This window comes from Ideonella sp., from assembly GCF_035254525.1.
Lineage (GTDB): Bacteria > Pseudomonadota > Gammaproteobacteria > Burkholderiales > Burkholderiaceae_C > Ideonella.
In genome coordinates this window covers 1-56,173 of record NZ_DATFAN010000200.1, presented here as the reverse complement: position 1 = coordinate 56,173, position 56,173 = coordinate 1, and the positions used below count along the sequence as shown (strand labels likewise).

At 70.7% G+C, this 56,173-nt stretch carries 54 protein-coding genes (1 of these 54 cut by a window edge); 41 read left to right on the top strand and 13 right to left on the bottom strand.

What is annotated here, in order from left to right:
- From VJ693_RS22345 to VJ693_RS22335, 3 genes are all read right to left on the bottom strand, one after another.
- Positions 1–508, bottom strand: partial view of a branched-chain amino acid ABC transporter permease gene (locus VJ693_RS22345; RefSeq protein ID WP_324157881.1) — the 5' portion only. Its footprint begins 446 nt before the window's first position; the window shows 508 of its 954 coding nt (coding positions 1–508); it begins with the start codon at positions 506–508; its stop codon lies off the left edge, out of view.
- 83 nt (positions 509–591) lie between these two features.
- A complete protein-coding gene (locus tag VJ693_RS22340) occupies positions 592–1,821 on the bottom strand; it encodes a branched-chain amino acid ABC transporter substrate-binding protein (RefSeq protein ID WP_324157880.1) in 1,230 nt (409 codons plus the stop codon).
- A gap of 217 nt (positions 1,822–2,038) precedes the next feature.
- Positions 2,039–3,685: a 3-(methylthio)propionyl-CoA ligase gene (locus VJ693_RS22335; protein ID WP_324157878.1), complete on the bottom strand. Its 1,647-nt coding sequence runs from the start codon at positions 3,683–3,685 to the stop codon at positions 2,039–2,041.
- 231 nt (positions 3,686–3,916) lie between these two features.
- On the opposite strand from VJ693_RS22335, the gene VJ693_RS22330 reads away from it, so the two are divergent.
- The 10 genes from VJ693_RS22330 to VJ693_RS22285 all read left to right on the top strand — a co-directional run bounded on the left by VJ693_RS22330 (position 3,917) and on the right by VJ693_RS22285 (position 15,418).
- Complete coding sequence (locus VJ693_RS22330; RefSeq protein WP_324157877.1) at positions 3,917–4,897, top strand: hypothetical protein; 981 nt, start codon at positions 3,917–3,919, stop codon at positions 4,895–4,897.
- Positions 4,897–6,918 (top strand): ATP-binding protein, encoded by a 2,022-nt coding sequence (locus tag VJ693_RS22325; protein ID WP_324157875.1) that lies wholly within the window; start codon positions 4,897–4,899, stop codon positions 6,916–6,918. Before VJ693_RS22330 ends, VJ693_RS22325 begins: the two co-directional genes overlap by 1 nt.
- A 113-nt stretch (positions 6,919–7,031) precedes the next feature.
- Positions 7,032–9,128: a TonB-dependent receptor gene (locus VJ693_RS22320; RefSeq protein ID WP_324157873.1), complete on the top strand. Its 2,097-nt coding sequence runs from the start codon at positions 7,032–7,034 to the stop codon at positions 9,126–9,128.
- A 427-nt stretch (positions 9,129–9,555) separates the two neighbouring features.
- A complete protein-coding gene (locus tag VJ693_RS22315) occupies positions 9,556–11,388 on the top strand; it encodes a thiamine pyrophosphate-binding protein (protein WP_324157871.1) in 1,833 nt (610 codons plus the stop codon).
- A complete protein-coding gene (locus tag VJ693_RS22310; RefSeq protein ID WP_324157869.1) occupies positions 11,385–12,188 on the top strand; it encodes a citryl-CoA lyase in 804 nt (267 codons plus the stop codon). The genes VJ693_RS22315 and VJ693_RS22310 overlap by 4 nt, the downstream gene beginning before the upstream one ends.
- Positions 12,175–12,978, top strand: a complete 804-nt coding sequence (locus VJ693_RS22305; protein ID WP_324157867.1) for a hypothetical protein — start codon at positions 12,175–12,177, stop codon at positions 12,976–12,978. Before VJ693_RS22310 ends, VJ693_RS22305 begins: the two co-directional genes overlap by 14 nt.
- Positions 12,979–13,034: 56 nt before the next feature.
- Entirely contained in the window at positions 13,035–13,481 is a 447-nt protein-coding gene (gene msrB, locus VJ693_RS22300) for a peptide-methionine (R)-S-oxide reductase MsrB (RefSeq protein ID WP_324157865.1), read from the top strand.
- Between the two features lie 58 nt (positions 13,482–13,539).
- The gene (locus VJ693_RS22295; protein ID WP_324157863.1) at positions 13,540–14,199 is read left to right on the top strand and encodes a septation protein A; all 660 of its coding nucleotides are present in this window, start codon (positions 13,540–13,542) and stop codon (positions 14,197–14,199) included.
- Positions 14,196–14,474 (top strand): BolA family protein, encoded by a 279-nt coding sequence (locus tag VJ693_RS22290; protein WP_324157861.1) that lies wholly within the window; start codon positions 14,196–14,198, stop codon positions 14,472–14,474. The genes VJ693_RS22295 and VJ693_RS22290 overlap by 4 nt, the downstream gene beginning before the upstream one ends.
- A 149-nt stretch (positions 14,475–14,623) precedes the next feature.
- Positions 14,624–15,418, top strand: coding sequence for a peptidylprolyl isomerase (locus tag VJ693_RS22285; protein ID WP_324157859.1), 795 nt, complete (start codon positions 14,624–14,626; stop codon positions 15,416–15,418).
- A gap of 70 nt (positions 15,419–15,488) precedes the next feature.
- On the opposite strand, the gene VJ693_RS22280 is transcribed toward VJ693_RS22285, so the two are convergent.
- Positions 15,489–16,538, bottom strand: coding sequence for a DMT family transporter (locus tag VJ693_RS22280; protein WP_324157857.1), 1,050 nt, complete (start codon positions 16,536–16,538; stop codon positions 15,489–15,491).
- Between the two features lie 83 nt (positions 16,539–16,621).
- Here VJ693_RS22280 and VJ693_RS22275 point away from each other — a divergent pair, with 83 nt between their 5' ends.
- From VJ693_RS22275 to VJ693_RS22245, 7 genes are all read left to right on the top strand, one after another.
- Positions 16,622–17,566 carry a chromate resistance protein ChrB domain-containing protein gene (locus VJ693_RS22275; RefSeq protein WP_324157855.1) on the top strand — a complete coding sequence of 315 codons (945 nt, stop codon included), beginning with the start codon at positions 16,622–16,624 and terminating at the stop codon, positions 17,564–17,566.
- Positions 17,563–18,912, top strand: coding sequence for a chromate efflux transporter (gene chrA, locus VJ693_RS22270; protein WP_324157853.1), 1,350 nt, complete (start codon positions 17,563–17,565; stop codon positions 18,910–18,912). Before VJ693_RS22275 ends, chrA begins: the two co-directional genes overlap by 4 nt.
- A gap of 12 nt (positions 18,913–18,924) precedes the next feature.
- Positions 18,925–19,380 carry a chromate resistance protein ChrB domain-containing protein gene (locus VJ693_RS22265; protein ID WP_324157851.1) on the top strand — a complete coding sequence of 152 codons (456 nt, stop codon included), beginning with the start codon at positions 18,925–18,927 and terminating at the stop codon, positions 19,378–19,380.
- A gap of 333 nt (positions 19,381–19,713) precedes the next feature.
- A complete protein-coding gene (locus tag VJ693_RS22260) occupies positions 19,714–20,763 on the top strand; it encodes an efflux RND transporter periplasmic adaptor subunit (RefSeq protein ID WP_324157849.1) in 1,050 nt (349 codons plus the stop codon).
- Between the two features lie 3 nt (positions 20,764–20,766).
- Positions 20,767–21,453 carry an ABC transporter ATP-binding protein gene (locus tag VJ693_RS22255; protein WP_324157848.1) on the top strand — a complete coding sequence of 229 codons (687 nt, stop codon included), beginning with the start codon at positions 20,767–20,769 and terminating at the stop codon, positions 21,451–21,453.
- 70 nt (positions 21,454–21,523) lie between these two features.
- Positions 21,524–22,693, top strand: a complete 1,170-nt coding sequence (locus VJ693_RS22250) for an ABC transporter permease (protein ID WP_324157846.1) — start codon at positions 21,524–21,526, stop codon at positions 22,691–22,693.
- A 2-nt stretch (positions 22,694–22,695) separates the two neighbouring features.
- On the top strand, positions 22,696–24,012 hold the full coding sequence (locus tag VJ693_RS22245) for an ABC transporter permease (RefSeq protein ID WP_324157844.1): 1,317 nt from the start codon (positions 22,696–22,698) through the stop codon (positions 24,010–24,012).
- 43 nt (positions 24,013–24,055) lie between these two features.
- Here the strand turns inward: VJ693_RS22245 and VJ693_RS22240 are convergent, their stop codons facing one another.
- The gene (locus tag VJ693_RS22240) at positions 24,056–24,730 is read right to left on the bottom strand and encodes an ABC transporter ATP-binding protein (protein WP_324157842.1); all 675 of its coding nucleotides are present in this window, start codon (positions 24,728–24,730) and stop codon (positions 24,056–24,058) included.
- Between VJ693_RS22240 and VJ693_RS22235 the strand changes: the two genes are divergently transcribed.
- Positions 24,729–25,436, top strand: a complete 708-nt coding sequence (locus VJ693_RS22235; RefSeq protein WP_414652346.1) for an arylesterase — start codon at positions 24,729–24,731, stop codon at positions 25,434–25,436. The two genes, VJ693_RS22240 and VJ693_RS22235, sit on opposite strands and share 2 nt — an antisense overlap.
- On the opposite strand, the gene VJ693_RS22230 is transcribed toward VJ693_RS22235, so the two are convergent.
- Together VJ693_RS22230 and VJ693_RS22225 are read right to left on the bottom strand one after the other, a co-directional pair.
- Positions 25,437–27,464, bottom strand: a complete 2,028-nt coding sequence (locus VJ693_RS22230; RefSeq protein WP_324157840.1) for a sensor histidine kinase — start codon at positions 27,462–27,464, stop codon at positions 25,437–25,439.
- A 20-nt stretch (positions 27,465–27,484) separates the two neighbouring features.
- The gene (locus VJ693_RS22225; protein WP_324157838.1) at positions 27,485–28,891 is read right to left on the bottom strand and encodes a sigma-54 dependent transcriptional regulator; all 1,407 of its coding nucleotides are present in this window, start codon (positions 28,889–28,891) and stop codon (positions 27,485–27,487) included.
- Positions 28,892–29,062: 171 nt separating this feature from the next.
- Between VJ693_RS22225 and VJ693_RS22220 the strand changes: the two genes are divergently transcribed.
- Genes VJ693_RS22220 through mobA form a run of 12 tightly spaced genes read left to right on the top strand, consistent with a single transcriptional unit; the run spans position 29,063 to position 40,281 of the window.
- Positions 29,063–29,278, top strand: a complete 216-nt coding sequence (locus tag VJ693_RS22220; RefSeq protein WP_324157836.1) for a formate dehydrogenase — start codon at positions 29,063–29,065, stop codon at positions 29,276–29,278.
- Between the two features lie 53 nt (positions 29,279–29,331).
- Positions 29,332–32,319 (top strand): formate dehydrogenase subunit alpha, encoded by a 2,988-nt coding sequence (locus VJ693_RS22215; protein ID WP_324157834.1) that lies wholly within the window; start codon positions 29,332–29,334, stop codon positions 32,317–32,319.
- Between the two features lie 18 nt (positions 32,320–32,337).
- Positions 32,338–32,973, top strand: a complete 636-nt coding sequence (fdh3B, locus tag VJ693_RS22210) for a formate dehydrogenase FDH3 subunit beta (RefSeq protein WP_324157832.1) — start codon at positions 32,338–32,340, stop codon at positions 32,971–32,973.
- Positions 32,970–33,290 carry a hypothetical protein gene (locus VJ693_RS22205; RefSeq protein WP_324157831.1) on the top strand — a complete coding sequence of 107 codons (321 nt, stop codon included), beginning with the start codon at positions 32,970–32,972 and terminating at the stop codon, positions 33,288–33,290. Before fdh3B ends, VJ693_RS22205 begins: the two co-directional genes overlap by 4 nt.
- Before the next feature lie 35 nt (positions 33,291–33,325).
- Entirely contained in the window at positions 33,326–34,438 is a 1,113-nt protein-coding gene (locus tag VJ693_RS22200) for a formate dehydrogenase subunit gamma (RefSeq protein ID WP_414652349.1), read from the top strand.
- 26 nt (positions 34,439–34,464) lie between these two features.
- Positions 34,465–34,842 (top strand): hypothetical protein, encoded by a 378-nt coding sequence (locus VJ693_RS22195; protein ID WP_324157827.1) that lies wholly within the window; start codon positions 34,465–34,467, stop codon positions 34,840–34,842.
- A 9-nt stretch (positions 34,843–34,851) separates the two neighbouring features.
- On the top strand, positions 34,852–35,745 hold the full coding sequence (locus VJ693_RS22190) for a formate dehydrogenase accessory sulfurtransferase FdhD (RefSeq protein ID WP_324157826.1): 894 nt from the start codon (positions 34,852–34,854) through the stop codon (positions 35,743–35,745).
- A gap of 11 nt (positions 35,746–35,756) precedes the next feature.
- Positions 35,757–36,299, top strand: coding sequence for a DUF3305 domain-containing protein (locus VJ693_RS22185; RefSeq protein ID WP_324157824.1), 543 nt, complete (start codon positions 35,757–35,759; stop codon positions 36,297–36,299).
- The gene (locus VJ693_RS22180; protein ID WP_324157822.1) at positions 36,296–36,925 is read left to right on the top strand and encodes a DUF3306 domain-containing protein; all 630 of its coding nucleotides are present in this window, start codon (positions 36,296–36,298) and stop codon (positions 36,923–36,925) included. The genes VJ693_RS22185 and VJ693_RS22180 overlap by 4 nt, the downstream gene beginning before the upstream one ends.
- Complete coding sequence (locus tag VJ693_RS22175; RefSeq protein ID WP_414652348.1) at positions 36,864–39,005, top strand: 4Fe-4S binding protein; 2,142 nt, start codon at positions 36,864–36,866, stop codon at positions 39,003–39,005. The genes VJ693_RS22180 and VJ693_RS22175 overlap by 62 nt, the downstream gene beginning before the upstream one ends.
- Positions 39,006–39,020: 15 nt before the next feature.
- Positions 39,021–39,647 (top strand): TorD/DmsD family molecular chaperone, encoded by a 627-nt coding sequence (locus VJ693_RS22170; protein WP_324157818.1) that lies wholly within the window; start codon positions 39,021–39,023, stop codon positions 39,645–39,647.
- 10 nt (positions 39,648–39,657) lie between these two features.
- The gene (gene mobA, locus VJ693_RS22165; RefSeq protein WP_324157816.1) at positions 39,658–40,281 is read left to right on the top strand and encodes a molybdenum cofactor guanylyltransferase MobA; all 624 of its coding nucleotides are present in this window, start codon (positions 39,658–39,660) and stop codon (positions 40,279–40,281) included.
- 8 nt (positions 40,282–40,289) lie between these two features.
- Here the strand turns inward: mobA and VJ693_RS22160 are convergent, their stop codons facing one another.
- From VJ693_RS22160 to VJ693_RS22150, 3 genes are read right to left on the bottom strand one after another with little or no spacing between them, the layout of a single operon-like run.
- Positions 40,290–41,618 carry an ATP-binding protein gene (locus VJ693_RS22160; protein ID WP_324157814.1) on the bottom strand — a complete coding sequence of 443 codons (1,329 nt, stop codon included), beginning with the start codon at positions 41,616–41,618 and terminating at the stop codon, positions 40,290–40,292.
- Complete coding sequence (locus tag VJ693_RS22155; RefSeq protein ID WP_324157812.1) at positions 41,594–42,256, bottom strand: response regulator; 663 nt, start codon at positions 42,254–42,256, stop codon at positions 41,594–41,596. The genes VJ693_RS22160 and VJ693_RS22155 overlap by 25 nt, the downstream gene beginning before the upstream one ends.
- Positions 42,257–42,314: 58 nt before the next feature.
- Positions 42,315–42,875, bottom strand: coding sequence for a hypothetical protein (locus VJ693_RS22150; protein ID WP_324157810.1), 561 nt, complete (start codon positions 42,873–42,875; stop codon positions 42,315–42,317).
- A 172-nt stretch (positions 42,876–43,047) separates the two neighbouring features.
- Here VJ693_RS22150 and VJ693_RS22145 point away from each other — a divergent pair, with 172 nt between their 5' ends.
- Positions 43,048–43,944 (top strand): dienelactone hydrolase family protein, encoded by an 897-nt coding sequence (locus VJ693_RS22145; RefSeq protein ID WP_324157808.1) that lies wholly within the window; start codon positions 43,048–43,050, stop codon positions 43,942–43,944.
- Positions 43,945–43,951: 7 nt separating this feature from the next.
- Here VJ693_RS22145 and VJ693_RS22140 read toward each other — a convergent pair whose 3' ends face one another.
- The 3 genes from VJ693_RS22140 to glp form a co-directional block, all read right to left on the bottom strand.
- Positions 43,952–44,398, bottom strand: coding sequence for a glutathione binding-like protein (locus VJ693_RS22140; RefSeq protein WP_324157806.1), 447 nt, complete (start codon positions 44,396–44,398; stop codon positions 43,952–43,954).
- Positions 44,398–45,273 carry a glutathione-dependent disulfide-bond oxidoreductase gene (gene yghU, locus VJ693_RS22135; RefSeq protein WP_324157804.1) on the bottom strand — a complete coding sequence of 292 codons (876 nt, stop codon included), beginning with the start codon at positions 45,271–45,273 and terminating at the stop codon, positions 44,398–44,400. Before yghU ends, VJ693_RS22140 begins: the two co-directional genes overlap by 1 nt.
- A 76-nt stretch (positions 45,274–45,349) precedes the next feature.
- Positions 45,350–46,621, bottom strand: coding sequence for a gephyrin-like molybdotransferase Glp (glp, locus tag VJ693_RS22130; RefSeq protein ID WP_324157802.1), 1,272 nt, complete (start codon positions 46,619–46,621; stop codon positions 45,350–45,352).
- A 126-nt stretch (positions 46,622–46,747) separates the two neighbouring features.
- On the opposite strand from glp, the gene VJ693_RS22125 reads away from it, so the two are divergent.
- The 10 genes from VJ693_RS22125 to VJ693_RS22080 all read left to right on the top strand — a co-directional run.
- Positions 46,748–47,473 (top strand): ABC transporter permease, encoded by a 726-nt coding sequence (locus tag VJ693_RS22125; protein ID WP_324157800.1) that lies wholly within the window; start codon positions 46,748–46,750, stop codon positions 47,471–47,473.
- Positions 47,470–48,231 carry an ATP-binding cassette domain-containing protein gene (locus VJ693_RS22120; RefSeq protein ID WP_324157798.1) on the top strand — a complete coding sequence of 254 codons (762 nt, stop codon included), beginning with the start codon at positions 47,470–47,472 and terminating at the stop codon, positions 48,229–48,231. Before VJ693_RS22125 ends, VJ693_RS22120 begins: the two co-directional genes overlap by 4 nt.
- 41 nt (positions 48,232–48,272) lie before the next feature.
- Positions 48,273–49,079, top strand: a complete 807-nt coding sequence (locus VJ693_RS22115) for a substrate-binding domain-containing protein (RefSeq protein WP_324157796.1) — start codon at positions 48,273–48,275, stop codon at positions 49,077–49,079.
- A gap of 37 nt (positions 49,080–49,116) precedes the next feature.
- Positions 49,117–50,061, top strand: coding sequence for an alpha/beta hydrolase (locus VJ693_RS22110; protein ID WP_324157795.1), 945 nt, complete (start codon positions 49,117–49,119; stop codon positions 50,059–50,061).
- Between the two features lie 269 nt (positions 50,062–50,330).
- Positions 50,331–51,545 carry an aminotransferase class III-fold pyridoxal phosphate-dependent enzyme gene (locus tag VJ693_RS22105; RefSeq protein WP_324157793.1) on the top strand — a complete coding sequence of 405 codons (1,215 nt, stop codon included), beginning with the start codon at positions 50,331–50,333 and terminating at the stop codon, positions 51,543–51,545.
- Positions 51,546–51,591: 46 nt separating this feature from the next.
- A complete protein-coding gene (locus VJ693_RS22100; RefSeq protein ID WP_324157791.1) occupies positions 51,592–52,080 on the top strand; it encodes a helix-turn-helix transcriptional regulator in 489 nt (162 codons plus the stop codon).
- Between the two features lie 28 nt (positions 52,081–52,108).
- Positions 52,109–52,768 (top strand): nucleotidyl transferase AbiEii/AbiGii toxin family protein, encoded by a 660-nt coding sequence (locus VJ693_RS22095; protein ID WP_324157789.1) that lies wholly within the window; start codon positions 52,109–52,111, stop codon positions 52,766–52,768.
- 118 nt (positions 52,769–52,886) lie between these two features.
- Complete coding sequence (locus VJ693_RS22090; RefSeq protein ID WP_324157787.1) at positions 52,887–54,311, top strand: AAA family ATPase; 1,425 nt, start codon at positions 52,887–52,889, stop codon at positions 54,309–54,311.
- Between the two features lie 19 nt (positions 54,312–54,330).
- The gene (locus VJ693_RS22085) at positions 54,331–55,821 is read left to right on the top strand and encodes a VWA domain-containing protein (RefSeq protein WP_324157917.1); all 1,491 of its coding nucleotides are present in this window, start codon (positions 54,331–54,333) and stop codon (positions 55,819–55,821) included.
- Positions 55,818–56,173: DUF4213 domain-containing protein (locus VJ693_RS22080; RefSeq protein ID WP_324157785.1), on the top strand; the 356-nt coding region annotated here is incomplete at its 3' end. The genes VJ693_RS22085 and VJ693_RS22080, both read left to right, overlap by 4 nt.

Genomic DNA, 56,173 nt, shown 5'->3' with positions numbered 1-56,173 from the left:
TCACCAGACCGACCCGCGTGCGCGTCAGCAGCAGCCACAGCGCCAGCAGCATCAGCAGCGCGAGCAGCATGATGAAGGCGCGCGAGCGTGGGAACTGGGTCTGGAACAGCGTGAACAGCGGGCCGTCGAGCAGCGGCGGCAGCGCATACGGCACGGCCGCGCGGCCCCAGGTCAGCTGCACCAGCTCGAGGATCACGAAGGACAGGCCGAAGGTGATCAGCAACTCCGGCACGTGGCCGAACTTGTGCACGCGCCGCAGCGCGAAGCGCTCGAACACCGCCCCCAGCGCGCCGACGGCCAACGGTGCCAGCACCAGGGCCGGCCAGAAGCCGACCCAGCCCGAGATCGTGTAGCCGAGGTAGGCCCCGAGCATGTAGAAGCTCGCATGGGCGAAGTTCAGCACGCCCATCATGCTGAAGATCAGCGTCAGGCCGGAGCTGAGCATGAACAGCAGCAGCCCATAGCTGACGCCGTTCAGCAGCGAGATGACGAAGGCCTCGAGGGTCATCGTGACGGTTCAGGTCGACGTGGCGAAAAAAAGGGCCCGGCCGTGCACGGCGAGCGGGCCTCGGGGTTGGCGTTCGGCGACGATCAGGGCCGCTTCATCTGGCACGACGTGGGTGTGCTGGACACGTACGACGGGTACATCTTCGTCAGCGCGAAGGTGTTGCCGGTGTCTTCCACGTTGTAGTTCTGCTTGGCGTCGACCTTCTGCCAGGTGGCGAAGAACAGCGGCTGCTGCAGCTGGTGGTCGGAGGCGCGCATCACCACGTCACCCGCGTAGCTGCGCACGGTCAGGCCTTCCATCGCATGTGCCACCTTGACCGGGTCGGTCGACTTGGCCTTGGCGATCGCTGCCGACAGCGTGTGGAACAGGTGCAGCACCGTCGAGGTGGAGAAGTCCTGCTTGTACTTGTCCTTGAAGGCGTCGCGGAACTGCGCGTATTCGCCCGGCAGGTTGCTGTACGAGCCGTAGACCGTGGTGATCTTGCCGGTCAGCGCGTTGCCGATCGCGGTGGGCGTGCCCTGGGCGCCGGCGTAGTAGGTGTACCACTTGGCATCGAGGCCGGCGTCCTTGGCGGCCTTGATCAGCAGCGCCAGGTCGTTGCCCCAGTTGCCGGTGATCACGGTGTCGGCACCGCTTTGCTTGATCTTGGCGATGTAGGGCGCGAAATCCTTCACCTGGCCGATCGGGTGCAGTTCGTCGCCGACCACCTGCGCCGCCGGCAGCTTGCGCGCGAGGATCTCCTTCGCGTAGTGCGCCACCTGCTGCCCGTGCGCGTAGTTCTGGCCGATGATGTAGACCTTCTTGACCGACGGGTCCTCCGACATCGCGGTGACCATCGCCTCCATCTTCATCGAGGTGTCGGCATCGAAGCGGAAGTGCCAGAAGCTGCACTTGCTGTTGGTCAGGTCGGGGTCGACCGCGGCGTAGTTGAAGAACACCACCTCCTTGCCGGGGTTGCGCTCGTTGTGCTTGTTGACCGCGTCGAGGATCGCGCCGGCCGCGCCGGAGCCGTTGCCCTGCGCCACGTAGCGGAAACCCTGGTCGATCGCGGCCTTCAGGACGTTCAGGCTCTCCTGCGGCGACGCCTTGTTGTCGAAGGCCACCACCTCGTACTTGACGCCCCCCGCGGCGCTCTCGCGCTCGGCGGCGAGCTGGAAGGTGCGCAGGATGTTCTGCCCGATGTTGGCAAAGGGGCCCGACTGCGGGTCGATGAAGGCGATCTTCACCGTCTGGCCGGCCTGGGCGCAGGCCAGCCCGGCGTGCAGCAGCAGGGCGGCGCCCACCGTCAGTGACCAAGTACGACGTGTTGTCATGGGGTGTCTCCTCAAGTGGTGTCTGGCAGTGTCGGACGGTAGCGTGAATGCCGGCCGAAGGGTTCAGGAGTTCCCCGAAGCGCACTGTCACCGCCGAGACAGCGAAGAGGCGCTCCGAAGGAGCCGCCGGAATCAAGCCGCTTGCGCGGATCCGGCTCCGCCGGTCCGCTGCAAGGGCCCCCTCGGGGGGCAGCCCCCGGAAGGGGGCGTGGGGGCCTCATGTGCTCAGCTTGTGGTCCTTGAACTGCTCGCGCAGCTTGAGCTTCTGCACCTTGCCGGTCGCCGTGTGCGGGATTTCGCTGACGAAGGCCACGTCGTCGGGGATCTGCCACTTGGCGATCCTGCCCTCGAAATGGGCCAGCAACTCCTCCTTCGTGACGCTGGCGCCCGGCTTGGCCACGACGACCAGCAGCGGCCGCTCGTCCCACTTCGGGTGCCGGCAGGCGATCGCCGCCGCCTCGTGCACGGCCGGGTGCGACATCGCGATGTTCTCCAGGTCGATCGAGCTGATCCACTCGCCGCCAGACTTGATCACGTCCTTGCTGCGGTCGGTGATCTGCATGAAGCCGTCGGCATCGATCGTCGCCACGTCGCCGGTGGGGAACCAGCCGGGTTCGCCGTCCACGCTGACCAGCGGCGATTCGGGCCGCTGGAAATAGCTGCGGATGACCCAGGGCCCGCGCACCACGAGATTGCCCGAGGCCTGTCCGTCCCAGGGCAGCGAGCGGCCGTCGTCGTCGACGATGGCCATGTCGATGCCGTAGATCACCCGGCCCTGCTTTTCCAGCAGGCGTTGCTGCGCCTCGTGCGGCAGCGTGTCGTGCTTGGACTTGAGCTTGGACAGCGTGCCCAGCGGGCTCAGCTCGGTCATGCCCCAGGCGTGGATCACCTCGACGCCGAAATCCTCCTGCAGCGTCTTCATCATCGCCGGCGGGCAGGCCGAGCCGCCGATCACCGTGCGCTTGAAGCTGGAGAACTTCAGCCCGTTGGCCTTCATGTAGGTCAGCAGACCCAGCCACACCGTCGGCACGCCGGCCGAGAAGCTGACCTTCTCGGCCTCGAACAGCTCGTAGAGCGACTTGCCGTCGAGGTGGGGCCCCGGAAAGACCAGCTTCGCGCCGACCAGCGCGCCGGAATACGGCAGGCCCCAGGCATTGACGTGGAACATCGGCACCACCGGCAGGATCACGTCGCGCGCCGAGCAGTCCATCGCATCGGGCAGCGCCGAGCCGTAGGCGTGCAGCACGGTCGAGCGGTGGCTGTAGACCGCGCCCTTCGGGTGGCCAGTGGTGCCCGAGGTGTAGCAGATGCTCGAGGCACTGTCCTCGGCCAGCTCGGGCCAGGTGTAGTCGCCGTTCTCGGCCTCGACCCAATCCTCGTAGCACAGCAGGTTCTGCAGTGGTGTGGCGGCCGGCATGTGGGCCCGGTCGGTCATCAGCACCAGGTGCTTGACCGAGCTCAACTCGCCGGCCAGCTTCTCGACCAGCGGCAGGAAGCTCAATTCGAAACACAGCACCTTGTCGGCCGCGTCGTTGGCGATCCACGCGATCTGCTCGGGGAACAGGCGCGGGTTGATCGTGTGCAGCACCAGGCCCGAGCCCGAGGCGCCGTAGTACAGCTCGAGGTGGCGGTAGCCGTTCCAGGCCAGCGTGGCGACGCGATCCCCCGCCTCGCAGCCCAGGCGGGCGAGCGCCTGCGCCACCTGGCGCGAACGCCGCTCGACCTGGGCCCAGGTCGTGCGGTGGATGTCGCCTTCGACGCGCTTCGACACGATCTCGGTGTCGCCCGCATGCCGCGCCGCATGGCGGACCAGCGACGAGATCAACAGCGGCATGTGCATCATCTGGCCGGCAAGTGCGGTCATGGGGTGTCTCCTGCAGTGGGTGGGGCGGGCACCATCTTAGAACCGGCCGGACGAGGTTCGAATCAGGGTCGGCGGCAGCACGGCGCCCATGGCCGCCATCCTGGGCCAGGCGGCCGGCACGGCCTGTCGTGCAGATGACACCCCCGCCCCGACCGCGCACTGCGCGCCGCGCGCATGCACCACAGCGGCGATGCTAGATTCGCGAGTCGCCTGCCCGCCGCGCCCCCCTTCGTGCCCGCCGCCCCCCACCGCTTCACCCGTCCCCGGCGGCAGGCCTTGCGCCTGCTCGCCACCGGCGTGGGGGCCGCGGCATGGGGGCCGGGGTGGCTGCACGCGGCCGAGGCGACGCTGCCGCTGGCGGTCGTCTACCCCGACATCGGCGCGCCGTTCCGCGAGGTGTTCGCAACCATCCTCGAAGGCATCCGCGAGCACGTCCGCCAGGCGGTGCCGGGCTTTGCAGTGGCCAGCGATGCCGCGGTGCCCGCGCTGGCCGACGAGTTGCGCCGGCGCGAGGTCCGCGTCGTCATCGCGCTCGGGCGCAGCGGGCTGAAGGCCGCGCGCCTGCTCGACAGCGCGGTCTCGGTCGTGGCCGGCTGCGTGCTGGGTGTGCCGGAAGCGCAGGCCCATGACTACACCGTGCACAGCCTGGCGCCCGACCCGGCGCTGGTCTTCGCCCAGCTGCGCCGGCTGCTGCCCGCCACGCGGCGGGTGTTCACGGTGATCGACCCGCAGCAGAATGCCTGGCTGCTCCGGCTGGCCCAGGAGGCGGCTCGCGGCCAGGGGCTCGAGCTCGTCGCCCACGAGGCCAGCGACCTGAAGCGTGCCACGCGCGCCTACCAGGATGCGTTGGCCGCGGTCGAGCCCCGGCGCGACGCGCTCTGGCTGCCGCAGGACGCGACCACCGTCGAAGAGGCGACCTTGCTGCCGATGGTCCTGCAGGAGTCATGGCAGCGCGGCTTCGCGCTGGTGTCGAGCAATGCGGTGCACGTCAAGCGCGGCGCACTGTTCGCGCTCTACCCCGACAACCCGGCCCTGGGCCGCAGCCTGGCGCAATCGGCCCTGGAGGCGCTGGCCACCCCGCGGCGCCCGGCGCGCGGCCTGCTGCCGCTGCGCGAGGTGCTCGTCGCCGCCAACCAGCGCACGGCCGCCCACCTCGGCATCACCCTCGACCCCCGCGTGCAACGCATCGACAAGCTGTACCCCGAATCATGATGCGCCTCACCCGCCTGCCGCTGTTGACCGGACTGTCCCTTCGGAGGCGGCCGCAGTCCAGTTTCCGGCGCCAGCTCAGCACGCTGGCCTCGGCCGGCGTCCTGCTGCTGGCCTTGCTGTCGTCGCTGGTCAGCTCCTGGCAAGCCAGCCGGCAGATCCGCGCCACGCTGGTCGAGCAGGGCCAGCGCGTGGCACAGAGCCTGGCCGGCCAGAGCGCGCTGGCGCTGATGTCCGGCACGGGCGACAACGCGACCGACGCCTTGCGCGCGACGCTGGACTTTCCGGACGTGATCGGCGTCGAGATACGCAGCCTAGACGGCCAGGTGTTGCTGACGCGTGGCCAGGCCCGCGTGAACGGCGCCCTCACCCTGCCCGCCCCCAGCGCCGATGCCGCCCGGCTGGCGGCCGAGACGAGCGAGGCCTGGCATTTCATCGCGCCGGTCGTCGCACGGCGTGCAGCCTCGCCTTTCGAGGTCGGCGAGGGCCGTGACGAGCTGCTCGGCGACGTGCGCGTCGTGCAGGGCAAGGGCACGCTGCGGCACATGATGGCGCAGGTCTTCTTCACCAACCTCGCGGTGTCCTTGTCGATCGCGGTGCTGTTCGTGCTGGCGATCCGCGTGCTGGCCTCGCGCCTGACGCGGCCGCTGACCGACCTGTCCGAGGTCATGGTGCGCGCCGAGCGCGGCGACCGCGAGGTGCTCGCCCAGGCCAGCGGCACGAGCGACATCGAGCAGATGGCGCACGCCTTCAACCGCATGATCACGGCCCAGCGCGGCCGTGAAGACGAGTTGCAGCACCACCGCGAGCAGCTCGAGGCCGCCGTGCGCGAGCGCACGGCCGAGTTGCTGCAGGCCAAGGAGCGGGCCGAATCGGCCAACGCCGCCAAGAGCCAGTTCCTCGCCCGCATGAGCCACGAGCTGCGCACGCCGCTGAATGCGGTCATCGGCTATGCGCAGATCCTGAAGATGGACGGCGGCCTGACCGAGCGCCAGCGCGTGGGGCTGGACAACATCCACGCGGGCGGTGAACACCTGCTGACGCTGATCGTCGACATCCTCGACCTCGCGCGCATCGAGGCCGGCCGCATCGAGCTCTTCCCCGGCCCGGTGCGACCGCAATCGCTGCTGCGCAGCGTCGCCGACATCGTGCGCCTGAAGGCCGAGGAAAAAGGCCTGGCCTTCAACGTCCGGCTCGCCGACGGCGTGCCGGCGATGGTGGTGGCCGACGAGAAGCGGCTGCGCCAGGTGCTGATCAACCTGCTCGGCAACGCCGTGAAGTTCACCGATGGCGGCCACGTCACGCTGGTGCTGCGGCCTGGCGAGGGCCCCACCGCCGCGGGCTGCGCGCGCCTGCGATTCGAGGTCTCCGACAGCGGCGTCGGCATCGCTCCCGAGGCGCTCGAGCGCCTGTTCCAGCCGTTCGAGCAGGCCGGCGAAGCGCACCGCCGCGCGGCCGGCACCGGCCTGGGCCTGGCGATCAGCCGCCAGCTCGTCGGCCTGATGGGCGGCGACATCCACGTGCGCAGCCAGCCCGGCTCAGGCAGCCTGTTCTGGTTCGAGATCGATGCCGCGCCGGCGGCCGAGGAGCGCACGGTGCGCGCGGTGGGGCACGCGACGCCGGGCTACGAGGGCCCGCGCCGCCGGGTGCTGGTGGCCGACGACGTGCCGGTCAACCGCAAGATGCTGTGCGAGCTGCTGCGCCAGCTCGGCTTCGAGGCCCACGAGGCGGCCGACGGCCTGCAGGCGCTGGACCAGGTGCGGCTGGTTGCACCGGACCTGGTGCTGATGGACGTGCGCATGCCGGGCATGGATGGGCTGGAAGCGACCACCGAGCTGCGCCGGCAGGCCGCGACCGCGCGGCTGCCGGTGATCATGGTCTCGGCCAATGCGGCGCCTGAAGACCAGCACCGCAGCCTCGCCGCCGGAGCCGATGCGTTCCTCGCCAAGCCGGTCGACCGGGCCCGGCTGCTGGAGCTGCTCACCGAACACCTGCGCCTGCAATGGCGCGCCTCACCCGCCTGAACACGCGTTTGCGGCGCAGGCGAGACATCGGGGGCTTGCGCGCTTGCCCTGGCCAGGTGCCCGACCTATCCTCGGCCGGCCGTCGATGCGGCCCTCTTTCAATCTCGTCCGTCATGCAGTTGTACCAATTCACCGTCCTGGGCCTGGCCGCGATGCTGGCCTTGTCGCCGCGCGCAGCCGAACTGTCCGAAGAAGAAGAGCTCGCGATGGCCTTCGGCGACAAGTCCTTCGTCAGCATCGCCACCGGCTCGAAGGTGCCGGTGGCCCGGGCAGCTTCGGTGGCGACGGTGATCACCGCGGAGGACATCCGCGCGATGGGCGCGGCCGATCTGGACGAGGTGCTGGAGACCGTGCCGGGCCTGCACGTGTCGCGCTCGCCGGTGCTGAACGCGCCGATCTACACGTTTCGCGGTGTGCGCGGCACCTTGACCAACCCGCAGGTGCTGATGCTGGTCAACGGCATCCCCCAGACGCGCATCTACGCCGGCGACCGCGGCCTGAACTGGGGTGGCCTGCCGCTGTGGAACGTGGCCCGCATCGAGGTCATCCGCGGCCCGGGTTCGGCGCTCTATGGCGCTGACGCCTACTCCGGCGTGATCAGCATCCAGACCAAGGGGGCCGCCGAGATCGACGGCACCGAGTTCGGCGCGCGGGCCGGCTCCTTCGATACCGCCGGCGCCTGGTGGCTGCACGGCGGCCGCTGGGGTGACGTCGAGGTGGCGGGTTACCTCAGCCTGAGCCGCACCGATGGCGGGGGCCGCACGATCAGCGCCGACGCGCAGACGGGCCTCGACGCGATCTTCGGCGCCTTCGGTGTGCCCCCCGTGTCGCTCGCCCCGGCGCCGATGAACAACGGCTACAAGCTGATCGACGCGGCGCTGGACCTGACGCTCGACCGTTGGCGATTTCGCACCAGCTACAAGCGCGTGTTCGACCTGGAATCGGGGGCCGGGGTCGCCCAGGCGCTCGATCCGACCGGGCGCAACACCGGCCAGCGCATCGATGCCGACCTGAGCTGGCACGACGCCGCGCTGGCCGCCGACTGGGACGTGCTGCTGCGCGCCTACGTATCGCGCTACGACGAGAGCTCGCGGCTGACGCTCTTCCCCGCCGGCACCAACCTCGGCGGCGGCTTCTTCCAGGACGGCATGATCGGCGCCCCCGCCAAGTGGGAGCACCAGGCCCGCGCGGAAGCCACCGCCGTGTACACCGGCGTCGAGGGCCATCGCGTCCGCCTGGGCGCCGGCTACACGAACCAGGACATGTACCGGCTGCACGAGGCGAAGAACTTCAACCCCGATTTCAGCCCCATCGGCTCGGGCTCGTGGGGTGACGTGACGGACGTGACCGACACCGTGCCGTTCATGCGCCCGCACCAGCGCAACGTCGTCCATGCCTACCTGCAGGATGAATGGGCGATCGCCAAGGACTGGGCACTGACCGCCGGCGTGCGGCATGACCGCTATTCGGATTTCGGCGCCACGACCCATCCGCGCGTCGCGCTGGTCTGGGAAGCGGCCTACGACATCACCGCCAAGCTGCTCTACGGCACGGCCTTTCGGGCGCCTGCATTCAGCGAGCTCTACCTCATCAACAACCCGACTGCCATCGGCAACCCGTCGCTGTCGCCGGAGAAGATGCGCACGCTCGAAGCGGCATGGTCCTGGCAGGCGGCGCCCAATGCGCGCCTCGGATTGAACCTGTTTCGCTATCAGCTGACCGGCCTCATCAGGCTGGACAGCTCGCTCGTCTACCAGAACCAGGGGGAGCAGACCGGCCGTGGCGTCGAGCTCGAGGCCGAATGGGAACCGAACCGCCAGCTGCGCTTCGCCGGGCACTACGCGATCCAGCACTCCACCGACGCCCGCACCGACCGCGACCCCGGCCTCGCACCCAGGCAACGCGCCTATCTGCGCGCCGACTGGCAGCCTTTGCGCAGCTGGCAGGCCAACGCCCAGGTCAACTGGGTGGCCGACCGCAAGCGGCAATCAGGCGACAGCCGCCCGGAGATCGCCGACTACACGACGGTGGACTTGACGCTTCGGACCCGAACGGGCGACGGCGCGTGGGACCTCGCCTTGTCGGCACGCAACCTGTTCGACGCGGATGCGCGCGAGCCGGCGCCGTACGGCGTGCCTTACGTGTCGATCCCGAACGACCTGCCGCTGCCCGGGCGGGCGATCTACGTCACGCTGGCCTACCGGCTTTAGGGCGAGGCTGCTGGCCGCGCGCCCCGGCGCGAATTCGGTCACGAACGGTCTCGGGGAAACCCTTGCGCGCTTTGTATAGAAGAAACACAATAGTTTCTGTTGGTAACAAATTAATGCGCGCGGCGATTTGAGTCGACAGCCGGTGGCGCCGGAGCCTGCAGCACGCAGCCGCCGGCGTCGTCCCGAGCCCGGGTTCCCCGCCCGCGGCCGCTTCGACAAGGACGCGCCGGGGCCCTTCGCGACGGGCCCGGCCCGCCAGTTCGCACCAGGGAGATCACGCACACGACCCGGGCGCCCCGATGCGCCCGCGGCGTGGTCATGCCTTCGCGCCGCGATGCTCAACACGCCGGCCGCGACTGCGGGTGCGCCCGCAGCCGCTGCTTGGCCGTGGCCGAGGCTCTTCTAGGAACGCTGGAGCAGTCCGAACATGGAAAGCCTGAAACGCGCCGCCGCGGTCGCCATCGACCCCGCGGCCAACCCTGACGTGGCCACGACGGTCGAGGCCGCCGAGCTGATCGTCACCTACCTCGAACGCCTGGGCGTCGAGGCCGTCTTCGGCGTGCCGGGCGGCGCGATCGAGCCACTGTACAACGCGCTGGCCCGCAGCGAGCGCCGCGGCGGGCCGCGCGCCGTCGTGGCCCGCCACGAAGCCGGCGCCGCCTTCATGGCCGACGGTTATGCCCGCGAGACCGGCAAGATCGGCGTGGCCGTCGCCACCTCCGGGCCCGGCGCGACCAACCTGATCACCGGCGTCGCGACGGCCTACGCGAACAACGTGCCGATGCTGGTCATCACCGGCCAGCCGCCGCTGCGCAACTTCGGCCGCGGCGCCTTGCAGGAATCGAGCTGCACCGGCGTCAACGCGGTGGGCATGATGCGCCACTGCACGCGCTACAACTCGCTGGTCTCGCACGCCGATCAACTCGAGACCAAGCTGATCGCCGCGCTGATGCGTGCATTCCAGGTGCCGCAGGGCCCGGTGCATCTGTCGATCCCGGTCGACATCCTGCGCGGCGCCGTGGCCGCGCCCTCGCGCGATGCCGACCGCAGCGCACTGGTCTACTCGAAGCCCGCGCTGGTCGATGTGGACGCGCTGCGTGCCCTGCGCGGCGAGATCGAGCGCGCCGAGCGGCCGGTGTTCCTGATCGGGGACGGCTGCGGCGAGGCGATCGAGGCCATCATGCGGCTGGTCGACCTCAGCGGCGCCCTGTTCATCACCACGCCCGACGGCAAGGGTCTTGTCAACCCCCGCCACCACGCTTTCCGCGGCGTGTTCGGCTTCGGCGGCCACGCCAGCGCAGACGAGTTGCTGCGCCAGCAGCCCGACCTGGTCGTCGCGTTCGGCACGGCGTTCAGCGAGCTGGCCAGCGCCGGCTGGAACAACACCCTGCTGAACAACCGCCTGGTCCACGTCGACCCCAGCGACGAGCACCTGATGCGCTCGCCGATGGCACGGCTGCACGTGCGCGGCCACATCCTGTCCGTATGCCGCGCGCTGATCGACGGCCTGGCGGCCAACGACGCGCGCAACGTCGTCAGCCTGACGGCCGCCGGCGGCGACGCGCCCCACCCCCACGTGGCCCTGCACGCGCCCGAGCAGGCCGACGTCGACACGGCGCCGATCAAACCGCAGCGCCTGATGCGCGAGCTGTCGCGCCGCTGCCCGCCGAACACCCGCTTCCTGGCCGACACCGGCAACAGCATGATCTGGGCGGTGCACTACCTGCAGCCCCGCAACCGGCGCGGCGTGCGCGCTGCGCAGGCGCTGCCCGCCGGCCGCACCGAGCAGCGCTCGGGCACCGCGAGCTGGCTGCGCGTGATGATGGATTTCGCCCCCATGGGCTGGGCCATCGGCGCGGCGGTCGGCATCGCGCAAGGCAACCCGCGTTGCCCGGTGGTCTGCATCACCGGCGACGGCAGCTACCTGATGAGCGGGCAGGAGATCGGCGTGGCCGCGGCCGAGGGCTTGAACGTGGTCTACGTCGTGCTCAACGACAGCGCCTACGGCATGGTCATGCACGGCCAGCGCCTGGCCAAGGCCGAGCCGATCGGCTTCGAGCTGCCCAAGGTCGACTTCGCCGCGCTCGCGCAGGCCATGGGCGTGCCCGGCCACGTCGTGCAATCGCCCGCCGATCTCGAAGCGCTGGATTTCGACGCCCTGCTCACCCGCCGCGGGCCGACGCTGATCGACGTGCGCATCGACCGCAACGAGGTTCCCCCCATGATCCAGCGACTCAAAGCCCTGGGCGCCGTCAAGTGAATCCGAATCCACCGAACGACCCCGTCGACCAGCCCATCCACACCCGGATCTGGCGCGAGACGCCCGAGGCGGCCAACCCCTTCGCCGCGCGCGCGGCGCATTGCCACGGCTACGACGTGTACGGCGAGCTCGTCGGCCGCGCGAGCTGGGCCGAGATGATGCTGCTGCTGTGGCGCGGCGAACGCCCGGCCCCCGCCGATGCGCGCCTGCTGGAAGCCCTGGCCGTCGCCCTTGCCAACGCCGGGCCGCGCGACCCGGCCGTCCACGCCGCCATGTGCGGCGCCGTGGGCGGCTCGCCGGCAGCGGCCTGCTTGATGGCCGCCTTGGGCGTCGGCGCCGGCCGCCTCGCCGGCGGCCAGGAGGTGGCGCTGGCGATGCAGGCCTGGCAGCGCTGCGGCACCGATGCGGCAGCGTGGCAATCGATGCTGGCGCGGCCCGCGGCGGAAGCCGAGTCAATCTGGCCCGCGGCCGAGCACGCACCGGGCTTCGAAGCCCACGGCGAGCGCTGCGCCGGCATCGTCGTGCAGGCGCTGGCCGCCTTGGCCGCCATCAGCCCCGGCTCGCGCCTGCGCTGGCTGCAGGCGCACCGAGAGACGCTCGAGGCCGCGGCCGGCCGGCCGCTCGCGATGGCGGGCGTGGCGGCGGCCGCCCTGGCGGACCTGCAGCTCGATGCCGCGCAGGCCGACATGCTGTGGCTGCTGCTGCGCCTGCCCGGCGCCGCCGCGCACGCGCTGGAGCAGCGCCTGGCCTACAAGCGCTTTCCCTTCTTCGCTCACGAGATCACCGATGAACACGCCTGACCCCCGCCTGGCCCAGGTGGGCCGTGTCCGCTCGCGCGTCGGCGGCCTGCGCGACGATCGGCGCGTCGTCTACCGCGGCCGCGACCTGCACGCCGACCTCGCCGGCATCGACTGGATCGACCTGTATGCCTTCGGCATCACCGGCCGGCGCTACACCGACAACCAGCTGCGCCTGATGCACGCGCTGTGGGTGCACACCAGCTACCCCGATGCGCGCATCTGGAACAACCGGGTCGCCGCACTCGCCGGTTCGTCGCGCAGCACCGGCAGCCTGGGCCTGGCGGCCGCGCTGGCGGTGTCGGAGGCACACATCTACGGCCGCGGCAACGAGGTGCAGGCGGTCGGCTTCTTCCTGCGCACGCGCCGGGCGCTGGACGACGGCGCCACGCTGGCCGACTGCATCGGCCAGGAGATGCGCGACCACGGACGCATCGCCGGCTATGGCCGCCCACTGCTCGACGGCGACGAGCGCATCGCCCCGACGATGGCGCTGGCCGAGTCGCTGGGCCTGGCCGGCGGGCCCCACCTGCGCCTGGCTTTCGACATCGAGCGCCACTTCGTCGCGCGCGGCAAGAACCTGCGGCTCAACTACGGCTGCCTGGTGTCGGCCTTCGGCGCCGACCTGGGCATGACGCCGCAGCAGTTCGGCCTGTTCATGTTCCCGTCGTTCCTGGCCGGCATGCCGCCGGTCTACCTGGATGCGCGCGAGCGGCCCGAAGGCACCCTGCTGCCCCTGCCCTGCGACGCCGTTCGCTACGAAGGCCCGCCGCCCCGCCGCTGGACGGACTGAACCCGGAAGACCCCGACGGCCGCGGGTGGTCGGCCCCGTCCCTACACTGCCGCCTCATGACGACCGACACGCCCCATTCCCACGACGACCCGCGCTACCCGGTTCACAAGACCGACGCCGAGTGGCGTGCGCAACTCAGCCCGGACGAGTACGCGATCGCCCGCCACGCCGCCACCGAGCGCGCCTTCAGCGGCCGCTTCTGGGACCATTGGCAGAACGGCGTGTACAAGTGCATCGGCTGCGGCGAGACGCTGTTCGAATCGGGCACCAAGTTCGACGCCGGCTGCGGCTGGCCGAGCTACTGGCAGGCGGTCGACGATGGCCGCATCGAGCGCGTGGTCGACCGATCGCACGGCATGACGCGGGTCGAGGTGCGCTGCGCCAAGTGCGGCTCGCACCTGGGCCACGTGTTCGACGACGGCCCGGCGCCGACCGGCGAGCGCTTCTGCATCAACTCGGCGGCGATCAGCTTCGACGCCCAGGGCGACCAGAACCCCGGTTGATCCCCGCGGGTAGACTGCGGCCCGCGCCCGCCGCCGGCGGGCCCCGCGCGCCGTACCCATGAAGCTGTTGTTCGATTTCCTGCCGCTGCTGATGTTCTTCGCGACCTACCGGGTGGCGCAGATGAACAAGGACGCTGCCGCGGCGTTCGCTACCGAGCACTTCAGCGCCCTCGTCTCGGGCGGTGTGGTCGGCGCGTCCGAGGCGCCGGTGTTGCTGTCGACGCTGGTCGTGATCGCCGCGACGCTGATCCAGGTGCTGGTGCTCAAGCTGCGCCGCCGCAAGGTCGACCTGATGCTGTGGGTCAGCCTGGGCCTGGTGGTCGTGCTGGGCGGCTTGACGGTCTGGTTCCACAACAAGACCTTCATCATGTGGAAGCCCACGGGCTTGTACTGGAGCTTCGCGCTGGCGCTGCTGTGCAGCCAGGCGCTGTTCGGCAAGAACCTGCTCAAGGCCTTGCTGGGCGAACAGCTGGTGCTGCCCGAGACCGTTTGGCAGCGGCTGAACTGGGCCTGGGTGCTGTTCTTCGCCGCCATGGGCGTGGCCAACCTGTTCGTCGCCTACCGCTTCGACGAAGCGACCTGGGTGAGCTTCAAGGCCTTCGGGTCGACCGCCCTGATGTTCGCCTTCTTCATCGGTCAGGGCGTGTACCTGAGTCGCCATCTGCCCGACGAAGACGTCGGCCCATCGCAATCCGAGCCGCCGCAGGCCGGGCGATGAACGGCACGCCGCATGTCAGCGCCGCCGCCGTGCGCGAGCGGCTGCAGCAGACGCTCGCACCGGTCACGCTGGAGGTGGTCGACGACAGCGCCGCCCACGCCGGCCATGCCGGCGCCCGCGAAGGCAGCCACTTGTCGGTGCGCATCGTCAGTGCGCGCTTCGCCGGGCTGCCCCGCGTGGCGCGGCATCGCCTCGTGTATGATGCTTTGAGCACTTTGATGCCGCAGGGCATTCACGCGTTGGCCATCGATGCCCGCGCACCCGATGAGCCCTGACGAACGTAGCCGGCGCAAGCCCTCCAGAGTCCACGCGAGCCCCGTGCCACGCGTTGTGCCCCGGTCGCGCCTGACGCGGCAGCCCGACAAGCAACCCCCTCGTTCTCTTCGTTGACCCTCGTCACGAGTCACCATAGAAGGCGACACGCATGAACCTGAAATCCACCGCCGTCCTGGCCGCTGCCCTCTTGCTGCCGCTGCTCGTGCAAGCGCAAAACGTGGCCATCGTGAACGGCAAGCCCGTGCAGAAGGCCCGCGTCGACATGCTGCTCAAGCAAGCCACCCGTGGCGGCCAGCAGGTCACGCCCGAGCTGAAGAAGCGCGCCGAAGACGAAGTCGTGATGCGCGAGATCTTCACGCAGGAAGCCGAGAAGCGCGGCATCGCCGCCAGCGCCGCCTACAAGGAGCAGATGGAGTTGCTGCGCCAGACCGTGCTGATCCGCGAGCTGTTCGAGGACTACAAGAAGAAGCACCCGGCCACCGAGGCCGAAGCCAAGGCCGAGTACGACCAGGTCAAGGCGGCGCAGAGCGGCACCGAATACCACGCCCGCCACATCCTGGTCGAGACCGAAGACGAGGCCAAGAAGCTGATCGCCGACATCAAGGCCGGCGCCAAGTTCGAAGACCTCGCCAAGAAGAGCTCGAAGGACACCGGCTCGGCCGAGAACGGCGGCGACCTCGACTTCGCCAAGCCCGACAGCTACGTGCCCGAGTTCAGCGCCGCGATGACCAAGCTGAAGAAGGGCGAGATGACCGACACCCCGGTCAAGAGCCAGTTCGGCTACCACATCATCAAGCTCGAAGACACCCGCGAGGCGACCTTCCCGAGCTTCGAGGAGGTCAAGCCCCAGCTGATGCAGCGCGTCGAGCAATCGAGGCTGCAGAAGTACCAGGACGAGCTGAAGAAGTCCGCCAAGACCGACTACAAGTTTGCGCAGCAGTAAGCCGCCGGACCCCTGACGAGAAAACGCGCCCCGCGGGGCGCGTTTTCTTTTCTTGGGTGACCGCGCCCGCTCAGCCGTGGGTGTGGCCGTGGCGGTGGTGGATGTCGGGATAGTGCGGGTGCCGGTGCGTCAGCGCCTCGTGGCGGTGCTCGTGGGTGTGCGGCTCCTCGCCCTGCCAGCCGGCGTCGTGCGCGTGCTGGTGGTGCACGTCGTGGCGGTGCGGGTGGCTGTGGGCCAGCGGCTCGTGCGTGTGCTCGTGCTCGTGGCGCTCGCGCAGGTGCAGCCACACGCCCAACGCCATCAGGGCCGCCGCCAGCCAGAACAGCGCGCCCGGCAGCGCCGGCCAGATCGCCAGCGAGATCAGCACGCCGAACAGCGGTGCGACCGAGAAGTAGGCCCCGGTGCGCGCCGCGCCCAGCTGGCGCAGCGCGAGCACGAACAGCGTCAGGCTGAGCCCGTAGCCGACGAAGCCGACCGCCAGGCTCGCCGCCACCGCGGGCCAGGCCGGCAGCGATGCACCGGCGGCCAGCGCCAGCACGCTGTTGAAGGCGCCGGCCAGCAGCCCTTTCAGGCCGGCGACGGCCATCGCATCGTGGCTCGAGACCTTGCGCGTCAGGTTGTTGTCGATCGCCCAGCACAGGCACGCCCCGGCGATCAGCAGCGCCCCGCTCGACCACGGCGCGGCGCCGCCCGGCGACCACGACAGCAGCACGCCGCCGATCACGATCGCCACCATGCCGGCCACCACCTGCCGGTCGGCGTTCTCCTTGAAGACCCACCAGGCGATCAGCGCGGTGAACACCGCCTCGAGGTTCAGCAGCAGGGCTGCGCTGGCGCCGTCGGTGCGCGCCAGACCGGCCATCAGCAGCGCCGGCCCGAGCACACCGCCGAAGCCGATCGCGCCGGCCAGCCAGCCCCAGTCGGCGCGCGGGATGCCGGCGGCTTCGGCGCGCACGCGCCGGGCCCACCACAGCAGCCCGAGCCCCAGCCCGCTGCCCGCATACAGCAGCCCGGCCAGCAGCAAGGGCGGAACTTCGCCGACCAGCAGCTTGGCCAGCGGGGTGCTGGCGCCGAACAGCAGCGCGGCGGCCAGTGCGGGGAAGGCACTTCGCAAGGACATGGCCGCAAGTGGAGCACAGGCGGTGCGCGGCACGATGGCGCGCCAACCTTGTATCAATCATCACATCATGAGATATTCGCTACATGACCGATTGGCTCGTGCTCGCCGCAGCGCTGCCGGCGCACCCCAGCGCCCTGCGGGTGCGCGTGTGGCGCGCGCTCAAGGCCACCGGTGCCGGCACGCTGCGCGAAGGGGTCTACCTGCTGCCGCAGTCGGCGCCGACGGCCGGCGCGCTGTGGCAGCTCGAGCGCACGATTGCCGATGCCGGCGCCGACGCGCATCTGCTCGTCGTCGCCGCGCGCGATGCGACACAGGAAGCCGCTTTCCGCGCGCTGTTCGACCGCTCGGCGCTGTATGCCGAGCTGTTGCAGACGATCAAGGAAACCCGCAGCGCCCTCGGCAGCGCCAGCGAAGCCGCGCTGCACAAGACGCTGCGCGGCCTCGACCAGCAGTTCGCAGCGGTCCGCGCGACCGACTTCTTCCCCGCCAGGCCGGCCGAGCGTGCCGCGGCCGCGTTGACTGCGTTGCGGCGCGAGATCGAGGCCCGTCTGTCACCCGGCGAGCCGACGCCGAAGGCCGCCGCGATCGAGCCGCTGCCCGTGGAAGATTTCCAGGGCCGCACCTGGGCCACGCGCCGGCGGCCCTGGGTGGACCGGCTGGCCACGGCCTGGCTGGTGCAGCGCTTCATCGATCGCTCGCCGCGCTTCGTCTGGCTGGCCGACCCGGCCCGCTGCCCCAAGACCGCGCTGGGCTACGACTTCGACGGCGCACGCTTCAGCCACGTCGGCGAGCGGGTGACCTTCGAGGTGGTGGCCCGCAGCTTCGGGCTCGACGCCGACCCGGCCCTGCAGCGCCTTGGCCAGATCGTGCACTTCATCGACGTCGGCGGTGTGCCGGTCGACGAAGCCGCCGGCATCGAGGCGCTGGTGCGGGGCCTGCAGGCTCAACACCCGAATGACGACACCCTGCTCACCGCCGCGCTGCCGGTGTTCGACACGCTTTACACGGCAATGAAAGTCCCCGCATGACAGCCCCCGCCGCCACCCCGCCCACGCTGAGCTTCGGCCAGGCCCTCGCCTACTGGCTCAAGCTCGGTCTCATCAGCTTCGGCGGGCCGGCCGGGCAGATCGCGATCATGCACGAGGACCTGGTCGAACGGCGCCGCTGGATCAGCGAGCGGCGCTTCCTGCATGCGCTGAACTACTGCATGGTGCTGCCCGGCCCCGAGGCGCAGCAACTGGCCACCTACATCGGCTGGCTGATGCACCGCACCTGGGGCGGCATCGTGGCGGGCGGCCTGTTCGTGCTGCCCTCGCTGTTCATCTTGATCGCGCTGTCGTGGGTCTACATGGCCTACGGGCAGGTGCCGGTCATCGCCGGGCTGTTCTACGGCATCAAGCCTGCCGTGACCGCCCTGGTCGTGCACGCGGCCTGGCGCGTCGGCTCGCGGGCGCTGAAGAATGCCTGGCTGTGGAGCATCGCCACCGCGGCCTTCGCCGCGATCTTCGCCCTCAACGCGCCCTTCCCGCTGATCGTGCTGGTCGCCGGCATCGCTGGCTACCTCGGCGGCCGCGTTGCGCCGCAGAAGTTCAGCGCAGGCGGCGGCCACGGGCAGGCGGCCAAGGCCTACGGGCCGGCGCTGATCGACGACCACACGCCGACGCCCGACCACGCCCGCTTCAGCTGGGCGCACTTCCGGCGCGTGTTGATCGTTTTCGCGCTGATCTGGCTCGCGGCCATGGGCGCGCTCACGGCGCTGTACGGCTGGGATGCGGTGCTGACGCAGATGGCCTGGTTCTTCACCAAGGCCGCGCTGCTGACTTTCGGTGGCGCCTACGCGGTGCTGCCCTACGTCTACCAGGGTGCCGTCGACCACCACCAGTGGCTGACCGCCGCGCAGATGATCGACGGCCTCGCGCTCGGCGAGACCACGCCCGGCCCGCTGATCATGGTCGTGTCCTTCGTCGGCTTCGTCGGCGGCTGGACGAAGGCGATCTTCGGCAGTGAATCGCTGTTCCTGGCCGGCGCGGCAGCCGCCACGGTGGTGACCTTCTTCACCTTCCTGCCCTCGTTCCTTTTCATCCTGCTCGGCGCGCCGTTCATCGAATCGACGCACGGCAACCTGAAATTCACCGCGCCCCTGACCGGCATCACCGCCGCGGTCGTCGGCGTGATCGTCAACCTGGCGGTGTTCTTCGCCTGGCACGTGCTGTGGCCGCAGGGCTTCGGCGGCGCTTTCGAGTGGCCGTCGGCGCTGATCGGCATCGCGGCCGCGGTGGCGCTGTTCCGCTTCAAGCTGGGCGTGATCCCGGTCGTGCTGGGCTCGGCGCTGGCCGGGTTGGCCTTCAGCGCCGCGCGCCACTGGCCGGGCTAAAGGAGTCATGTCATGAAATGGGTGACCCGTGAACGGCCGAAGATCGACCGAATCGCCTGCCCGTGGCTCATCGCGCGCTTCATCGACCGCGAGCCCGAGTTCCTCTACGTGCCGGCGAACCAGGTGCTGGCCACCGCCGAAGCGACCGGCGCCGTGCCGTACGACATCCCCGGCGTCGAGATGAGCCATGTCGGCGAGCGGTGCAGCTTCGATGCCTTCCTGTCGAAATACCGCCTCGACGACCCAGCCTTGCTGCAGCTCGCCGAGATCGTGCGCGGCGCCGACACCTCGCGGCTGGATCTCACGCCGCAATCAGCCGGTCTGTACGCGCTGTCGCTCGGCCTGTCGCACAACTTCCTCGACGACCACGAGATGCTGCGCCACGGGCTGGTCATGTACGACGCGCTGTACGCCTGGTGCCGAAGTTGCCGACGTGAAACCCACAACTGGCCGCCGGTGATGCGTTGAGGCTGCTCGCGGCCGATTTGGGTTGCGGCGCAGCGGGCGCCTGCTACGATCCGCCCGCTCTGGCCTATCCGGCCAGCGAACCGGGCAGTGCCCTCTGGAAGGCGCAGGCCGATCCGGCCTGGTCGACGAGGGTGCGTTCTCAGGGAGCCCATCATCGACACGGGACTGCTGAAGGAACTGCGCATCGACCGCGCGCAACGTGAGGATCACGGCGGGGGGCCGCCGACATGGGTCTGGGGCCTTCTGGCCGGCCTGGTTCTGCTGGCCCTGCTGGGCGCCGCGGCGTGGTGGGTCCTGGCGGCCAACAAGCCCATCGCCGTTCAGACCGCCACCGTGCGGGCCAACGGTCAGGGCGCATCCGCCGACGCGGTGTTGCAGGCCACGGGCTACGTGACGGCAAGACGTTCGGCCACGGTCTCGGCCCAGATCACCGGCACGTTGACCGAGGTGCTGATCGACGAAGGCTTTCGCGTCAAGAAGGGCCAAGTGCTGGCCCGCCTGGAGGACAGCGGCCTCAAGGCGGGCCTGGCCGCAGCTGAAGCCCAGGCGCGCAGCGCCCAGGCGACCGTGGTGCAGTTGCGCGCGCAGCTGGCTCAGGCCGAGGCCGATGCGCGGCGCCAGGCCGAGCTGGCTGCCCAGGGCATGACGACGCGCCAGACCCAGGAGCAGGCGGCAACCTCCGTGAGGGCCCATGCCGCCCAGCTCGACGCGGCGCAGCGCCAGGCCGAAGCCGCCCAGGCCCAGGTGGTGCAGGCGCGCGTGAACTTCGACTACGCCACCGTGCGTGCGCCATTCGACGGTGTCGTCACGGCACGCGCCGCGCAGGTGGGCGAGATCATCTCGCCGCTGTCGGCCGGCGGCGGCTTCACCCGCACCGGCGTGGGCACCATCGTCGACATGGATTCGCTCGAGGTGGGGGTGGACGTCAACGAGGCCTACATCGCCCAGGTCAAGGCCGACATGCCTTGCGAGGCCGTGCTCGACGCCTATCCCGACTGGAGGATCCCCGCCCATGTGGTGACCGTCATCCCCAGCGCCGACCGCGGCAAGGCCACGGTGAAGGTGCGCGTGGCGCTGGACCAGAAGGACGAGCGAGTCGTCCCTGACATGGGCGTGCGCGTGAGCTTCCTGGCGGCCAAGCCCAGAGCGCAGGCGGCGCCCCTGCCCGGCGTCCTGCTGCCGCCCGAGGCGCTCGCACAGCGCGACGGCGTCAACGCGGTCTTCGTGGCAGTCGAAGGCCGGGCGCAACGGCGCGCGGTCAAGCTCGGCGCCGATGTCGGCAAGTTCAAGCTCGTCACCGAGGGCCTGAAGGCGGGCGAGACGGTCGTCGTCGCGCCGCCGGCCGAGCTGAAGAATGGTTCCACCGTCGTGAACAAGGAATGAGGCATGAGTGCTCTGATCGAGATCCGCGACCTGTCCAAGATCTACACCCGAGGCAGAGAAAAGGTTGAGGTGCTGCACCACATCGACCTCGATGTCGGCCAAGGCGATTTCCTCGCGCTGATGGGCCCCTCGGGCTCGGGCAAGACCACCTTGCTCAACCTGATTGGCGGGCTGGATGCGCCCAGCGGCGGCTCGATCAGCGTGGCCGGCGAGCGCATCGACCGGCTCAGCGGCGCACAGCTCGCCAAGTGGCGTGCGGCCAAGGTCGGCTTCGTGTTCCAGTTCTACAACCTGATGCCCATGCTCTCGGCGCAGCGCAACGTGGAACTGCCGCTGCTGCTGACCAGGCTGTCGGCCGCCGAGCGCAAGAAGCGCGCGGACATCGCGCTACGGCTCGTCGGCCTGGGCGACCGCGCCGCGCACAAGCCGACCGAACTCTCGGGCGGCCAGCAGCAGCGCGTGTCGATCGCGCGGGCCATCGTCTCCGACCCCACGCTGCTGGTGTGCGACGAGCCCACGGGCGACCTCGACCGCCAGTCCGCCGAGGACGTGCTGACGCTGCTGCAGGTGCTCAACCGCGAGCATGGCAAGACCATCGTCATGGTCACCCACGACCCCAAGGCCGCCGGCCGCGCCGGGCACACGCTGCACCTGGACAAAGGCACTCTCGTCGAGCAGGTGGCCGCATGAGCGCCGCACGGCCGCTCCGAAGGCGCTCGCTCCCCCTCGGGGGGACGGCCCGCAGGGCCAAGGGGGCACCATGAAATACCTCCACCTCGTGTGGGCGGCGCTTTTCCGGCGCAAGCTGCGCACCTTCCTGACCCTCGTCTCCGTCATCACGGCCTTCCTGCTGTTCGGCCTGCTGGATGCCGTGCGGGTGGGCTTCGACCAGGCGGGCCAGAGCGCCAACGGCGCCACACGGCTGCAGACGGGCGCCAAGCTCAGCTTCATCCAGCTGCTGCCCATGGCGCTGGGCGGGCGCATTGCGCAGGTCGAAGGCGTCAAGGACACCACGTACGCGAACTGGTTCGGCGGCGCATACCAGGATCCGCACAACCAGGTCTTCAGCTTCGCGGTGGCGCCCAACTACCTCGACGTCTACCCCGAGATGGAGGTCTCTGCCGAGGCGCGCAAGGCCTTTGCCGAGACCAAGATCGGCGTGCTCGTCGGCGAAGGGCTGGCCAAGCGCTTCGGCTGGAAGGTCGGCGACCAGCTCCCGATGCAATCGACCATCTTCCCCGACAAATCCGGCAGCCTGAACTGGACCTTCAAGATCGTCGGCCTGATCCATGTGTCCGACACCAAGTCGGCCGGCTGGTTCACCCAGCTCATGCTGCTGCGCTGGGATTACTTCGACGAGACCACGCCCTACAACCAGGGCCAGGCCGGCTGGTACGTGACTCGGGTGAAGGACGTGAACCAGGCCGACCGCGTGGCCAAGGCCATCGACACGATCTCGGCCAATTCCGACCACGAGACCCGCACGCTGACCGAACAAGCCGCCACGGCCGCGTGGATGAAGCAGCTGGCCGACATCAACCTCATCGTCAGCTCCATCATGGGCGCGGTGTTCTTCACGCTGCTGCTGCTGGCGGGCAACACGATGATGCAGGCGGTGCGCGAGCGCACCAACGAGATCGCCGTGCTGAAGACACTGGGCTTCTCGGGCCAGAGCGTGCTGGCCATGGTGCTGGCCGAGTCCATGCTGCTCCTGCTGCTGGGCGGCTGCGTCGGCCTGGGGCTGGCCAGCGTGGTCGGGCCGGCCGTGGGCGCGGCCAGCGGCGGCACACTCAACCTGCCGGCCGCGGGCCCGGCCAGCTGGGCCATCGGCGTGGGCCTGATGCTGCTGTTCGGCATCGTCGTCGGCACCCTGCCGGCGCTCAACGCCATGCGACTGAACATCACCGATGCCTTGGCAGGGAGGGCTTGAGCATGCGATTCCTGAGGAATGTCGGCCTGCTTCTCTTGACCGTGTTCGTGCTGGCCGCTTGGGTGATGCTGCCGTGGCAGGGCGCGGTGGCGCTGGCGCTGCTGCTGGCGCTGTGGCTGTTCCTGTTCCGCGGCGGTGGGCAGGCCCGCTCGGTGGCCTCGGTGGGCATCAGCACGCTGAACCAGCGCATCGGCTCGTCGGCCGTGATCGTCGTCGGCATCGCCGGCGTGGTGGGCGTGCTCGTCGCGCTGCTGGCCATGGCCGAGGGCTATGCGCAGACGCTACGCAACTCGGGCAGCCTCGATACCGCCATCGTGCTGCGCGGCGCCTCGGCAGCCGAAGTCGCTTCGGCACTCAGCCGCGAGGACGTGGTGCAGATCGCGCAGGCCGCCGGCATCGCGCGCGGCGAGAAGGGTGAGCCGCTCGTCTCGGCCGAGACCGTGGTGGCCGCGAACTTGCCGGTCAAGGGCAGCCAGACCGATGAAGAAGGCAGCGCCCAGGTGCGTGGTGTCGGCGACGAGGCCTTCGCCGTGCGGCCGCACCTGAAGATCGTCGAGGGCCGGCGCTTCCAGCCCGGCCTGCGCGAGCTGATCGTCGGCAAGGGCGCGGTGCGCCAGTTCGCCGGCCTCGAGGTGGGGGCCACGCTCAAGCTCGGCAATCAGCCCTGGACGGTGGTCGGCGTCTTCGCCTCGGGCGACGCCATGGAGTCGGAGCTTTGGGCCGACGCTGCCGTGGTCAACGATACCTACCAGCGCGGCAGCGGCCGCAACTCGGTGACCGTGAAGCTCACGGGCCGCGAGGCTTTCGACGCCTTCAAGACCGCGCTGGCCGCCAACCCGCAGTTGCGGGTCGACGCCAGCACGACGCTGGACTTCTTTGCCAAGCAGTCCGAGAAGATGACCCAGATGCTGCGCATCATCGGCATCACGGTCGGCGCGATCATGGCCGTGGGCGCGGTGTTCGGCGCTCTCAACACCATGTTCGCGGCCGTCGCTTCGCGCGCCCGCGAGATCGCCACGCTGCGCGCCATCGGCTTTCGCGGGCTGCCCGTGGTGGTGGCGGTGATGCTGGAGACAATGCTGCTGGCCTTGATCGGTGGCGCGATTGGTGGCCTGGTGGCCTGGTTGTTGTTCAACGGCTTCGAGGCCTCGACCATGGCGGCCGGCTCGGTGGGCAAGCTCAGCTTCAACTTGCGCGTCTCGCCAGGCCTGCTGTGGGAAGGGATCAAGTGGGCGCTGGCCATCGGCTTCGTCGGCGGTCTCTTCCCTGCCGCGCGCGCCGCCAGCCTGCCGGTGACGGCGGCCCTGCGAGAACTGTGAGCGCCGGGCGACTCGATGCAGGGGTCCCGCCGCTCCCTCGATGTCAGCCCACCAGCAAGCGCCCCGCCTCGATGTGCAGTTGCCGCTCGCAACGCTCGGCCAGCGCGCGGTCGTGGGTCACCATCACCAGCGTCGTGCCGACCTCGCGGTTCAACTCGAGCATCAGCGCCATCACGGTTTCGCCGGTTGCGAAATCGAGGCTGCCGGTGGGCTCGTCGGCCAGCAGCAGCTTCGGTCGCACGACGAAGGCGCGGGCGAGGGCCACGCGCTGCTGCTCGCCGCCGGACAGCACGCGCGGGTAGTGCGACAGGCGCTCGCCCAGGCCGACGCGGCCCAGCATCTCGGTGGCCAGGGCGCGCGCGTCGCGCCGGCCCGCCAGCTCCAGCGGCAGCATCACGTTCTCCAACGCGGTGCGGTTGCCCAGCAGTTGGAAGCTCTGGAATACGAAGCCGAGCTTGCGGGCGCGCAGCGCGGCGCGGGCGTCCTCGTCAAGCGCGAACAGGTCCTCGCCCTCGATCACGACGCGGCCTTCGCTCGGCACGTCCAGCCCGGCCATCAGCGCCAGCAGCGTGCTCTTGCCCGAGCCCGAGGCGCCGACGATGGCGGCCGATTCCTGCGCCCGCAGCGTGAAGTTGATGTCGTGGAGAATCGTCAGCGTGCCGGTGGAGTCGGTCACCCGCTTGGTGAGGTGCTCGACGGCGATGATGGGTTCGGACATGCGCGTGCTGGAATTTCTTCGTTGGGCGTGGCGCCGGTTGGCGCACACCGGGCGCCCGGGGGTCGCTGACTGTAGCGTGGCGCTCGCGCTGACGCTGCAACTCGCGGCCGTGCCGGCCCAGGCCGCTCAGGCAGCACCCCCCGCGCGGGTGCTGGTCGTCGGCGACAGCCTGTCGGCCGAGTACGGCCTGGCGCGCGGCACGGGCTGGGTCGCGCTGCTGGCCGAGCGCGTGGCGCGCGAGAAACTGCCCGTCGAGGTGGTCAACGCCAGCATCAGCGGCGACACGACCGCCGGCGGGCGCGCCCGGCTGCCTGCGCTGCTGAAGACCCACGCGCCGAAGGTCGTGGTGATCGAGCTCGGCGGCAACGATGCACTGCGCGGCCTGCCGCTGGCGCAGACGCGCGACAACCTGGGCGCGATGGCGCGCGCCGCGCGCGCCGCCGGCGCGAAGGTGCTGCTGGCCGGCATGCAGGTGCCGCCGAACTACGGCCGCCAGTACACCGCCGACTTCGTGCAGGCCTTCGAAGATGTCGCGCGGGCCGAGCGCTGCGCGCTGGTGCCCTTCCTGCTCAAGGGCGTGGCCGACCGGCCCGATGCCGAAGACTGGTTCCAGCCCGACCGCATCCACCCGCTGGCCAAGGCACACCCGCTGATCGTCGACAACGTCTGGCCGGTGCTCCAGCCCTTGCTGAAAGCCGCGCGCTGATCAGGCCGCGCCGGCCGAGTCCGTCGCGGGCTCGACCCGCAGCGCCACCGTGATCAGCGCGCCGCCCTCGGGCCGGTTGGCCGCGCGGATCTCGCCGCCATAGCGCTCGACCAGGCTCTGGCTGATCCACAGGCCCAGGCCCGTGCCGTCGGGCTTGCGCGTCACGAAGGGCTGGAAGAGCTGGGCGAGCAGTTCGTCCGGCAGGCCGGCGCCGCTGTCGGCCACCGTGATGTCGACGCCCCGCGCGTCGGGCCAGTCCCGCGTGGCCAGGGTCAGCTCGCCGCCCTCGGGCATGGCCTGGATCGCGTTGACGAGCAGGTTGACCAGCACCTGCTGCAGCTCGTGGCGGTTGAAGCCCACGGTCAGCGTGGCGGCGTATTCGCGCCGGATCGAAATGCGGCTGCTGGCCAGCAGGTGCGCCACCAGCAGCAGGCAGCCTTCGAGCACCTCGCCGGGCGCGAGCGTCTCGACATAACCCGCGTACTCGGTCGGCCGCGCGAACTGCAGCAGCTGGGTCACGATCAACCGCATGCGCTCGATCTGCTGGTCGATCAGCTTGAGCTCGGCGCTCACGGTCGCGGCCTGCGGCCCCAGCAGCTCGCGCAGCAGATCGAGGTTGCCCTGGATCACCGCGATCGGGTTGTTGACCTCGTGCGCCACGCCGGCCGTGAGCTGGCCGACCGCCGCCAGCTTCTCGGCCCGCACGAGCTGGCGCTGCGCCGCCTCCAGCGCCTGGGTGCGCTCGGCGACCTTGGCGTCGAGCTCCGCGTTCCAGCGCTTCAGGGCCTCGGTCTGATCGTCCAGCGTATCCAGCAGGTGGTCGAAGTGGGCCGCGAGCTCGCCGATCTCGTCGTGGCTGTCGACCCGGCCGACGCGCGCCTTGGCCTCGCCGGCCTCCACCCGCTGCATCGTGCCGCTCATCTGCTCCAGCGGCCGGAAGATGCCGCGCGCCCAGCGCAGCGAGACGATGCTGGCGGCGATCATCACCGCGAAGAAGATCGCGCCGATGGTCGCCAGCACGCCGTACTTCAGCCAGGTGAACGGCCGCTCGAGAAAGCCGACGTAGAGCATGCCGACGCGCCGACCCAGTCGATCGGTGATCGGCTCGTAGCCGCTGACATACCAGTCGCTGACGACGAAGGCGCGGCCGAGCCAGGTGGCGCCGCGGCCCAGCACCGCCTCGCGCACGCTGCCCGACACCCGCGTGCCGATCGCCCGCTCGCGCCCCTCGCCGCCGAACAGGCGCACGTTGGTGCTGATGCGCACGTCGTCGAGGAACAGCGTGGCAGTGCCCTGGCTGCCCCAGGGCAGCGAGCCCTCGGGATAGACGATGTCGTTGAGCTTGTCGATGAACGGCAGGTTGCGGTTCAGCAGCACGCCGGCCTGCACGTGGCCGAGCACGCGGCCATCGTCGTCGTGCACCGCGGCGCTGGCCGTCGCCACCATCGCACGATCCTCGGCGCCGCGGCTCGTCGGCGCGGCGTTCTGCGTCGGCAGCAGCGGCACCGACACGCGCTCGCGCAACGGTTGGCCCAGGCCGGCCTGCTGGTCGGGCGCGAGCACCTCGACGCTGGCCTGCGGGCGCCCCGGCGCCGGCTCCAGCCACGGCAGCGCTGCGCCGCCGACGGCCCAGTCGCTTGCCACGATCCGCCCGTCCGGCCCGCGCAACTGGATGAAATCCAGCGCCTCGCGCTGGCGCATACGCTCGAGCAGCGCACGCAGCGCGGCCGGTCGTGTCGCCGCGTCCCGGCCGCCGTGCAACGCCAGGCTCAGCGCATGCGAGTCGGCCACGGCGCCCGTGCTGGCGCCGACCTGGGCGAGCATGCGCTCGAAGTACCCGTGCGCCACTGCCATGTCGGAGCGCACCTTGGTGACCAGCAGCCGGTCCAGCGCCGCGTTGCCCCAGACCAGCAGCAGCACGCCCAGCAGCGGCAGCACCACCAGCAGCGGCAGCAACACCATCGCCAGCAGCTTGCGGCGGATGGGCCAGTTCTTCAGTTCAGCCCGGTCGCCGCCGGGCCGCCCCAAGGCAACCGATCCCCCCCGGCTCACTTCCACTCCGCCACGCGCCGCTCCAGCGTGCGGCGCGAGATGCCCAGCAGCTGCGCGGCGCGGGTTTTGTCGCCTCCCACCGATTCGAGCACGGCCAGGATGTGCTGCTTCTCCAGCGTCTGCAGGTCGGTCGGCCGGGGCGCGGGCGCGGCGGAGGGCGCGGACACCTCGGCCGACGCACTGCGCGCCAGCCCCTGGTACAGCGCCGAGACGTTGAGCGCACCGAGGATGAGCGAGCGCTCGATCAGGTTGCGCAGCTCGCGCACGTTGCCTGGCCAGTCGTACTGCTGCAGGAAGGCCATCTCCTCCGGCGGCACCTCGAAAGGCGGCACGCCGAGCTGCGGCGCCAGCGTGGCAATGAAATGCTCGACCAGCGCGGGGATGTCTTCCTTGTGCGAGCGCAGCGGCGGCAGGTTGATCTCGACCACCTGCAGCCGGTAGTACAGATCCTTGCGGAATCGTCCGGCGGCCACCTCGCGGCCCAGCGGCCGGTGGGTCGCCGCGATGATGCGCACGTCGACCGGGATCTGCTGCTCGCTGCCCACCGGGCGGATCTGCCGCTCCTCCAGCGCGCGCAGCAGCGTGGCCTGCAGGCCGAGCGGCAGCTCGCCGATCTCGTCGAGGAACAAGGTGCCGCCCTGGGCGTAGACAAACAGGCCATCGCGGCCGCCCTGGCCACCCCGCTCGGCGCCGAGCCAGGCCTGGCCGAACAGCTCGCTCTCGATCAGCTCGGGCGACAGCGTCGCGCAATTGACCGGCACGAAAGGCCCGTCGGCGCGCTGGCTGCGCCGGTGCAACGCGAGCGCGGCCAACTCCTTGCCGGTGCCGGACTCGCCCGTCAGCAGCACCGTGCTGTGGACCCCGGCCACCTTCTGGATCGCCACCTGCAGCCCGCGGATGGCGATCGAATCGCCGACCAGGCCGTCGGCCGGCGGCGTGCGTTGCGAGATGGTGCGGCGCAGCAACCAGTTCTCGCGCCGCAACAGCGCCCGCTCGAGCCCGTGGTGCAGCGCGTTGAGGATCTGCGTGACCCGGAACGGCTTGAGGATGAAGTCGCCCGCGCCGGCGCGCAGCGCCTCGATCGCGGTGTCGAGATCGGCAAAGGCGGTGATCAGCACGACCTCGCTCGCGTTGCCCTGCGCACGCAGCTGCTTGAGCCAGGCGATGCCGCTGCGGCCGGGCATGGCGACATCCAGGATGATCAGGTCGTAGCGGTGGCGGCGCACCAGCGCATCGGCCTCGTCGGCGCTGGCGGCCACGTGCACCTGGCCGACCCGCGAGCTGAGCGTCTTCTCGAGGAAGCTGCGCATGCCGGGCTCGTCGTCGACCACCAGCACGCTGGCCAACGGCCACTGGCTGGCGGGTGCCGGGGCATCGGTGGTCGGAGCAGCCTGGTCAGTCACGTCCGGCCGATTCTAGAAGTGAGCACAACGACAATTTGTCGCACGCCAGGCGACAAGCTGGCGGTTTGCACGCGGGTTCCATCCAATAGGAAATCGGCGTACCCTCGGCGCTAATCTTCCACTCATGCAAACGCTTGCATAGCTTGCAGGCCTTGCCCTGGAGATGCCGCCATGAGTGACACCAAGTCTTCCACCAGCCTGTCGCGCCGCCGCGTGTTCGCAGGCGCTGGCACGGTCGGTGCGCTGGCCGCCGCCGCCGCGGCCTTGCCGCTGGCCCGCCAGGCCGAGCCCGCCCCGGCGGCCGCGCCGGCCGAGACGCCCGACACCGCTGCCGGCTACCGCCTCAGCGCACACGTCCAACGCTACTACCAGACCGCCAAGGTCTAGAGCTCACGCCCACCCCGGTGCTCCGGCCCGCCGGAGGCCATCAGGAGACACCCATGCTGTTGACCCGCAGAGCTCCCGCGGACCGCACTGCTGCCGGCACCCCCTCGTCCCCCCTCGTCGCCAGCCTCGCGCGTGGCGTCGCCCGCGCGATGCCCACGATGGACCGGCGCGCGTTTCTGCGCCGCTCCGGCCTCGGCGTCGGCGCCGGTATCGCGGCCTCCGAGCTGATGCTGGTGCGCAAGGCGCGCGCCGCCGATGCCCCCGCCGCCGGTGAAGGCGGCCCGAAGGTCGAGATCAAGCGCACTGTCTGCGGCCACTGCTCGGTCGGCTGCGCGGTCGACGCGGTGGTCCAGAACGGCGTCTGGATCCGCCAGGAGCCGGTCTTCGATTCGCCGATCAACCTCGGCGCGCACTGCGCCAAGGGCGCCGCGCTGCGCGAACACGGCCACGGCGAATTCCGCCTGAAGACGCCGATGAAGCTGGTCGACGGCAAGTACCAGAAGATCAGCTGGGACCAGGCGCTCGACGAAATCGGCAAGAAGATGCTCGAGCTGCGCCAGGCCAGCGGCCCCGATTCGGTCTTCATCGTCGGCTCGTCCAAGCACAACAACGAGCAGTCCTACCTTCTGCGCAAGTGGGTCAGCCTGTGGGGCAGCAACAACTGCGACCACCAGGCCCGCATCTGCCACTCGACCACCGTGGCCGGCGTCGCCAATACCTGGGGGTATGGGGCGATGACCAACTCCTACAACGACATGCAGAACAGCAAGGCGGCGATGTACATCGGCTCGAACGCCGCCGAGGCGCACCCGGTGTCGATGCTGCACATGCTGCACGCCAAGGAGAACGGCTGCAAGATGATCGTGGTCGACCCGCGCTTCACCCGCACCGCGGCCAAGGCCGACGAGTACGTGCGCATCCGCTCGGGCTCCGACATCCCCTTCCTGTTCGGTCTGATGCACCACATCTTCAAGAACGGCTGGGAAGACAAGCAGTACATCGCCGACCGCGTCTACGGCATGGACAAGGTGCGCGAGGAGGCCCTCACCGTCTGGACGCCCGACAAGGTGGAAGAAGCCTGCGGCGTCGACGAAGCCACCTGCTACAAGATCGCGAAGATCATGGCCGACAACCGGCCGAGCACCGTCGTCTGGTGCATGGGCCAGACCCAGCACACGATCGGCAATGCGATCGTGCGCGCCTCATGCCTGCTGCAGCTGGCGCTGGGCAACGTCGGCAAGTCAGGCGGCGGCACCAACATCTTCCGCGGCCACGACAACGTGCAGGGCGCCACCGACGTCGGCCCCAACCCCGATTCGCTGCCCGGCTACTACGGCCTGGCCGAAGGTGCGTTCAAGCACTTCGCCAAGGTCTGGGGCGTCGACTTCGAGTGGATCAAGAAGCAGTACGCGCCGGGCATGATGACCAAGCCCGGCATGACCGTCTCGCGCTGGATCGACGGCGTGCTCGAGAAGAACGAGCTGATCGACCAGGATTCGAACCTGCGCGGCCTGTTCTTCTGGGGCCACGCGCCAAACTCGCAGACGCGCGGCCTCGAGATGAAGAAGGCGATGGACAAGCTCGACCTGCTGGTCGTCGTCGATCCCTTCCCGTCCGCCACCGCGGCGATGGCCGCGATGCCGGGCAAGCCGGAGGACCTGAACAAGAACCGCGCCGTCTACCTGCTGCCGGCCGCGACGCAGTTCGAGACCAGCGGCTCATGCACCGCGAGCAACCGCTCGCTTCAGTGGCGCGAGAAGGTCATCGACCCGCTGTGGGAAAGCCGCAGCGACCACATGATCATGTACCAGCTCGCGCAGAAGCTCGGCTTCGACAAGGAGCTGGTCAAGAACTACAAGATGCAGAAGATCAAGGGCCTGGACGAGCCGGTGCCCGAGGACATTCTTCGCGAGATCAACGCCTCGGTCTGGACCATCGGCTACACCGGCCAGAGCCCCGAGCGGCTGAAGGCCCACATGCGCAACATGAACGTCTTCGACGTGAAGACGCTCAAGGCCCGTGGCGGCACCGACAAGGAGACCGGCTACTCGCTCGACGGCGACTACTTCGGACTGCCCTGGCCCTGCTACGGCACGCCGGCGCTGAAGCACCCCGGCTCTGCGAACCTGTACGACACCAGCAAGCACGTGATGGACGGCGGTGGCAACTTCCGGGCGAACTTCGGCGTCGAACGCGACGGCGTGCCGCTGCTGGCCGCCGACGGCTCGCACTCGAAGGGCGCCGACCTGACCACCGGCTACCCCGAGTTCGACCACGTGCTGCTGAAGAAGCTGGGTTGGTGGGGGGAACTGACCGAAGCCGAGCAGAAGGCCGCCGAAGGCAAGAACTGGAAGACCGACTCCTCGGGCGGCATCATCCGCGTGGTGATGAAGAACCACGGCTGCCACCCGTTCGGCAACGCGCGGGCGCGGGCGGTCGTCTGGAACTTCCCGGATCCGGTCCCCAAGCACCGCGAGCCGCTGTACAGCACCCGGCCCGACCTCGTCGCCAAGTACCCGACGCACGACGACAAGAAGGCCTTCTGGCGCCTGCCCACCCTGTACAAGACCGTGCAGCAGAAGAACCTCGAGCTCGGCAAGAGCTTCCCGCTGATCATGACCTCGGGCCGGCTCGTCGAGTACGAGGGCGGGGGCGAGGAAACCCGCTCGAACCCCTGGCTGGCCGAACTGCAGCAGGACATGTTCGTCGAGATCAACCCCAAGGCCGCCAATGACCGCGGCATCCGCCACGGCGACTGGGTCTGGGTCAAGACGCCGCCAATGGCCGCGCAACCCGAGTTCAAGGGCCTGAAGGTCAAGGCGCTGGTCACCGAGCGGGTCGATGCCGAGACGGTCTTCCTGCCCTTCCACTTCTCGGGCCGCTGGGGCGGCATGGACATGCTGCCCTACTACCCCGAGGGGGCGCACCCGGTGGTCCGCGGCGAGGCGATCAACACCGCCACGACCTACGGCTACGACAGCGTGACGATGATGCAAGAGACCAAGACGACGATTTGCCAGATCGAACGGGCAACGGCGTAACGCAGCAGGAGACAAGCAATGGCTCGAATGAAGTTCATCTGCGACGCCGAGCGCTGCATCGAGTGCAACAGCTGCACGACAGCCTGCAAGGCGGAGCACGAGGTGCCCTGGGGCGTGAACCGCCGCCGGGTGGTCACGCTCAACGATGGCGTGCCGGGCGAGAAGTCGATCTCGGTGGCCTGCATGCACTGCTCGGACGCCCCCTGCATGGCGGTGTGCCCGGTCGACTGCTTCTACCGCACCGACGAAGGCGTGGTGCTGCACGACAAGGACGTCTGCATCGGCTGCGGTTACTGCTCGTACGCCTGCCCCTTCGGCGCGCCGCAGTTTCCGAGCAACGGCACCTTCGGCCTGCGCGGCAAGATGGACAAGTGCACCTTCTGCGCCGGCGGCCCGGAAGAAAACGGCTCCCAGGCCGAGTTCGAGAAGTACGGCCGCAACCGCCTGGCCGAGGGGAAGCTCCCGGCCTGCGCCGAGATGTGCTCGACCAAGGCGCTGATCGGCGGCGATGGCGACGTCGTGGCCGACATCTTCCGCAACCGGGTGCTGGTGCGCGGCAAGGGCAGCGAGGTGTGGGGCTGGGGCACCGCCTACGGCAAGCCGGCGCAAGGCGCGGCACCGTCCACCCCCGGCGCGGAGGGAACCAAGTCATGAAGCGTGCGTTGACGACATCGGCGGCGCTGATCGCCACCGCGTTGCTGTTGCCGGGCTGCGGCGAGCGCTCGCAGGCCGAGGCCGCGCGGCTGAAGAAGGCGGATGCGAAGGCATCCTCCGGTGCGCCGGCCGAGGCCAAGGTCTACACCGCCAGCGGCTGGACACAGGGCGACGACGCGAGCTGGCAGAACCAGATCCGCGGTCGCACGCAAGGCCAGAACGAGTACAGCCGCATCACGGCGACCCACACCTCGGCCACCGAGTCGGCCCCGCTCGCCGCCGCGCCTGCGAGCGCCCCGGTCGCGAAGGCACCGTGACGGCCAATGGGCCAGGAGGCAACACCATGCTTCGCCTGATTCGCACCGGCGCCTTCGCGCTGGCCTGCTGCGTGGTGGCCGCCGCCGCACCGGCGCAGACGGCCGCCGCGCCGGCAGCCGCCTCGGCGCCTGCCGCCACCGCCGCCCCCGACCCGCGCCCGGACGACAGCAATGCCCAGCGCGCCATCAGCCAGCCCGGCAACAACGCGCCGATGTGGCGCAGCGTGCGCGACACCGGGGGCACCAGCACGCTGCCGGGTGCCGAGAAGGGCGTGCTCATCCAGCCCTTCACCCAGTACCCGGGCTCGCGCTGGACCACCGCCGGCGAAGCCTGGCGCCAGGTGCGCAACCAGTGGATCATTCCCTACGGTGGCGCGTTGCTGTTCATCGTGGTGCTGGCGATTGCGCTGTTCTACTGGCGCAAGGGCGCGCTGGGCGGGCACGTGCCCGATACCGGCCGCGTGATCGAGCGCTTCACGCCCTTCGAGCGCGCCGCGCACTGGGCCAACGCCGGCGCCTTCGTCGTGCTCGCGGTGTCGGGGCTGACGATGGCCTTCGGCAAGTTCATCCTGCTGCCGCTGATCGGCAGCACGCTGTTCGGCTGGCTCAGCTGGCTGCTGAAGACCGCGCACAACCTCGTCGGCCCGCTGTTCGCGGTGTCGCTCGTCATCGTGCTCATCACCTTCTTCAAGGACAACATCGCCAACCGGGCCGACATCGCCTGGCTGGCCCGCGCCGGCGGCATGTTCAGCGACCACGAGATTCCCTCGCACCGCTTCAATGCCGGCGAGAAGGGCGTCTACTGGTGGGGCGCGTTCTTCCCCGGCCTGATCGTCGTCGCCTCCGGCCTGGCGCTGGACGGGCTGCTGCCTTTCTGGGGCGGCCTGCGCAGCGAGATGCAGATCACCCACCTGGTCCATTCCACGGTGGCCATCCTGATGATGTGCGTCCTCATCGGCCACATCTACATGGGCACCCTTGGCATGAAGGACGCCCTGAAGGCCATGAAAACCGGCTACGTCGACGAAGGCTGGGCGCGCGAGCACCACGAGCTCTGGTACGACGACATCCGGGCCGGCAAGATCCCGGCGCAGCGCTCGGCCGAGCCGGCGCAGGCGCCGCTGGCGCGGCCCGGCGCGCAGGCCTGACACCCCAGCGGCAAGGAGACGCCCCGATGAACCCGAAACTGCTTTTGCCGCTGGCGCTGGCCGCGCTGGCCGTGCCCTGCATCGCCGTCGCGAAGCTGGCCCCGCCGAGCGACGAAGCCAAAGCCAAGGCCGCCGAGGCGGCCGCGAAGACGGCCTGGTCCGACAAGGTGGCCAGCTACAAGCTGTGCCAGTCGATGGACCGAGTCGCGGCAGCCTACTTCGAGCAGGCCAAGAAAGCCGGCAAGCCGGCATCGGCGCCCGTGGCGACGCCGCCGTGCACCGACCCCGGGCCCTTCGCCTACGCACCGCCGCTCGAGGCCGCCGGCGCCCACTCGCCGCCGCCGACCGCAGCCGCCCCGCCCAGCAGCAACCAGCCGGCCGCATCGGCCGCGCCAAAGAAGTAAGCTGCAACGATGTCGCTGGCCCGCCCCGTTTCGCCATCGCCCTGCCCCCGTGCCCCGCGCATGACGGCCGCGCAGCAGCCGCTGCTGCGCGAGATCCAGATCCTCGACGAGTACGGTGCGCGCCGCGCCATCCACATCCCGGCCGAACGGCCGCTGACGATCTTCGTCGACAAGCGCGAGCTGGTCACGCTGATGACGCTGGGCGCCCACCCCGAGATGCTGGTGCTCGGCTACCTGCGCAACCAGCGGCTGGCCGCCACCATGGACGACATCGAGTCGATCACGGTCGATTGGGAGGTCGACGCCGCCGCGGTGCGCACCCGCCACGGCCTGCCCGACCTGGCCGGGCGCACCGCGCGGTGCACCGTGACCACCGGCTGCGGCCAGGGCACCGTATTCGGCGACCTGATGAGCCAGGTCGACGGCCTCGCGCTGCCGCCGCCCGCGCAGGCGCGCATCCGCCAGTCCACGCTGGCCGCGATGCTCGAGCTGATGCGCCAGCAGGACAGCATCCACCGCAAGGCCGGCTCGGTGCACGGCTGCGCGCTGTTCCGCGGCAGCGAGCTGTTGATGTTCGTCGAAGACGTCGGCCGCCACAACGCAATCGACACCATCGCCGGCTGGATGTGGCTCAACGGCGTGTCGGGCGACGACAAGAGCTTCTACACGACCGGCCGGCTCACCAGCGAGATGGTGATGAAGGCCGCCTACATGGGCGTGCCCATCGTCGTCTCCCGCAACGGCGTCACCCAGATGGGCCACGACCTGGCCACGCGGCTGGGCATGACGCTGTTCGGCCGCGCCGCCAACAAGCACTTCCTCTGCTACACCGGCTTCGAGCGCTTCGATTCGGAGCCCCTGCCGGAACCGGCGCCGGTGCGGGTGGTCTCATCAATCACCTGAGCCCCACCGCCATGGATGCCGACCTCGACCCCCCTGATGTCGAGCGCCGGGTTGCGCTGCGCGCCGCGGTGTTGATCGAGCGCGAGGCCAAGCCGAACCGCTGGGAAGACTGGCGCTTCCGCCTGGCCGGCGTCGAGCTGGACGACGGCCACCTCGGCGAGCCGCAGGACGACCCGCGCCACCCGCGCGTGCTGCGCGACGACGGCCACCAGGTCCTGTGGGCTTTCCCCGGTTTCGAGCTGGGGCTGTTCCCCGACGAGGCCGAGGGCTACCACCTGAACCTGACCAGCGGCGCGCCGGTCTGGTTCGTCATGTGGCGCGTCGACGACGAAGACCCGTCGCGCGCGTGGCCCGAGCTCGTGACCCTGTCTTACCACGAGGCCGGCCGCTGGCTGGATGCGCAGGAGCGCGTCGACAACTGGCCCTTGCCGGCCGAGCTGGTCGAGTTGCTGCAGGGGTACACCGACGCGCACTACCGGCCCGAGCCGAAGCGGCGCCAGCGCCCGGCTTCCTTCCTGCCGCCGGAGCGCCGCGGTGGCGGAGGCCCGCGATGAGCCCCGCCCGGCCCCGGCCCGAGCCTGGGATCGAGCGCGACGCCGGTTTTCTCTCGCGCTGGTCGCGCCGCAAGGTGCAGGCACGCCATGGCGAACCGCTGCCTCCCGCGCCCGAGGCCCTCGAGCGGCCGACGCCATCTGCCCCGGCGGTTCCGGTGCCCGCGCCCGTGGCGACCCTGGCCGAGTCCGCGGCCCTGCCGGCGGCCGACACTGCTGCCGAGCCCGCCGCCCCACCACCGCCCACGCTGGACGAAGCCGACGCGCTGACGCCGCAGGCCGACTTCACCCGCTTCGTCGCCCGCGGCGTCGAGCCCGAGGTGAAGAACGCGGCGCTGAAGAAGCTCTTCACCGACCCGCACTTCAACGTGATGGACGGCCTGGACACCTACATCGACGATTACGGCAAGCCCGACCCGCTGCCCGCCAGCATGCTCAGGCAGATGGCCCAGGCACGTTTTCTCGGCCTCTTCACCGAGGACGAGGCCCAACCGCAGGCGACGCTCGCCGCGACCCCAACCGCCCCCGTTTCCCATGAAGACCCTGATCTGCGACTGCAACCGGACGATGCCGCTGGACGCGCCGGCCCTGCGCCAGGCCCTGTCGGCGACCCCGGGCGCGAGCCCTGACGGGCTGGAGACCAGCCACTCGCTGTTGTGCCGCCGCGAGGCCGCGGCCTTCCAGCGCGCGGCGCTGGGCGAAGCCGAGGTGCTCGTCATCGCCTGCACGCAGGAAAGCCGCCTGTTCGCCGCGCTGAACGACGAGACCGCGGGGGCACCCAACCTCGTCGAGCGCCCGATCCGCTTCGTCAACATTCGTGAGACCGGCGGCTGGTCGAAGGACGCCGCCAGGGCCACGCCGAAGATCGCCGCGCTGCTGGCCGAGGCGCAGCTGCCGCCGCCCGAGCCGGTGGGCACCGTCAGCTACGCGTCGGCCGGCCGCACGCTGGTGATCGGCCCGGCCGAGGCCGCGAGCCGCGCCGCGGCACTGCTGGGCGACGCCCTCGAACCCACGCTGTTGATCGACCCCATCGGCGGCGCCGTGCCGCAGGTGCGCGAGCTTCTCGTGCAAGGCGGGCGCCTCACGCGGCTCAGCGGCTGGCTGGGCGCCTTCGACGCCGAGTGGGAGAGCAGCAACCCGATCGACCTCGACCTGTGCACCCGCTGCAACGCCTGCGTGGCTGCCTGCCCCGAAGGCGCGATCGGGCTCGACTACCAGGTCGACCTCGACGTCTGCAAGAGCCACCGCGAATGCGTGCGCGTCTGCGAAGCCGCCGGCGCGATCGATTTCCAGCGCGACCCCGTCACCCACCAGGGCCGCTTCGACCTCGTGCTCGATCTGCGCGCCGCGCCGGCCTTCACGATGCACCAGCCGCCGCAGGGTTACTTCCACACCGGCGCGGACGAACGCCGGCTGATGGACGCGGTGCTGAAGCTGCGCGACCTCGTCGGCGAGTTCGACAAGCCGCGCTTCTTCCGCTACCAGCAGCGCCTGTGCGCCCACAGCCGCAACGAGCAGATCGGCTGCAACGCCTGCATCGAGGTCTGCTCGGCGCGCGCCATCCGCAGCGATGCCTCGGCCAAGGGCCGCGCGAAGAACGCGCTGCAGCCGGCCGGCGGCATCATCGTCGAGCCGCACCTGTGCGTGGGCTGCGGCGCCTGCACCACCGTCTGCCCCAGCGGCGCGCTCGGCTATGCGGCGCCGAACACGGTCGACCAGGGCAAGCGCCTGCAAACCCTGCTGGCCACCTACGCGCGCGCGGGCGGACGCGATGCCGCGCTGCTGCTGCACAGCGAAGAAGCCGGCCAGCGCCTGATCGGCGAGCTCGGCCGGGCGGCACGGCTGGATCCGGCCATCCACGGCGTGCCGGTCCGCGTGATCCCGGTCGCGCTGTGGCACACCGCCAGCGTGGGCCTGGACCTGTGGCTGGCCGCGATCGCGCAGGGTGCCTCGCAGGTCTGGCTGCTGCTGACCGACGAAGAGGCGCCCGAATACCGCCAGGCGCTGGCCGAGCAGATGGCGATCGGCGAGGCGATCCTGCAAGGCCTGGGCTACGCGGGCGAGCACTTCAAGCTCATCGAGGCGCGCGATGCGCGTGACCTGGCTGCGCTCGATGCGGCGCTGCGCGCGCCGACGGCCCGCGGCGTCGCGCAGGCCGCCGGCTTTGCCGCCCAGCCCGAAAAGCGCGCGACGCTCGAGCTGGCCCTCGACCACCTGCGCCAGCAGGCCGCCACCGCGGTGCCGGACGAGATCGCCCTGCCTCGCCCCGGCGCCCTCTATGGCACGCTGCAGGTCGACACCGAGCGCTGCACCTTGTGCCTGGCCTGCGTCGGCGCCTGCCCCGAGCATGCGCTGGCCGACAACCCCGACCGGCCGCAGCTCAAGTTCATCGAGAAGAACTGCGTGCAATGCGGCCTGTGCGCCAGCACCTGCCCCGAGCGCGCGATCACGCTGCAGCCGCGCCTGCTGCTCGCCGACGAGGGCCGCGCGCGCAAGGCCACGCGGGTGCTGAACGAGGCCCAGCCCTTTGCCTGCGTGCGCTGCGGCAAGCCCTTCGGCACCGCGCGGGCGATCGAGAACATGCTCGCCAAGCTGGCCGGCCACGCCGCCTTCCAGGGCGCCGCGGCCGAGCGGCTGAAGATGTGCGGCGACTGCCGCGTGATCGACCTGCACACCAACCCGAACGAGGTCCGCATCACGGATCTGTAGGCCCTCACGCTTGAAATGAACCCCGCATCTACCATCCACTTCGCCAGCCCCGACCAGGGCGAGGAACTCGCCCGCGCCGAGCTGTATGGCCTGCTGGCCCGGCTGTGGCTCGCGCCGCCCGACGACGAGTTGCTCGCCCAGTTCCGCGTCGCGGTGACGCAGGCCCCTTTCGAAGGCGGCCACCTCGAAGCACCGTGGCAGGATCTCGTCGCCGCCATGCGCGCCACCGACACCGCCGGCGCCGCGGCGGAATACGACGCCCTCTTCGGTGGCGTGGGCAAGCCCGAGGTCTTTCTCTACGGCTCGTTCTACCTGACCGGCTTCCTCAACGAGAAGCCGCTTGCCACGCTGCGCGGCGACCTGGCCGCGCTGGGGCTGGCGCGCGACGACACGCGCGCCGAGACCGAAGACCACATGGCTTACGGCCTCGAGGTGATGCGCTACCTGATCGCCGGCGACGACCCGGCCGTCTGCACGCTGGAGCAGCAGCGCCGCTTCTTCCGCAGCCACCTGCAGCCCTGGGTCGAGCGCCTGTGCGACGCGGTGGCGGCGCACCCGGCGGCAGCCACCTGGCGCACGGTGGCCGATTTCACCCGCGCCTTCATGCAGGTCGAGACCCAGGCCTTCGACCTGCTCGACTAGCATCGCCGGCATGACCCTCTCCAAGGACGACATCACCGGCCTCGTGCTCGCCGGCGGCCGCGGCAGCCGCATGGGCGGCGTCGACAAGGGCCTGCAGAACCATCTCGGCATCCCGCTCGCGCTGCACACGTTACTGCGCCTGGGCGCCCAGGTCGGCCACACGATGATCAACGCCAACCGCAACCTCGCGGCGTACGAGTCGATGGGCGTGCCGGTCTGGCCCGATGCCCTGCCCGGCTACCCCGGCCCGCTCGCGGGCTTTCTGGCCGGTCTGGAGCACTGCGAAACACCCTGGCTCGTCACGGTGCCCTGCGACACGCCGAACTTCCCCGACGATCTCGTCGCCCGCCTGGCCGCCGCGGCAGAAGCACAAGACGCCGAGGTCGCGATGGCCGCCACCCGCGAGCCCGACGGCAGCCTGCAGGTGCAACCCGTGTTCTGCCTGCTGCGCACCACCCTGCTCGAAAGCCTGGTCCGGGCGACGAACGCCGGCGAACGCAAGATCGACCGCTGGACCGCGCAGCACCGCTGCGCCACCGTCGCCTTCGACGACGTGGACGCGTTCTTCAACGCGAACACGCTGGCGGAGCTGCAGCGGCTGCAGGTCACGAATCACCCGGGCTCGCCGCGCTGACGGGTTCGCTACCCCGGCGGCTGGGCCGCCATGAGGACGCGAACCCGCAAGCCCCGTTTCGCCCGCTCGTCAGCCCAGTCGAGGGTCACGCGCGCCCCGATCCGCTCGGCGATCGTCCTGACGATCGACAGCCCCAGGCCCGAACCCACCACGTCGTTGCCGAGCACGCGGTAGAAGGGATCGAACACCCGCTCGCGCTCGGCCGGCGCGATCCCGGGCCCGGTGTCGGCCACTTGCAGCGTGACATGGCCGTCCATCTCCGTCGACACCGACAGATCGACGCGGCCGCCCGGTGGCGTGTAGCGCAGCGCGTTGTCGACGAGGTTGCGCACGATGCTGGTGAGGTCCATGTCGCTGACCAGGACGTGCGCGTCCTCCTCGCCCTCGACGCCCACGTCGATCGCGCGCGCCTGGGCGAGCGGCAGCAGGTCCTCCAGCACGCGGCGGAAGACGGCGTGCACCGACTGGGGCGTGCGGGGCGCTTCGCCGCCGGCCTTTGCGCGGGCCACGGCCAGCAGCTGGTCCAGCAGCACGCGGCCGCGCTCGATTCCGCGCCGCAGATCCTGAAGCCGCTCGTGCGCCACGTCGGACATCTCGGCCTGCGCCAGCCGTTCGGCCTGCAGCGACAGCGCGGTCAGTGGCGACCGCAGCTCGTGCGCCGCATCGGCGACGAAGCGGCGCTGCGCCTGCATCGACAGGCGGATGCGGCCGAGCAGGCGGTTGATCGCCGCGACGAAGGGCCGCACCTCGGAGGGCAGCGGGTCCTCGACGATCGCGTGCAGATCGATCTCGCTGCGCTCGTTGATCTCTTCGGCCAGCGCGGCGATCGGCCTGAACATCTGCCCGACCAGGCGCGCCACCAGCAGCAGCAGCACCGGCACCAGCACCAGGATGGGCGCCACGGCGTGCAAGGCACTGTCGCGCGCGATGTCATCGCGCAGGTCGGTCTCCTGCGCCACCGCCAACCGCTCGCCGCTGGCCAACGTGCGCACCAGCACGCGATAGGTGTCGTCGGGCAGCTTGATCGTGTGGAAGCCCTCGGCCAGCGTGGGCGGCAGCGACAACGGCGACCTGGCGTTCGGCGCCAGGTACTGCACCGTCAGGCGCAGGTCGTCCTGCTCGTCGGCCCCCACGGACAGGGGCACGCGCAGGTGCTGCTGGTCGGCCAGCGTGGCGACCTGGCGCAGCACGTTGTCCTGCAGCCGCAGCGCCTCGCCGAAAGCTGCCATGAACGACAACACGCCAGCGACGACGGCCATGGCCAGGATCGCCAGCGACAGCCAGAACGACAGCTTCAGCCGGACCGAGCTGTTCAGCCGCTTCTGGAGACCATCCATCCCACGCCCCGCACGTTCTTGATGACTTCGCTGCCCAGCTTGCGGCGCAGTGTGTGGATCAGGTATTCGACGGCATTGCTCTCGACCTCCTCGCCCCAGCCGTAGATGCGGTCTTCCAGATCGGCGCGCGACAGGATGGCCCCAGGCCGCACCAGCAGCGCCCGCAGCAGCGCGAACTCGCGGTTGGACAGCAGGGTCGAGGCGTCGCCCACCGTGGCCAGCTTGGTGGCCGTGTCGAGCGAGACGACACCATTGCCGAGCACCGACGAGGCCACGCCGGCGCGGCGGCGCAGCACGGCGCGCATGCGGGCCAGCAACTCGGCCATCTCGAACGGCTTGATGACGTAGTCGTCCGCGCCGCCGTCCAGCCCGCGCAGCCTTTCCTCCAGGGCATCGCGGGCGGTCATGATCAGCACGGGGATCTGGTCGCCGCCGGCGCGCAGGGTGCGCAACACTTCCATCCCGTCGACGCCGGGCAGGCCGAGGTCGAGCAGCAGCAGGTCGTAGTGCTGGCCGTCCAGCGCGCCCAGGGCCGCCGGGCCGGTGCGCACCCAGTCGGCCGCGTAGCCCGCATCCTTCAGGGCCACCTGGACGGCGCCGCCGATCATCGCGTCGTCTTCAACCAACAGGATTCGCATGCGTCCGGAGGCTCCAGGCTCGTCGACCACGCATTGTCGACGAGCCTGGCCGGCCGGATCAGCGCCCCCGCAGGGCGTCTTCGTTCCAGTAATGGAGGCGGCCGATCCAATCCGGCAGCTGCACCGACAGCGTCGGCGGGACGCCGTCGTTCCATTCGGTGAGCTGGGCCTCGGTGATGCCGGCGGAGGTATCGCGCAGTTCATCCACCTCGTACTTCTCCGGTGCCACCATCACGATGTGGCGCGCGATCCGGCGGGCCTCGAGAAAGCATTCGCGCTGGCGGGGCCACAGATGCTGGAACACGCGCAGCGCGACGAAGACGTGGTAGCGCTTGTTGCCGATCGGCCACGGGATCTCTCGGGCGTCGTGCAGATAGGTGGGCGCCTGGCCCGGGTACTTCCACTTCTCGGCGTAGTCGATCGTGTCGCTGCCCTCGACGATCGAGACGCCCATCGTGCCCATCTCCAGCACGTCGCGCGGAGAGGCCGGGCGCGTCATGCGGACGATGTCCGCGGCGGCCCTGTGGTACTCCCAGCGCGTAGAGGCGTTCTTCCAGTGGCCGCTGCGCGCGGCCGTGACGGACTTGTAGCTGGCTTGGTCGAGATAGCGGACGGTCATGCGATCCAGGGGGCTTCGTGCTGCAGGCTCGCAGCCGCAGCGCAGACAGGACAAGGAACCAGCCTACGGGGCGCGACTTAGTTCAGCCTTAGGTGAGGACGCGGCCGGCTTCTCGGCCGGCGCCGGCAATGCCATAGTGGCGCCGGTCGGCCCTTCGCCCCAAGGAGTTCGCATGCCCCCTCGCCTCACCTCCCACGATTTCGACCAGAACCTGCTCGTCCTCTTCGATGCCTACGTGCACGGGGATCTGGACCGCCGGGGCTTCCTGGAGAAGGCGCGCCGCTTCGCCAAGGCGGGCATGACGGCCGCCGGGCTGCTGGCCGCCCTCAGCCCCGACTTCGCGGCCGGGCAGCAGGTGCGCGCCGACGATGCGCGCCTGAAGACCGAGCGGGTCACGGTGCCGTCGCCCGCGGGGTCCGGCGACATCAAGGGCTACCTGGCGCGCCCGGCGTCGGCCGGCGCGGCCAGGCTGCCGGCGGTGTTCGTCGTCCACGAGAACCGGGGCCTCAACCCGCACATCGAAGACATCGCGCGGCGCCTGGCGCTGGACGGCTTCATGGCCTTCGCGCCGGATGCGCTGACACCGCTGGGCGGCTACCCCGGTGACGAGGACAAGGCCCGCGCCGCGTTTGCGACGCTCGAACAGGGCGAGACACGCGAGGACTTTCTCGCCGCCCTCCGCTGGCTGCGTGCCCGCCCGGATGGCAATGGCAAGCTGGGCGCGGTCGGTTTCTGCTACGGCGGTGGCATCGTGCACTGGCTGGCCACGCGCCTGCCGGATCTGGACGCGGCCGTGCCCTTCTACGGCAACACCCCGCCGCCGGACGACGCCGCGAAGGTCAAGGCGCCCCTGATGGTGCACCTGGCGGCCGTGGACGAGCGCATCAACGCCGCCTGGCCGGCCTACGAGGCCGCGCTGAAGGCCGCCGGCGTGAAATTCGAGGTCTACCAGTACCCCGGCACGCAGCACGGCTTCAACAACGACACCACGCCACGCTACGACGCCGCCGCCGCGCGACAGGCCTGGGACCGGACGATCGCGTTCTTCAGGCGGCACCTGGCCGGGTGACAGCGGCCTACAGTGCCATCGCCTCCCGCTGCCCCATCGCGGCGCGCCAGCGCAGCAGATGCGGGTGCATCTCGCCCGGCTTGACCTTCACCACACGCGCGAAGTCGACAGCCACCACCGCGGTGATGTCGGCGATGCTGAATCGATCGGCGGCAATGAAGTCGCGGCCGACCAGATGCTCGTTCAGCATGGTGAAGAACTGCTGCACCCTGGCCAGCCCACGCCGCGCCAACTCGGGGATCTGCAGGTAGTCCACCGGCCCCGGCAGCGCCCGGTTGGCCATGGCGGGCGCGCTGTTGCGCATGGCCTCGGCAATGGCCGGCAGCCCGCCGAGTTGCTCGCCGTTGCGCAGATCCACCTGGACCGTCTCATGGGCCAGCCCCTTCTCCGCAAGCAGGATGCGGGCTCGGCGCGGGCTGGGCGCCGTGGCGCAGTCGTACAGGATGATCGTCATCAGCCCTGCTCGGCCAGCATGGCCTGGGTCCGGGTGTGGAAGTCGTCGGCATGGTGGCGCTCGTGCAGCTGGCTGTCAGGCCGACCCCAGGTGCGGTTGACCATCCGGCCGCGTTTCACGGCAGCGCGCTGGGCGATCTGGTCGGTCCATCGCAGCACATGGGTGTAACCCTGAACCTGCAGGAACTCGCCTGCGTCGTAGAGCTGGCCCTTGGCCAGGGTGCCATACCAGGGCCATACCGCCATGTCGGCGATCGTGTACTCGTCGCCGGCCAGGTAGGCACTCTCGGCCAAGCGCCTGTCGAGCACGTCGAGCTGGCGCTTGGCCTCCATCGCATAGCGGTCGATGGCGTATTCGATCTTGGTCGGCGCATACGCGTAGAAGTGGCCGAAGCCGCCGCCCAGGAACGGCGCGCTGCCCATTTGCCAGAACAGCCATGACAGGCATTCGGCACGCTCGCCGCCGTCGCTCGGCAGAAAGGCACCGAACTTCTCGGCGAGGTACAGCAGGATGGCGCCCGATTCGAAGACCCGGATCGGCTCCGGCCCGCTGCGGTCCAGCAGTGCGGGAATCTTGCTGTTGGGGTTGACCGCAACAAAGCCGCTGCCGAACTGTTCCCCCTCGCTGATGCGAATCAACCAGGCGTCGTACTCGGCACCGCCATGGCCCAGCGCCAGCAGCTCCTCGAGCATGACCGTGACCTTGACGCCGTTCGGCGTGGCCAGCGAATACAACTGCAGCGGGTGCCGCCCCACCGGCAGTTCCTTGTCGTGGGTCGGGCCGGCGATCGGGCGGTTGATGTTCGCGAAGCGGCCACCGTGGTCCTTGTTCCAGGTCCAGACGTTGGGTGGGGTGTAGGCGGGCATATCGGGCATGCGGCGGTCTCCAGCCAGGAAGGCCGGTACGGTAACCGCACCGGCGCCGGCGTGCAGACCGATCGCCCGAGAGCCCTCACACCAGGCCGTCGAACAGCCACACCTCGACCATCTCGCCCGCGGCCACCGAGCCCTGCTCGTGGCCGAGCACGAGCAGCGCGTTGGCCTCGCTCATGCTGCGCAGGATGCCGGCGCCCTGTGCGCCCGTCACCCGCACCTGCCAACCCTCGCTCGTCGGCTCGACGATCGCGCGCTGGAATTCGGTGCGGCCGGGGCGCTTGCGGATCGCGGTGGCGCTGCGGGCCGACAGGCGCGGCGTCGCCGGCCGCACGGCGCCGGCCAGCGTCCACAGTGCCTCCTGCGCGAAGGCATAGAAGGTCACCAGCGCGGCCACCGGGTTGCCGGGCAGCGCGAACAACCAGGCGGGCGGGCCGGCCTGGGCGCGCTTCAGCGGGCCGAAGGCGAAAGGCCGGCCCGGGCGCATCGCGACCTTCCAGAAGGCCACCTCGCCGTAGCGCGCCAGCAGGTCGCGCGTGTAGTCGGCATCGCCCATGCTGACGCCGCCGCTGGTCAGCACCACATCCGCCTCGCGCAGCGCGCGTTCGAGCGTGGCTTCGAGCGCGGCCGGCTCGTCCGGCACGAGGCCGAGGTCAACCACCTCCAGGCCCATGCGGCGCACCGCGGCGGCCAGGCTGTGGCGGTTGCTGTCGTAGATGCAGCCGGGGTCCAGCGGCTGGCCGGCTTCGCGAAGCTCGTTGCCGGTCGAGAACAGGGCCACGCGCAGCCGCCGGACGACCGGCAGCGTCGTCAGGCCGAGCGACGCGGCCAGGCCCAGGTCGGCCGGGCGCAGCACGCGGCCGCGCGCCAGCGCCGGCTTGCCGAGCGCCAGGTCTTCGCCCCGCTTGCGGCGGTTCTCGCCGGCGCGCAGCACGCCGGGCGCGACGGTGACGATACCCGCCTCCTCGCGGCACAGCTCCAGCGGCACCACCGTGTCGAGCCCCTCGGGCATCACGGCACCGGTCATGATGCGCACGGCCTCGCCCGGCTTCGTGGCCACCGGTGCCGCGTCGCCGGCCATCACCGCCGCCACCACGCGAAAGCGGCTCTCGCCCTCGGGCTTCAGCTCAGCGCCGCGAAACGCGAAGCCATCCATCGCCGAGTTGTCGTGCGCCGGCACGTCGATCGGCGAGATCACGTCGTCCGCAAGGACGCGGCCGAGCGCCTCGGCCAGTGCGAGCGGCTCGCTGCCCTCGATGGGCCGCAGGCTGGCGGCAATCCGCGCGCGGGCATCGGCCACGCTGATCTGGGGGTCGCCTTGGGCCAGGGGCGAAGGGCCGAGTTCGGTCATGGGTCGCAATCGTTCGAGAAGCCAGCAACAGCCATCGATTGTGCGACGGTCGGCCGCGTGGCGGCGGCGCGCTATGCATCCGTGTGCATATCGCCAGCGCCTTCCCCGGCCGAGACAATCGAGCGGATGTCCACCCTCACCGACAGCCTGCTGCTGGCCGCCCAACTCGTCGGGCAAGGCGATGCCGAGCTGTGGCGCATCGTCGGGCTGTCGCTGTCGGTCAGCCTGGCGGCCTGCGCGGTCGGCGCGGTGCTCGGCCTGTCGCTCGGCGCCTGGCTCGCGGTGGCGCGCTTTCCGGGCTGGGGCGCGGCGATCTGGCTGCTGAACACGCTGCTCGCGCTGCCCTCGGTCGTCGTCGGCCTGCTGATCTACCTGCTGCTCTCACGCGCCGGCCCGCTGGGCGAGTTCGGCCTGCTGTTCACGCCCACCGCGATGGTGATGGCCCAGGCGGTGCTGATCACGCCGCTGATCACCGCACTGACGCGCCGGCTGGTGCAGGACGCGCTCGCCGAAGGCGGCGACCAGCTGCGCTCGCTCGGCGCCGGCCCCTTCACCAGCGCGCTGCTGATGCTGCTGCACGAGCGTCGCGCGGTGCTGACCATCGGGCTCACCGCCTTTGGCCGCGCGGTCTCCGAGGTCGGCGCGGTGATGATCGTCGGCGGCAACATCAACGGCGTCACGCGGGTGATGACGACCGCCATCGCGCTCGAGACCAGCAAGGGCGACCTGGCGCTGGCGCTCGCGCTGGGCGCGGTGCTGCTGGGCGTCGTCGCGCTGGTGAACTTGGCTGTCGCCGCGCTGCAGGGTGCGGCGAACGCCGCCGAGGCGCAACGCGAGGTCATCACGGCATGACCGGCATGCCCCCCGCCACGAGCGTCACGGGCGTGGTGCCAGCCCAGGCGCTGGTCACGCTGGATCGTGCCGGCGTGCGGCTGGGCGTCGTGCACGCGCTGCGCGAGGTGTCGCTGACGCTGCGCCGCGGCGACCGCCTCGCGCTGGTCGGCGCGAATGGCTCGGGCAAGACCACGCTGCTGCGGCTGCTGCACGGCCTGCTCGCCCCGGCCGCGGGCCAGGTGCAGCGCGATGCGCTCCAGCCCGAGGGCCGGCCGGCCGTCGGCGCGATGCTGTTCCAGCGCCCCTTCCTGCTGCACCTGTCGGCGCGGCGCAATGTGTCGCTCGGCCTGTGGCTGCGTGGCATGCCGCATGCCGCGCGCGCCCAGGCCACCGAGCAGGCGCTGCACCGGGTCGGCCTGGCCGCCCTGGCGCACCGGCCGGCACGCGCCCTGTCGGGCGGCCAACAGCAGCGCCTGGCGCTGGCGCGGGCCTGGGCGCTCAAGCCCGACATCCTTTTCCTCGACGAGCCGACGGCAAGCCTGGATCCGACCGCCAAGCGCGAGGTCGAGCACCTGATCGAGGAATTCGCCGGCGAAGGCATGACGGTCGTGCTCGCCACGCACAACCTCGGCCAGGCCAAGCGCCTGGCCAGCCGGGTGGCCTATCTCGAATCCGGCCGGCTGATCGTCGAGCGGCCGGTGAACGACTTTTTCATCACCGACAAGCTGCCGCCCGAAGCGGCGCATTTCCTCAAAGGAGAGATGGCGTGGGATTGAGCATCAGGAAGCTGGCCCTTGTGAGCCGCCGCAGCCTTTGCATGACGGCATTGGCCCTGGGAGCCGCGGCGTTCACCGGCGCCGCCGGGGCCGCCGACGACAAGTTCATCGTGCTCGCGTCGACCACCTCCACCGAGCAGTCGGGCCTGTTCGGCCACCTGCTGCCGGCGTTCAAGCAAGCCAGCGGCATCGAGGTGCGCGTGGTCGCCGTCGGCACCGGCCAGGCGCTGGACATGGCGCGCCGCGGCGATGCCGATGCGGTGCTGGTGCACGACACCGCCGCCGAGGAGAAGTTCGTCGCCGAAGGCTTCTCGCTGCAGCGCAAGCCGGTCATGTACAACGACTTCATCCTGGTCGGCCCGAAGAGCGACCCGGCCGGCGTCAAGGGCAACAACATCGCCGCCGCGCTGGGCAAGCTCGCGCAGCAGCCGAGCGCGGTGTTCATCTCGCGCGGCGACAAGAGCGGCACCCATGCGGCCGAGCTGCGGCTGTGGAAAGTGGCCGGCATCGACCTCGCCAGTGCCAAGCCGGCCGGCTACAAGGAATGCGGCTGCGGCATGGGGCCGGCGCTGAACATGGCGGCCAGCACCAACGCCTACGTGCTGGCCGACCGCGGCACCTGGCTCGCGTTCAAGAACCGTGGCGAGCTGGGCATCGTCGTCGAGGGCGACAAGGCGCTGTTCAACCAGTACGGCGTGATGGTCGTGAACCCGGCCCGGCACCCGCATGTGAAGCTGGCCCTGGCCCAGGCCTTTGCCGACTGGATCACCGGCCCCGCCGGCCAGGCGACGATCGCCGACTACAAGATCGGCGGAGAGCAACTGTTCTTCCCGAACGCGAACCGCTGAGGTTGAAAATGCCGCATCGACGATCGGAGGCGACCCGATGCTGCACCCTCAAGCCCGCGCGCTGCTGAAGCTGATCCAGGAGCGCGGTGTCCCGCCGACGCACACCCTCACGCCCGCCGACGCGCGCCGCTACTACCTCGAGCGGCGCTTGTTCACCCAGCCCGATCCGCCGGCCGTTGCCGAATGCCGCGCGCTTCGCGCTGCGTCGGCCGCGGGCGAGATCCCGCTGCGGCTGTACCGGCCCCTGGGCAGTGACGCATCCACCCGCCTGCCGGCGCTCGTCTACTTCCACGGCGGCGGCTGGCTGATCGGCGACCTGGACACGCACGACACGCTGTGCCGCTCGCTGGCCAACGGCTCGGGCTGCGCGGTCGTCTCGGTCGACTACCGGCTCGCGCCGGAGCACCCGTTTCCGGCGGCCTTCGACGACGCGCTGGCCGCCACCCGCTGGGTACGGCGCGAGGCCGATGCGCTCGGGCTCGATGCCACGCGCCTGGCCGTCGGTGGCGACAGTGCCGGCGGCAACCTCGCCGCCGCGGTGGCCATCGCCGTCCGCGACGACGAGGACACGCCGCGGCTGGCCTACCAGCTGCTGATCTACCCCGCCACCGACCAGCGCTGCAACCTGCCCTCGCACCGCGCCAACGCCCAGGGCTACCTGCTGACCAGCGACACGATCCGCTACTTCCACGACCACTACCTGCCCGATCCGGCGCTCGATCTGGATTGGCGCGCCTCGCCGCTGCTCGACGAGAACCTCGCGCACCTGCCGCCGGCGCTGGTGCTGACCGCCGGCTACGACCCGCTGCACGACGAGGGGCTGGCCTACGCGCAGCGCCTGTCCGAAGCCGGCGTGCACGCGAGCCACGTCGATTTCGAGCGCCAGATCCACGGCTTCATCCTGATGGGCCGGGTGATCGACGAAGCCCACACCGCGGTCACGCTGTGTGCCGCCGAGTTGCGGCGCGTGCTGAAGCCGTGACCGGTGTTAAGCTGCGCCGCGTGAACACCTGCCTGGGCCCCACCCTCTCGCTGCGACGACCCGCGCGACGACTGATCGTCGAGCGGACTCGTCCAGCCTGATCGCCTGCCTCCCAGCACCTAGGCGTTCATCACCCAAGGCCACGAGACCCCTCGTGGCCTTTGTCGTTTCCGGTGCCTGCGATCGACGAGATCGTGCCGCACCGGTCGGCCGATGCGGCGCAGGTGTCCCGTGGTCTGTCTCCCACCCTAGACGGAACCACCCACACCATGACCACGACCGCCGCCGCACCGCGGGCCTTCGAAGACTTCCCGGTCCGGGCCCTGATGCCCTTCACCCAGCGCCCGCCGCTGGTCTTCACCGAGGGCCGCGGCAGCTGGCTGACCGATTCCACCGGCCGCCGCTACCTCGACCTGGTGCAGGGCTGGGCCGTCAACACGCTCGGCCACGCCCCGGCCGACGTGGCCCGCGCGCTGACCGAGCAGGCCAGCCGGCTGCTGCACGTGGGCCCCGGCCTGCACAACGCGCCGGCCATCGCGCTGGCCGATCGGCTGACCCGGCTGAGTGGCCTCGACCGGGTCTTCCTCGCCGGCAGCGGGGCCGAGGCCAACGAAGGCGCCATCAAGCTCGCCCGGAAGTTCGGCCGCAAGCACCGCGGCGGCGCGCACGAGATCATCACCTTCCGCGATGCCTTCCACGGCCGCACGCTGGCCGCGATGAGCGCCAGCGGCAAGCCCGGCTTCGACACGCTGTTCGCGCCCCAGGTGCCCGGCTTTCCGAAAGCCACGTTGAACGACATCGAGTCGGTCACAGCGCTGATCGGCCCCGGCACGGCCGCGGTGATGCTCGAGCCGATCCAGGGCGAAGCCGGCGTGGTCGAGGCCACGCCCGAGTTCCTGCGCGCGCTGCGCCGGCTGACCAGCGAGCTCGGCCTGCTGCTGATCCTCGACGAGGTGCAGACCGGCATCGGCCGCACCGGGGCGATGTTCGCCCACCAGCGCGCCGGCATCCGGCCCGATGTGATGACGCTCGGCAAGGGCCTGGGCGGCGGCGTGCCGATCGCCGCGGTGCTGGCGCGCGACGAGGCCTGCTGCTTCGAGCCCGGCGACCAGGGCGGCACCTACACGGGCAACCCGCTGGTCTGCGCCGCCGCGCTGGCCGTGCTCGACGTCGTCGCGGCCGAGGGCTTCCTGCCGGCGATGGCCGAGCGCGCCGCGCACTGGCGCGACGCGCTCGACGCGCTGGCGCTGCGCGAGGGCGGCCCACCCTGCAGCGGCCAGGGCCTGCTGCTCGCGCTGCAGCTGCCCCAGCCCGGCCGCGCCCAGCGCCTGGCCGATGCCCTGCGTGACCGCCCCGGCCAGGGCCTGCTCGTCAACGCCGTACGCCCCGAGCGGCTGCGGCTGATGCCGGCGCTCAACACCAGCGCCGATGAGCTGGCCCTGGCCACGGCCTGGCTGGACGAGGCGCTGCGAGCAACGGACTGACAGTGAACCAGATCTCATTCTGTACAAAATCGCCAGAATGCATAGAATGAGATACATCATGCCAGCCAAGACGCCCCCCATCGCCGAACACCACGCCGCCAGGCTGGCGGCGCTGGGCCAGCGCATCCGGGCCCAGCGGCTCAAGCACAAGATCACCGCCGTCTCGGCCGCCGAAGCCGCGGGCATGTCCCGCGTCACCTTCCATCGGATCGAGCGAGGCGAGCCTTCCGTCACGATGGGGGCCTACCTCAGCGCCATCGACGCGCTGGGCCTCGTCCTCGAGGTGCAAGACCCAACCCAGTCGCCGGCGGCAACCCCGCCCGCGTTGCCACCGCGCATCCGGCTGGCCAACTACCCGCAACTCAAGCAGTTGGCCTGGCAACTGCACGGCGTGGACGAGCTGACCCCGGCCGATGCGCTGGCGTTGTACGAGCGCAATTGGCGCCACGTCGATCAGGCGGCGATGGCGCCTGCCGAGCGCGCCCTGGTGCAGGCCTTGCGGGACCACCTCGCCGGAGGACGGCTGCTTGTTTGAACGAGAACACCATCAGCGCATCGCCCGCGTGCTGGAATCGCTGGACGGCGACAAGCTGGTCTCCCAGGCCTGCCTGTTCGGCGGCGGCACCGCCATGGCCTTGCGCTACGGCGAGTACCGCGAGTCGGTGGACATCGGCTTCCTGGTTTCCCACCGCGACGGCTATCGCCAGCTGCGCCAATGGCTGACGGGTGCCGATGGCCTCGGCGCCATCGCACGTGCCGGGGCCCACTTGGCGCCGTCCCGCGACATACGTGCCGACCAGTACGGCATCCGCACCATGCTTCGCCTCGATGGCGTCGAGATCAAGTTCGAGATCGTGCTCGAAGGGCGTATCAAATTCGAACCGCCGGGTCCAGGTGACCGCATCTGTGGCATTGCGACCCTGACGCCACTCGACATGGCCGCGAGCAAGCTGCTGGCCAATTCCGATCGCTGGGCAGACGACGCCGTGGCGAGCCGCGACCTGATCGACCTGGCCATGATGGCCCCTTCGCGCGAGCTGCTGGCACAGGCCATCGGGAAAGCCAGCCTGGCCTATGGCGCCAGCATCGTGACCGACCTCACCAAGGCCATCCAGGCCTTGCGGCAACGGCCCCACCGGCTCGATCAGTGCATGAAGCAGATGCAGATGACTGCCATCCCGAAGGCCCTGCTTTGGCAACGCATCAAGGCACTCCAGCCCTGACAACGCCGATCCGACCGGAAGATGCCGCAGGATAGGCGCACCGAGAAGAACGCCATCATCGTCGCGACTTGATCTACTTCGTTTGCGGGCCGGGCAGCCCGCCCGGACAATCGGGCGCATGCCGCTGCCTGACCTGCCCACCCCCGAGCGCCTCGGCGCGCTGCTGCACCGGCTCGCGGCCGGCCTGCTCGAGCGCGATACCGCCGCGCGCCTGGCGCTGCTCGGCGCGCTGGCCGGCGAGCATGTGCTGCTGATCGGCCCGCCGGGCACCGCCAAGAGCGAGCTGGCACGCCGGCTGCACCGCGCCTTTGCCGGGGCGAGCTACTTCGAGCGGCTGCTGACGCGCTTCTCGACCCCGGAGGAACTCTTCGGCCCGCTGTCGCTGAAGTCGCTCGAAGACGATCGCTACGAGCGCCTGACCACCGGCTTCCTGCCCACCGCCGGCATCGCCTTTCTCGACGAGGTCTTCAAGGCCAACTCGGCCATCCTCAACGCGCTGCTGACCCTGCTGAACGAGCGCGAGTTCGACAACGGCAGCGGCCGGCAACGCACGCCGCTGATCAGCGTGGTCGGCGCGAGCAACGAGCTGCCGGCCGACGAGGCGCTGCAGGCCTTCTTCGATCGCTTCCTGCTTCGCGTGCCGGTGGCGCCGGTCGGCGATGCCTCGTTCGAGGCGTTGTTGCGGCTGCCGCCGGCGCAAGCCGGCGAGGCCGGCGCCTCACCCTTGACCGAGGCCGAGCGCCAGGCGATCGGCCAGGCCGCCCAGCGCGTGCACCTGAGCGCCGAGGCCGTGGCGGCGTGCACGGCCTTGCGCGCCTGGCTGGCCGCGCAGGGCAAGGCGGTGTCGGACCGGCGCTGGCGCCAGTGGGTCGGCCTGATGCGCACCGCCGCCGCGACCGAGCACCGCACGCAGGTCGACGGGCTGGATCTGTGGCTCGCGCCCTACGTGGCCGGCGCCGCGGCCGACGAGATGGCCGCGCTGGCCGAGTGGTTCGAGGCCGACTGGCTGCACGCGGTGCCGCAAACCTTCGAGTGGCTGACCCGCGCGGTCGAGGCCTTCGAGCAGCAACTGCAGATCGAGCAGACGGCGCCGCCCGAAGACGCCGCCGAAGCCGACGATGCGGCCGGCAAGCTGGCGCTGGCCCGCGCGATCGGCCTGGGCGAAGGCAGCGACGCCGGCTCGGCGATGCCGCGCCTGACGCTGGCCGGCCTGGAAGCCAGGATGCGCCGCCACTACAGCCCGGTGCACATCGCGGCCCGCCTCACGCAAACGGACGAACTGATCGGCCACACGCTGGCGCACCACACGGCGCTCGCCAGTGAAGCGCTTGCCCTGGCCGAACGCCTGCAGGCGCGCCTGTGGATCCCGCCGCACCTGGCCGAGCGCTGGAACGCGGCCCATGCCGAATCGCTGGAGCGCCTGCAGGCGTTGCTCGCCCGGCTGCAGCAGGCCCGCGCCGGCTTCGCCGAGCTGCCGGTGGACGAGGCGCTGCCGGCCATCGCGCCGGCGCCCGTGCCGCTGGAAGAGCCCGCCACGGCCTGAGAGGTCGAGCGTCTTGGCCATGCACGTGCCCTGCCCCGCCGACCGTCCTTATGACCGGCTGCAGGCGCTGCCGCGCGGCGTCTGGCTCGGCAGCCTGATCGCCAGCGCCGGCACGCCCGAGCGGCGGCTGGTCGACACCCGCAACTGGCTCGATGCGCTGCAGCGCGGCGAGCTGCCGCCGGCCGATGCCGACTTCGGCGACCCCGCCGCCAGCGCCCCGCTGCGCGAAGCCGTCGGCGACCTCGGCCTGCCCGGCCTGGCCCGCGCCACACCGGCGCTGGCCGAGCAGGTGCTGCGCACGCTGCTGTGGCACCTGGACCGCATCGTCGACCTGCAGCCTGCGCTCAGCCACGAGGCGGCGATCCAGGCGGTCGCCGATGACTTCCGCGCTGCGTGGAAGGTGCAGACCCACGGCCTGGACGACGACCTCGCGCTGCTGCTCGGCCTGGGCGACTTCGCGCACCTGCGCTGGGATGCCCTGCAAGGCCACCTGCGCTCGCGCCCCTGGGCCGCCGCGCGCCGGGCGAGCGAATGGCTGCGCCAGTTGCCCGCGCTGGGCGAGCTGGTGCGCCAGCTCGGCCGCAGCGAGCGCGACGTGGCCGCCCCGCCGGCGCCGGCCGCCGACCCCGCGCGCGGCCCCGCCCCGCCGGCACCGCTGCGGGCCATCGAGACCCGCCTGCCCGGCGCGCCGGGCGAGATCACCGGCGTGCGCTTCTCGTCGCGGCTCGAGCAGATGCTGGCCAGCGAGGCGGTGATGCTCAAGCACCCGCTGCTGAAGAAGCTCTGGCGTGCCCGCCACGCCGAAGCCCGGCTGCTGAGCTGGGACACGACCGCGGTGCTGACCGACTGGCGGCCCGATCCGCACGCTGCCACCCGCGCGCCCTCCCCACCGCCGGCACCCGAGCCGCTCGTTCGCGGGCCGATCATCCTGTGCCTGGACACCTCGGGCTCGATGCGCGGCGCGCCCGAGAACATCGCCAAGGCGGTGACGATCGCCGCGCTGCGCGCCGCGCACGAGCAGCGGCGCGGCTGCCTGCTGGTCGCCTTCGGCGGCCCGGGTGAGATCGTCGAGCACGAGCTCGGCCGCGGCGCCGACGGGCTGGACGCGCTGATGGCGCTGATGGGCCAGGGCTTCGACGGCGGCACCGACATCCAGACGCCGATCGAGCGCGCGATCGAGCGGGTGCACGAATCGCGCTGGCGCAGCGCCGATCTGCTCGTCGTCAGCGACGGCGAGTTCGGCTGCGTGCCGGCCACGCTGGCGCGGCTGGACGACGCCCGCGAGCGCTTCGGCCTGCGCGTGCAGGGCGTGCTGGTCGGCGACCGCGAGACCATGGGCCTGCTCGAGGTCTGCGACGCGATCCACTGGGTGCGCGACTGGCGGCGTTATGCCGATGCGGCCGAGGGCGGCGACGGCCGCGGCTTCTCGCCGGTGCACAGCAAGAGCCTGACCGCGCTGTACTTCCCCAACGCCTTGTCCAGCCGCGCGGCGCGGCACCAACCTTCATGAGCTTCGCGGACGACGCCCTGGCGCTGCTGGAGGCCTTCGCGGCCCGCGCCGAACTCCCGCCTGTCAAGGCCCTGCACCTGCCGCCACCGCCGCCGCCTGGCGGCCTGCGCGGCGAGTTCTGTGCGCTGGAGCTGCAAGACGGCTCGGTCGGGCAGAGCTACGTGCTGCTCGACCGCACCTGGGAGGGGCTGACCGCGCAGCAACAGGACGCTCGTCATGACGCGCTCGTGGGCCAGGACGCGCTGACCGTCGCGCGCGGCTACCGCAGCGCCGACCCCCTCGAGCGCACCATCGGCTTCGCGGCGATGAACGCAATCACCCGCTGCCTGTTCGACCGCGCCGGCTTCGCCCC

Coding starts and splice junctions, on each gene's coding strand:
- VJ693_RS22125 (WP_324157800.1), top strand. CDS start 46,748: ATGTCCACCCTCACCGACAGCCTGCTGCTGGCCGCCCAACTCGTCGGG.
- msrB (WP_324157865.1), top strand. CDS start 13,035: ATGACGACCGACACGCCCCATTCCCACGACGACCCGCGCTACCCGGTT.
- VJ693_RS22090 (WP_324157787.1), top strand. CDS start 52,887: ATGCCGCTGCCTGACCTGCCCACCCCCGAGCGCCTCGGCGCGCTGCTG.
- VJ693_RS22240 (WP_324157842.1), bottom strand. CDS start 24,730: ATGTCCGAACCCATCATCGCCGTCGAGCACCTCACCAAGCGGGTGACC.
- VJ693_RS22335 (WP_324157878.1), bottom strand. CDS start 3,685: ATGACCGCACTTGCCGGCCAGATGATGCACATGCCGCTGTTGATCTCG.
- VJ693_RS22250 (WP_324157846.1), top strand. CDS start 21,524: ATGAAATACCTCCACCTCGTGTGGGCGGCGCTTTTCCGGCGCAAGCTG.
- VJ693_RS22275 (WP_324157855.1), top strand. CDS start 16,622: ATGACCGATTGGCTCGTGCTCGCCGCAGCGCTGCCGGCGCACCCCAGC.
- VJ693_RS22120 (WP_324157798.1), top strand. CDS start 47,470: ATGACCGGCATGCCCCCCGCCACGAGCGTCACGGGCGTGGTGCCAGCC.
- VJ693_RS22170 (WP_324157818.1), top strand. CDS start 39,021: ATGAACCCCGCATCTACCATCCACTTCGCCAGCCCCGACCAGGGCGAG.
- VJ693_RS22155 (WP_324157812.1), bottom strand. CDS start 42,256: ATGCGAATCCTGTTGGTTGAAGACGACGCGATGATCGGCGGCGCCGTC.
- VJ693_RS22145 (WP_324157808.1), top strand. CDS start 43,048: ATGCCCCCTCGCCTCACCTCCCACGATTTCGACCAGAACCTGCTCGTC.
- VJ693_RS22100 (WP_324157791.1), top strand. CDS start 51,592: ATGAGATACATCATGCCAGCCAAGACGCCCCCCATCGCCGAACACCAC.
- VJ693_RS22245 (WP_324157844.1), top strand. CDS start 22,696: ATGCGATTCCTGAGGAATGTCGGCCTGCTTCTCTTGACCGTGTTCGTG.
- VJ693_RS22325 (WP_324157875.1), top strand. CDS start 4,897: ATGCGCCTCACCCGCCTGCCGCTGTTGACCGGACTGTCCCTTCGGAGG.
- VJ693_RS22140 (WP_324157806.1), bottom strand. CDS start 44,398: ATGACGATCATCCTGTACGACTGCGCCACGGCGCCCAGCCCGCGCCGA.
- VJ693_RS22340 (WP_324157880.1), bottom strand. CDS start 1,821: ATGACAACACGTCGTACTTGGTCACTGACGGTGGGCGCCGCCCTGCTG.
- VJ693_RS22180 (WP_324157822.1), top strand. CDS start 36,296: ATGAGCCCCGCCCGGCCCCGGCCCGAGCCTGGGATCGAGCGCGACGCC.
- VJ693_RS22255 (WP_324157848.1), top strand. CDS start 20,767: ATGAGTGCTCTGATCGAGATCCGCGACCTGTCCAAGATCTACACCCGA.
- VJ693_RS22110 (WP_324157795.1), top strand. CDS start 49,117: ATGCTGCACCCTCAAGCCCGCGCGCTGCTGAAGCTGATCCAGGAGCGC.
- fdh3B (WP_324157832.1), top strand. CDS start 32,338: ATGGCTCGAATGAAGTTCATCTGCGACGCCGAGCGCTGCATCGAGTGC.
- mobA (WP_324157816.1), top strand. CDS start 39,658: ATGACCCTCTCCAAGGACGACATCACCGGCCTCGTGCTCGCCGGCGGC.
- VJ693_RS22085 (WP_324157917.1), top strand. CDS start 54,331: ATGCACGTGCCCTGCCCCGCCGACCGTCCTTATGACCGGCTGCAGGCG.
- VJ693_RS22105 (WP_324157793.1), top strand. CDS start 50,331: ATGACCACGACCGCCGCCGCACCGCGGGCCTTCGAAGACTTCCCGGTC.
- VJ693_RS22280 (WP_324157857.1), bottom strand. CDS start 16,538: ATGTCCTTGCGAAGTGCCTTCCCCGCACTGGCCGCCGCGCTGCTGTTC.
- VJ693_RS22215 (WP_324157834.1), top strand. CDS start 29,332: ATGCTGTTGACCCGCAGAGCTCCCGCGGACCGCACTGCTGCCGGCACC.
- VJ693_RS22150 (WP_324157810.1), bottom strand. CDS start 42,875: ATGACCGTCCGCTATCTCGACCAAGCCAGCTACAAGTCCGTCACGGCC.
- VJ693_RS22175 (WP_414652348.1), top strand. CDS start 36,864: ATGCCGCTGGACGCGCCGGCCCTGCGCCAGGCCCTGTCGGCGACCCCG.
- VJ693_RS22305 (WP_324157867.1), top strand. CDS start 12,175: ATGAACACGCCTGACCCCCGCCTGGCCCAGGTGGGCCGTGTCCGCTCG.
- VJ693_RS22285 (WP_324157859.1), top strand. CDS start 14,624: ATGAACCTGAAATCCACCGCCGTCCTGGCCGCTGCCCTCTTGCTGCCG.
- VJ693_RS22220 (WP_324157836.1), top strand. CDS start 29,063: ATGAGTGACACCAAGTCTTCCACCAGCCTGTCGCGCCGCCGCGTGTTC.
- VJ693_RS22195 (WP_324157827.1), top strand. CDS start 34,465: ATGAACCCGAAACTGCTTTTGCCGCTGGCGCTGGCCGCGCTGGCCGTG.
- VJ693_RS22265 (WP_324157851.1), top strand. CDS start 18,925: ATGAAATGGGTGACCCGTGAACGGCCGAAGATCGACCGAATCGCCTGC.
- VJ693_RS22160 (WP_324157814.1), bottom strand. CDS start 41,618: ATGGATGGTCTCCAGAAGCGGCTGAACAGCTCGGTCCGGCTGAAGCTG.
- chrA (WP_324157853.1), top strand. CDS start 17,563: ATGACAGCCCCCGCCGCCACCCCGCCCACGCTGAGCTTCGGCCAGGCC.
- VJ693_RS22315 (WP_324157871.1), top strand. CDS start 9,556: ATGGAAAGCCTGAAACGCGCCGCCGCGGTCGCCATCGACCCCGCGGCC.
- glp (WP_324157802.1), bottom strand. CDS start 46,621: ATGACCGAACTCGGCCCTTCGCCCCTGGCCCAAGGCGACCCCCAGATC.
- VJ693_RS22185 (WP_324157824.1), top strand. CDS start 35,757: ATGGATGCCGACCTCGACCCCCCTGATGTCGAGCGCCGGGTTGCGCTG.
- VJ693_RS22115 (WP_324157796.1), top strand. CDS start 48,273: ATGACGGCATTGGCCCTGGGAGCCGCGGCGTTCACCGGCGCCGCCGGG.
- VJ693_RS22205 (WP_324157831.1), top strand. CDS start 32,970: ATGAAGCGTGCGTTGACGACATCGGCGGCGCTGATCGCCACCGCGTTG.
- VJ693_RS22235 (WP_414652346.1), top strand. CDS start 24,729: ATGCGCGTGCTGGAATTTCTTCGTTGGGCGTGGCGCCGGTTGGCGCAC.
- VJ693_RS22190 (WP_324157826.1), top strand. CDS start 34,852: ATGTCGCTGGCCCGCCCCGTTTCGCCATCGCCCTGCCCCCGTGCCCCG.
- VJ693_RS22320 (WP_324157873.1), top strand. CDS start 7,032: ATGCAGTTGTACCAATTCACCGTCCTGGGCCTGGCCGCGATGCTGGCC.
- yghU (WP_324157804.1), bottom strand. CDS start 45,273: ATGCCCGATATGCCCGCCTACACCCCACCCAACGTCTGGACCTGGAAC.
- VJ693_RS22295 (WP_324157863.1), top strand. CDS start 13,540: ATGAAGCTGTTGTTCGATTTCCTGCCGCTGCTGATGTTCTTCGCGACC.
- VJ693_RS22290 (WP_324157861.1), top strand. CDS start 14,196: ATGAACGGCACGCCGCATGTCAGCGCCGCCGCCGTGCGCGAGCGGCTG.